Below are 57,671 nucleotides of genomic sequence, written 5' to 3'. Positions count from 1 at the left end.
CACTCTGTTAGCGCATCACATTTTTGCTGCAATAATACTTTTTTCTCTGCGGGAAGATCTTCTGGAATACAGACCCATATATCAAGGTCACTGCCAATGGTTTGGCCAATAGAAGAGGTACTACCCATAGAATACAAACCAAGGATATTACCCTGATTAGAGGTAGATAAAGGATAACGAAGCGTCAGTTGAGCCATCCACTCACGCTGCTTCTTATTTGCATGAAACTGTTTAATACCACTAGGTGCACCTTCAATAAAACCCGGAAGCTCCGAGTGATTGAAATGCAACAATAATGGCAATTGATGGAAAATCTCTTGCCCGAGTGGTTTCATTAATGCCAGTGCACGCTCTATACGTTGTTCAGTAAGGCGTTGTTGTCTAGCAATTAAAGTTTCAATATAGGTTTGCAAATAGAAAGCCTAGCTCATCTTTGTCATCACTGATGACGGTTAATATTGAATATCATTTATTCAATACCGACTGTAAAACGTGATCAAGATAACACTTTTCATTATGCTCGTAAAGTTTACACGCTTACAACAATATGGGTGTCCATACCATTTCGGTGTCGTTTTTAACCTATAATCACACTGTTGTCATCCTGTATTTTCACCTCACCCTCAAGTAGTGGTAGGATAAGGTAATTATTTTGATCGGATACTACTATGTCACAGCAATTACCAGTTCGAATTGCCACTCGCAAAAGCCCTCTGGCTCTATGGCAAGCACACTTTGTTAAAGATGCACTGCAAACACTTCACCCAGGTTTGGAAGTAGAATTAGTTACAATGGTAACTAAAGGCGACATCATTCTTGATACGCCATTAGCAAAAGTAGGCGGAAAAGGATTATTCGTAAAAGAACTTGAAGTGGCTATGTTAGAAGGCCGTGCTGACCTTGCGGTTCACTCAATGAAAGATGTTCCTGTTGAGTTTCCTGAAGGCTTAGGCTTAGTGACGATTTGTGAGCGTGAAGACCCGCGTGATGCATTCGTCTCTAATACTTACAACTGTATTGAAGACTTACCATTGGGTTCTGTTGTTGGTACCTGTAGCTTACGTCGTCAATGTCAATTACAAGAAGCTCGCCCTGACTTAATCATTAAAGAACTACGTGGCAACGTAGGCACTCGTCTACAAAAATTAGATGACGGTAATTATGATGCGATCATTCTTGCGTGTGCAGGCCTTATCCGTCTTGGTCTAGAAGATAGAATCAAAAGCTCAATTGAACCAGAACAATCGTTACCTGCGGTTGGTCAAGGTGCAGTGGGTATTGAAACGCGTTTGGACGATACTCGCATTCGCGCTTTACTTGAACCACTAAACCACCCAGAAACCGCACATCGAGTGTTGTGTGAGCGTGCTATGAATAACCGCCTTGAAGGTGGCTGTCAGGTTCCTATCGGTAGCTACTCTCTTATCGATGGTGACCAAATTTGGTTACGTGCCTTAGTTGGTGAGCCAGATGGTTCTATCATGGTTCGTGGTGAAATTACAGGGCCGGTATCAGACGCAGAAGCATTGGGTACACAACTGGCAGAGCAGTTACTTAACGATGGCGCGAAAGATATTTTAGATCGCCTTTACGCTGACGCCTAACGATGACGATTTTGGTGACTCGCCCAGAGCAAGAGAGCCAAGCATTGTGTGATGCCCTTAATCAATTAGGGCATCCTGCTATTTCTCATCCTCTGTTAACCATTCACCCCGGTAAAGAACTCTCTCAACTCCCAGAACTTTTCTCACTACTTTCTGATGGGGATTTCCTTATTGCGGTCAGTCAGCACGCTGTCGAACACACTCAAGATTACTTGCAACACCATCAAATCGAGTGGAAAAAAGGGCTAAATTACCTTGCTGTTGGTCAAAAGAGCGCCCAACACCTCAGAACCTATATTTCAGATACAGTACACTTCCCAACACCGAGCGACAGTGAACATTTATTAGCGCTTCCAGTGCTAAACCGTGTGTCAGGTAAGAAAGTACTTATTTTACGAGGAAACGGGGGACGTGACCTAATTTATCAAGCACTTGAAGCTCTCGGAGCAGAAGTAAATTACTGTGAAGCTTATCAACGTAAAATGACGCCTTTTGATGGCAAACTCAACGCCAAAAAATGGCAATCACAAAATATCAATACCATAATTATTACCAGCGGAGAGCAACTGTCGTTTTTCACCTCTCAATTTGCTGGAACAGATTTAGATTGGGTACTGCACTGTCGATTGTTAGTGCCTAGCGAACGAATTAACCAACTTGGACAACAACTTGGTTATCAACATATTGAAACGGTTGGCGGAGCCTCTAATTCCGACTTGCTGCACTATATCAGTGAGCATCATCATGATGGGATTTCAAATGACAAAAAATAATAATAAACCACAGACTGCAGAAGAAGCAGAACTGGTTTCCTCTTCTCCTGCAATAGAAAAAGAACAGAAGAAAACAGAGCAAACACCACCACAATCAACGACAAAAACAGACGCATCTGTTGATAAAAAAAGTCGTCGCCTAGGCACTGTTGCTATTATTATCTCTATCCTGTTGAGTGGCGGAACCTTCTTGGCATCTCAACAACAAACAACACAACAGCAAATTAAAATCGCTCAGCTTGAACAACAACTCAAGGCAGCTGATAGCACTTTTGATGCAAAACTGGTCACCGCAGAGCAGCGTATTACCGATAAAGCAGACGAAATCGTTCGTAAAGCAACAGTATTAATGCAACAGCAAGATAAAAGCATTGCGAGCCTACAATTGGCGATTGCTGATGTGCAAGGTCGTCGCCCGAATGACTGGCTACTTGCTGAAGCCGATTACTTAGTAAAAATGGCTGGTCGTAAACTGTGGCTTGAACATGATGTGGTGAGCGCTACCCGCTTGATGGAAAATGCCGACCAACGAATCTCTGCACTAAACGACCCAAGCTTAACCCCTCTACGCCGTGCAATGGCTAATGACATTGCGACATTAAAAGCCATTCCTCTTATTGACCGTGATGGGTTAGTTCTTAAACTGAATAGCCTTGAACAACAGATTAATCAATTACCATTAGCCAGTGCGATTCTTCCTGAAGCCAATGCGATTGAGAAAAAAGAAGTGTCAACCAATATCAATGATTGGCAATCGAACCTAATGCAATCACTGGATGACTTCGCAGGACACTTTATTACTTATCGTGTGCGTGAAGGCAATGTCATCCCATTACTAAGTCCTGAGCAACACTTCTACCTAACAGAAAACATTAAAGGTAAATTGCTACTGGCTTCAAAAGCGTTATATCGAGAGCAAAGTGAAGTGTACGCAACCGCTTTAGAAAGTGCGAAATTATGGTCTTCACAATATTTCCAACAAGATGACCCAGCAGTAAAAAGCTTTATGGCTCAGTTGGATTCCTTAGCAAAATTCAAAGTCGATGTGCGCTATCCACAAAAGCTTAAAACTCAAGCGCTACTGTCTGATTTCATCTCTGAGCGCCTACGTCGTAACGTCCAATCCATTGGCGAAACGCAAGTAAAAACAGAGTCAGCAAAGAAAGCTCTTGCTCCTGAAAAGAAAGCTAACGTAGAAAACACCACAGAAGGAGATAAATCATGATCCGATTACTTCTTCTGGCCATTGTCTTAGTCGGTGGATTAATCGTAGGGACGACATTTGCCGACCAACAAGGTTATGTGCTTATTTCTGTGGCTGATACTACGATTGAAATGAGCCTAACCACATTGGTTATCTTTATTGCAGCCTTGATCGCAGGGTTATTTTTATTAGAAATACTGGTAAAACGCATTCTTTCTGTTGGTAATTTTACTCGCGGTTGGTTCAGTGCTCGTCACTTACGTAAAGCGCGTTACAACACCTTTAAAGGTATGATCAAACTGCATGAGGGGGAATGGAAAGAAGCGGAACGTCTAATCACTAAAGGTGGTCGCCACAACGACTTTCCATTATTGAATTACCTTGCAGCAGCAGAAGCCGCTCAGGGTCGTCAACAAATAGAGCTGCGTGATCGCTACCTACAACTGGCTTCTGAACAATCAGACAGTACACTAGCGGTAGCGCTAACAAGTGCGAAATTACAAATGCGTGAAGAAGAGTATGAACGCGCCCTTGCTACTCTTCAGTCAGTCAAAGTCGATTACCCACGTAATCCTGTTTTGCTTGAGCTACTTAAAGAGTGTTATTTGGCACTTAATGAATGGCAAGCCCTAAAGAACATCATTCATCCTTTAACTAAGGCGAATCTTATTTCGGAACAGCAAGCGTTAGAACTGGAAGAGAAAGCGGAATGTGGATTGATGGCCTTTATTGCTTCAAACAAAGGCACAGCAGGCTTATTAGAGCATTGGAATACGTTGCCTAAGAAACTGAAAAAACACGTTCCTGTTTTAATCTGCTTAATCAAACAATTACACGAGCGTAAAGCAGACTCTGAAGCTTATATTATCCTGCGTGATAACTTGAAGAAACGTGCGGATGATCGCCTAGTCGCACTCTTACCTACGTTGAATCTGGCTGATTATCATCCTGCAACCGTATTACTAGAAAACATGGCCAATTACGACGTTCGTAACCCTGTTATTCAAAGTACGCTTGGCCAGCTATATATGCGCACAGAAAAATGGCAGCCCGCACGCGACCACTTTGAAGCGGCATTAGAGGTGCGTGAAGATATGTCTGATTACGCCTACCTTGCACGAGTGCTAGATAAGCAAAACCGTAAACAAGCAGCAGCGGACTTATCTCGTAAAGCACTGACTATGGTTGATGATACAGAGTAATACAAAAGTAATTTATACCCATAAAAAATGCCACTATTACAGTGGCATTTTTATTTGTATTAACTAAAGCTAAATTAGATAAAAGCGAACGCATCACCAAATAACTGTTCTTTCTTCGCTTGTTTTTCTGTGGTGAATTGCTCACGCGCAGCACCGGCCATCTCAAAACGACCTGCAATGTAGATATCCATCTCAGCTAAAGAGTTAAAATCTTCTTTTACCGCTTCAAGTACATTACCCGTTTTACCTGCCCAGCCTTCAGCTTTCTCGACAACAGGTACAAAGGTAATGTGCTCATGCGCTGCAGCAATGGTTTCAATTTCTGCTTTTGCGTATAGCTGACATTCATCACGGCCACCCCAGTATAGGAAAATTGGTTTTTGAATGTTTTGGCTAATACTGTGGTCTAAAATCGAACGCACGTAACTAAAACCGGTACCACCTGCGATTAACAGCATTGAGCGCTCACTGTCTTCACGGATCCACGCTTCACCATGAGGGGCATCAATTTGAATATCACTGCCGTTTTCTAATGCAGCTTTCATTGATTCAACCACTTCACCTGCATAAGCATTGTGCTCTGCGGCACCAATGTGTAGTTCAATTTCACCTTCATGACGACACGGACTGCTCGCGATTGAGAATGGGCGCTTGTCTTTCTCTCCCATCACTACCATGAGGTATTGGCCTGCTTTGAATTCTACTGGTTGTTCTGGGTGAAGTAATATTTGAAAAGTATTACAAGCCAATGGCTTGATAGACTTTACTTTGCAATTGATTGGCATGACTTTCCTTTTTCAGCTGATACCTACTTAACATGGTATTTATACGCTGTCATTATTATGTGTATTGAGCATTAAGCTCTAATTATACGGGGAGGATTTATTCTAACAACAGCACTAAATCACTTTTTGCTGTTGCCTGACACGCAAATACCCACCCTTCTTGTTGTTCTTTGTCGGTTAGAAGTGGTTCTAAATCGTATTCGATTTCTCCTTCTAACTTTTTACATAGACACATAGCACATGCACCTACCTGGCATCGATTTGGGTAGTTTATCCCCGCCTCTAATGCTGCATCTAAGATGGTCTGTCCTTCTTCGATGCTGAATTCTTTTTGTTGTGGTAATAATACTATTCTGTTCATTAAACGTTAACCCCAAAGGAGAATATAGTTACTTTCTAAAAGCTAATAAAAAATCATTACAAAACCGTTTTCATTTCGTGATATTTACTATAGAAATTAATAGTGAAATAAAATAGGATCTTTTTATATATTATTAGTATGCAAATACTATTATTTATTCCCTATTAAATTAACATACGGTTACATTATATGTTTACCTTTAGTTTCAAAAAAAAACAGACCTCTGAACCTACTTCAGACCATCAGTTCAATATTATTCAAACAAATATCACCGAAAAAGATAATGAAATAAAAGAACTTAAATCTTCTGAATCTTCGTTATACAACGACTTGAAAAATCAAAATGAATTTATTTCTCAACTTTTATTTTCAATTGAACCTATTGATAGAATTAGAACTAATATTGCCACTGCAGCAGAAAACTTAAACGCTCACCTATCTCAACATATTACCGAAAATCGAGATGGTATTAATATTTTAAATGAATTTCGACAAATATTAATATCACTTTCATCTCAAATAAAAATTAATAATGACTTACTTAATACTTTAAAAATAAATTCAGAAGACATAACCAAGTTTATTGTCACGATCAATAATGTTTCAGACCAAACCAATTTATTAGCACTAAATGCAGCTATTGAAGCAGCAAGAGCTGGTGAACACGGTCGCGGGTTCTCTGTCGTTGCTAATGAAGTCCGTCAGTTAGCACGAAGTGCCAATGAAGCCGCCAAGCAAATTGAAAATGTCGTTCATGAAATCAATAAAAATACTCTCACTTGTCATCAAAACTCAACACTTATCGAGAAGCAATGTGAGTCTTTAGATCGAAAAGTAATAACACTTATCGATATTATTACAAATTTAATGACTAATACTGAACAACTCTACAATCTAGCAGATGAAAGTTATACTTCAATTTTCTTACGTCTTGTTCAACTTGATCATGTCGTTTGGAAAGTTAATGTTTATAAAAAGATTCAAAATAACGATCTAAATAAGATAGATACTCCTAACCATCATCAATGCCGCCTTGGCCAGTGGTATGACACAGGAAGAGGTAAAGCGCTTTTTTCTCATTGTGAGTCTTATAAACAACTCCTCACACCTCATGCTAGAGTTCATAATTTTGGGCAAAAGGCTTTACAAGCCTACGCAGAGCACAATGATATTCAGGGAATGGAATATATAAAAGAGATGGAAAATGCGGCAAACGATGTTATCCATATTTTAAATGCATTAGAAGCTGAAATAATCCAAGTAAAACAAAAAAGATAAATCTAAAAATAAAGCAGCCATATTAGACTGCTTTATTTTATATAAATCGATCGAGTATTCCCATCTGATCCCAAATAGCATCAATTTTAGCGACGACTTCTGGGTCTTTCTTGATTGGTGTTCCCCACTCACGAAGACATTCACCTTCCCATTTATTGGTCGCATCTAACCCCATTTTTGAGTGTCTGTGACCATCTTGCAAAAAGAGCGTATCTCTTGCTGGGTCCATTCGAGTGGTTACAGCCCAAATAATGTCGTTCCAATCACTCACATTGACATCGTCATCACATACGATAACAAATTTGTTCTCTTCAAATTGAGACCAAATGGCATCCATGATTTTCTTAGCACTGCCTGCAGCCTGTTTATTGATGGATACAACCACCATACTGGCATTGTCATTCTGCAAATGAATTTCAATAATCTCAGGGCACATTTTTGTTATTTCAGCGATACAGCCTTCAATCTGCTCACTGCTTGTGAATGAACATTCCACGTTTGGTGATAATGCTAATTCTGCATCCCATTTTTTGGTGATATCTAAGCCCATCTTTGAGCCCAAACCCGCTACTGGTGAAGCAAAATCTAGTGAATCTATAGGAGTGTTCTCTATCATCAAGCTATCACGCGATGGGTCCATATGCTGAGACATTGCTGCAGTCACTTGTGACCAATCTCGAGCATTCACATCCTCATCACACACTAATACAAATTTGGTGTACATGAACTGACGCAAGAACGACCACACGCCCATCATCACGCGTTTGGCATGACCCGGATATTGTTTCTTCATCGTCACTACCGCCATGCGGTACGAACACCCTTCTGGTGGCAGATAAAAATCAATAATTTCAGGAAATTGCTTTTGTAAGATCGGCACAAACACTTCATTTAATGCCACACCTAATACCGCGGGTTCATCAGGTGGACGACCCGTATATGTACTGTGATAGATAGGCTCTTTACGCATGGTAATGTGCGTTACGGTAAATACATGATGTTTTTCAACTTCGTTATAGTAACCGGTATGATCACCATAAGGGCCTTCATCGGCAAATTCTGTTGGGTCGATATAGCCTTCAAGTACAATTTCAGCACTGGCTGGGACTTCTAAATCGTTACTAATCGACTTAGTAATTTCAGTTCGACTACCACGCAGAAGACCTGCAAATGCGTATTCAGATAAGGTATCAGGGATAGGCGTTACCGCGCCAAGAATGGTGGCAGGATCGGCACCAAATGCAACAGAGACAGGGAAAGGTTCACCTGGATTCGTTTCCATCCAGTCACGCAAATCAAGCGCACCACCGCGGTGAGCAAGCCAACGCATGATAACTTTGTTTTTACTCAGTTTCTGTTGACGATAAATACCCAGATTCTGACGTTTCTTATTTGGGCCTTTAGTGATGGTTAAACCCCAAGTTAATAGCGGTGCGACATCATCTGCCCAACAACTCATTACGGGGATTTTATCTAAATCGACCTCATCACCTTGCCAAACAATCTGTTGGCAATTGGCCTTGCGAATATTCTTGGTTGGCATATTCAATACTTGTTTGAATACTGGCAGTTTATCTAAAGCATCTTTAAAACCCTTTGGTGGCTCTGGCTCTTTTAGATACGCTAATAATTTTCCCACTTCACGCAGCTCAAGAACGTCCTTACGACCCATACCAATCGCAACACGTTCAGCAGTACCAAATAAGTTCGTTAATACAGGAATATCGTAACCGGTAGGATTTTCGAATAGCAATGCTGGACCACCCGCTCGTAAAGTACGATCGCTGATCTCTGTCATTTCATAATGCGGGTCAATGGGGTGTGAAATGCGTTTTAACTGTCCGATCTGTTCTAAGTGATCGAGAAAATCACGTAAATCCTTATATTTCATCGCTATCTACTGTCGTGAAGTTTGAATAGATTATACCCAACCCAATTCAAACTCACACTCTCTATTTACTTTTGCCAATCAAGCTCGTGATTAGCGTTGCGATAACGCTAATCTTACGTGTTGCTTGCGAACTTTATTGCGTGTTGTTGACAGGCTTTCTAACCACGATGTATGGCCATAATTAGCAAGATGCATTGCCACTGCACCGCCGTCTTGAATATGATCAATTTTGGCTAATAAAAACTGTTGAACATCTTGAGGAAGAGGATGCAACTGAGCTAATGAAGCAAAAGCATTCTGTTTTAAAGATGGGTTATTGGTTGCTGACATTAATTGCTGAGTCGCAAATGGATCGGGAGCGATACTAGATAAACGCTCAAGCTCTGCAATACTGTGTTGATCGGTACGCATTTTCCATAAGATTTTATACACATCACTGCTTTGAGACAATTGAGCAAGGCGCACCATTACCTCAGTCGTTGGTAACCAAACAGACAAAGGATCATCGATAATTTGTGATACAAGATAATCTAGCGCTTCAGGGGTTAAGCTATCCAATTCAGCTAAGACAATCGATTGACGAACACGAACCTCATGAGGCTCACCCACTAGCCATTCAGACAACACCAAACGTCTCTCTTCAGCGGCAAGAATAAAATCTAATACCTGTTGGTCTTTTTTCATTTGGTTTAGAACACGCGAAGCTATACTAGAATAATCAAACGCTAACTTAGTCACCACATACCCATTACCTTGATCTTTAATGGTATAAGTTGGATGAATAGCCAATTGTTCTTTCAGCCAAATGGTCCCCTTAGGGCTTAATATCAGATTTTTTTGTTCTATTTGCTGTATCAACATGAAGCGAACGGCTTCTTGCTGTGGCATAGAGAGACGATTAAGAGAAAAGTTGAGTGTGATGATATCGCCATCAATCAAATATTGATGCAGTTCATCGACCTTCTTATTGAGCAGCTGATCAACCAGCAAGCTATTGATGAAGCTTGGTTGAACATCAGATGCCGAGACCTGACTCGTCAGCAAACTTGCAGAGAGGAGGATCGATGCTAACAGTCCTTGTCGCATATGTTACTCCTTGATATAAACTAAGTTGATATTCCTTATCAAGCTTAGTACAAATGATAATGCCGTTAAATTAACAAAAACTCAACAAAAAACGCTACCTAAATAGGCAGCGTTTCATTATTTATTGACCTTGGTACCAATGATTGAGTTAAGTATCAATTATTGACGACGCATCGCATCAAAGAATTCGTCATTAGTCTTCGTCATTGATAACTTATCAATTAGGAATTCCATTGCGTCAGTCTCGCCCATTGGGTGAACAATCTTACGCAAGATCCACATTTTCTGTAGCTCATCCGGCTTAGTTAATAACTCTTCACGACGAGTACCTGAACGGTTGAAATCAATCGCTGGGAATACACGTTTTTCCGCAATCTTACGGTTTAAGTGTAATTCCATGTTACCTGTACCTTTAAACTCTTCATAGATAACTTCATCCATTTTAGAGCCAGTATCAACAAGTGCTGTTGCGATGATAGTTAAGCTACCACCTTCTTCAACGTTACGTGCCGCACCGAAGAAACGCTTAGGACGGTGAAGTGCGTTAGCATCCACACCACCAGTAAGAACTTTACCAGATGATGGGATTACGGTGTTGTATGCACGAGCTAGACGAGTAATAGAGTCAAGTAAGATAACCACGTCTTTCTTATGCTCAACAAGACGTTTTGCTTTCTCGATAACCATCTCAGCAACTTGTACGTGACGAGACGCAGGCTCATCAAACGTAGACGCAACTACTTCACCTTTAACTAGGCGTTGCATCTCAGTTACTTCTTCTGGACGTTCGTCGATAAGTAGAACCATCAACTCACACTCAGGGTGGTTATGCGCAATACTTTGAGCAATGTTTTGAAGCAACATTGTTTTACCCGCTTTTGGCGGAGCAACAATCAGACCACGTTGGCCACGGCCAATTGGTGATGCTAAATCAAGAACACGCGCTGTAATGTCTTCTGTTGAACCATTACCACGCTCCATGCGTAAACGATCATTCGCATGTAAAGGAGTAAGGTTTTCAAAAAGGATTTTGTTACGAGCATTATCAGGACGATCATGGTTAACTGCGTTTACTTTAAGAAGTGCAAAGTAACGTTCGCCATCTTTCGGTGGACGAATCTTTCCAGAAATCGTGTCACCAGTACGCAAGTTAAAGCGACGAATTTGGCTTGGAGACACATAAATGTCATCCGGACCAGCCAAATAAGAACAATCTGCTGAACGAAGGAAACCAAAGCCATCTTGAAGAATCTCAAGAACCCCATCTCCAAAGATGTCTTCACCGCTTTTCGCATGTTGCTTAAGGATGGAGAAGATGATGTCTTGTTTTCTTAGACGAGCTAGGTTTTCTAGGCCTAATGATTCGCCAAGAGCAACAAGATCCGATACAGGTCGGTTTTTAAGTTCAGTAAGATTCATAGTGGTAGGTAGTTGTTTAGTCAAAATCAGATTCTGTCTTTAGTTGATTTAAGAATGGATGACCTTCGAGCTCGGTCAAGAAATGAAATCGTATGAATTACGCGCGATAAATTATCACTTATTCGCTTTTTAGTCTAGGGGATTCCCCTTAATTTCTGAGCTTAGCTTAGCTCAGATAAAACAAAACCGCACATAATTTCTCATTATATGCGGTTCTATCTGCTTTAATGCTGTCCTATATTACAGGTTTGCATCAAGAAACTCTTTAAGTTGAGTCTTAGAAAGAGCACCCACTTTCGTTGCAGCTACGCCGCCATCTTTGAAAAGAAGCAGTGTTGGAATACCGCGAATACCAAACTTTGGTGGTGTTCCTGCATTCTGATCGATATTTAATTTACCAATCGTTAATTTGCCTTCGTACTCGTCAGCAATTTCGTCCAAAATAGGAGCAATCATTTTACAAGGACCACACCATTCCGCCCAGAAATCTACTAATACTGGGCCTGCAGCATTGATCACACTTTCTTCAAAACCGCCATCTGTAAGCTGCAAAATTTTGTCGCTCATCGTCAACTCCAACGTTAAATTTAAAGGCTGATTTGATGATAACCAGCAAATTGATTCTCTATTTGAATGGAATCCGTTTCGTATTGCAAGCTTTAACTGATATTCTATAGCAATGAAAAAGACGCACATCACAGAGCAAAACTTTGCCGACCTAGGTTTACAGCCTCAGGTTATCGACGGTTTGAATGCAAAAGGGTTCATTAAATGTACTCCTATTCAAGCTAAGGCATTGCCGGTACTGCTCGCCGGCCAAGACATTGCAGGCCAAGCCCAAACGGGTACAGGTAAGACGCTAGCGTTCCTTACTGCTACTTTTAATCACCTATTAACGACACCTGCTCCTGAAGGTCGTAAAATTACGCAACCGCGTGCCATTATCATGGCTCCGACACGTGAATTAGCGATTCAAATCTTCAATGATGCAGAGTCACTGATCGCAAGTACGGGTCTAAAAGCCGCGTTAGCTTACGGTGGCGAACGTTACGAAAAACAACAGCAAGTGATTGAGCAAGGCGTTGATATTTTGATCGGTACTACCGGTCGTATCATCGACTTCTACAAGCAAGGTCACATTGACTTTAAGATGATCCAAGTGGTTGTTCTTGATGAAGCCGATCGTATGTTCGATCTTGGTTTTATTAAAGATATTCGCTTCATCTTCCGTCGTATGCCTGCGCCAACAGAGCGCTTGAACATGCTGTTCTCTGCTACGCTATCTTACCGTGTACAAGAGCTTGCTTTTGAACACATGCAAGAGCCAGAGCACGTTGTTGTTGAGCCAGAGCAAAAAACAGGTCATCGCATCAAGGAAGAGCTTTTCTATCCTTCAAATGATCACAAAATGGCATTACTTCAAACTCTTATTGAAGAAGAGTGGCCAGATCGCGCGATAATCTTTGCAAACACTAAGCACAAGTGTGAATCAGTTTGGGGCCACCTTGCTGCTGACAAACACCGCGTTGGTCTTCTAACGGGTGACGTTCCACAGAAAAAACGTGAGCGCATTTTAGAAGAGTTTACTAAAGGTGATGTTGATATCTTAGTAGCTACTGATGTCGCTGCTCGTGGTCTTCACATTCCACAAGTAACGCATGTATTTAACTTTGATTTACCAAACGAAGCAGAAGATTATGTTCACCGTATTGGCCGTACTGGTCGTGCTGGTGCAAGTGGTAACTCTATTAGCTTCGCATGTGAAGAATACGCAATTAACCTTCCAGCAATCGAAGAGTATATTGAGCATTCAATTCCACAATCTGATTACGACGCTTCAGCATTGCTTGAAGATTTACCTGCGCCACTACGTCTTCAACGTCGTCCGCAGCAAAATCGTCGTAACGGCAACAATAATGGTCAACGTCAAGGCGGAAATCGCAAATACTCTCGCCCACGTCAACCTCGTAGCCCTCAAGTATAATCTGAGTTCTACGGAAAAAATTAAAAGGATTTTATGAAAAGTTCAACAATATCACCTATGTATGCCGCCATTGATTTAGGCTCCAATAGCTTCCATATGCTTGTTGTGCGTCATATAAATGGTAGTGTGCAAACCATGGCCAAAATTAAACGTAAAGTTCGTTTGGCTTCGGGATTAGATGAAAACTACACACTCAGCCATGAAGCTATGCAGCGTGGGTGGGATTGTTTGAGCTTATTTGCAGAACGCCTGCAAGACATTCCTGTAGAAAACATTCGCATTGTCGGAACCGCTGCATTGCGCGTCGCGACCAATGTGGATGTCTTCTTAGAAAAAGCCAATCAAATCTTAGGTCATGACATTAATGTGATCGAAGGCGAAGAAGAAGCTCGTATGATTTACCAAGGAGTTGCGCACACTTCAGGTGGTAATGGTCGTCGTTTAGTTGTTGATATCGGCGGAGCAAGTACAGAGTTAATTATTGGCGATGGCTTTGAAGCACAAGCACTCACAAGCTTAAAAATGGGCTGTGTAACTTGGTTAGAAGGCTATTTTAAAGATCGTGCATTAACGAAAAGTAACTTTGATGCGGCCATTGCTGGCGCAAAAGAGACGCTAGCTCCTATCCTAACTCAGTATACCAACCTTGGTTGGCAAACTTGTGTAGGGGTAAGTGGTACGGTCCAAGCATTGCAAGAAATTATGTTGGCGCAAGGCATGGATGAGGTGATTACCTTGGCCAAGCTAAAGCGCCTTCAAAAACAAGCAATGCAATATGAACACCTAGAAGAATTAGATATCGATGGATTGACTCTTGAGAGAGCACTCGTGTTCCCGAGCGGTTTATCCATCCTTATTGCTATTTTTGAATTATTAGACATCGATTCTATGACGTTAGCTGGCGGCGCTTTGCGTGAAGGTCTGTGCTACGGCATGATCGATGAATTGCAGCACGACGAAGTGTGTCAACGTACGATTAAAAGCGTTCAACAACGCTATCAACTAGATGTTGATTACGCACAACAAGTGACAGACTTATCTACCCAACTCGTTCAACAGTGTGGTGATAACTGGCTTGTTGAACCTCAAGCATTACCTTTACTAACGGCTGCAACTCAGCTGCATGAAATTGGTATGTGTATTGATTATAAAAAAGGTGGAGAGCACTCTGCCTATTTAATCAATGCCCTTGATTTACCGGGGTTTACCCGCGCTCAAAAACATTTACTTGGCGAACTATTACGCCGTTACCGTGAATCATTTTCAGCAATGCCAACCCAACATGCTGTTTCAGATACCTCAGCGCAACGTATGTTACGTATACTTCGTTTAGCACTGATATTAACGCATCGTCGCGATGTAAATTTAGCACCTGCTGTAACCTTGTCTGAAAACGACGATGTTCTATCGCTATCTATCGATGCCACTTGGTTAGCGGCGAATCCTCTAACAAGAGCTGAACTAGAGATTGAAGCGGATAAGCAGACCAATATTGGTTGGGATTTGGTTATCGACGCTAAAAGCGAATAAGAGCCTATACGCTGCGCTGGCTAGGGACTAGAACGCTTCGCTTCTATAAGAGCAAGTGCAGAGTTCAGATCGCTTCGCTTGCAGAATTCAGAGGCGATTGCTGCTAGATTTTTAAATCAATTTAGCTACCAGCCTATTGTTAAAAGGTAAAAAAAAATAAAGCATGATGATTAACTAAAATCATCATGCTTTTTTATTTCTTAGACAAAAGTTAACAGCACTAAATTCTGAACTCTGCAAGGGAGCTTGCGACCGATCTGAATTCTGCTCTTATCGTTTCTAGTTAGCGCAGCGTATAGTCTCTAGATCTATTTCTCTTCCGCCAACCACTCAGCTACATCTTTCGCAAAGTAAGTTAGGATGCCATCCGCACCAGCACGCTTAAAGCACAGTAGCGATTCCATTACCGTATCGCGCTCACTCAACCAACCATTCATAATAGCGGCTTTGTGCATCGCGTATTCACCCGATACTTGATAAGCGAAAGTAGGTACTTGAAGCTCAGTTTTCACACGACGAACGATGTCTAAGTAAGGCATACCTGGTTTAACCATCACCATGTCCGCACCTTCATTGATGTCCATTGCAACTTCATGAATTGCTTCATCACTATTTGCTGGGTCCATCTGGTAATTCTTTTTATTACCACCTTTTAGGTTTGATGAAGAACCAACAGCATCACGGAACGGGCCGTAATAACAAGACGCGTATTTTGCAGAGTACGCCATGATTTGTGTATGAACATGACCGGCTTTTTCTAGTGCTTTACGGATCTCACCAATACGACCATCCATCATGTCAGACGGAGCCACCACATCAGCACCCGCTTCTGCGTGTGATAACGCCTGCTTAATCAGAACTTCTGTCGTTACGTCATTCATTACGTAACCATCTTCATCGATGATGCCATCTTGACCGTGAGTGGTGAATGGGTCTAAAGCCACATCCGTAATCACACCAAGATCCGGCACATGCTCTTTTAGGGCTTTAACTGTACGCTGAACTAAACCTTCAGGGTTGTAAGCCTCAGCAGCACAAAGACTCTTCGCATCTTGTGAAACCACAGGGAAAAGTGCAATCGCAGGAATACCTAAATCATAAAGACGTTGTGCTTCTTCAAGCAGTAAATCAATTGATAAGCGCTCAACACCCGGCATTGACTCTACAGATTCACGACGATCTTTACCCATAAGAACAAACATTGGGTAGATCAAATCATTCACTGTTACTTGGTTTTCAGCCATTAAACGACGGCTAAATTCATGTTTACGCATACGGCGCATACGGCGGTTTGGAAACGCACCTAGAATGGATACAGACACACTGTGCTCCTTTTGTATTTATGATGCGATCAATATATACCCATCGCCTTTTGAATCCAAATTTTCTTAGGGATCTGATTTTTACAATTAACTTGGTATGATAGAAAACATAACTTGAATAAAAGATCCTTAATTATGATTGATACCCATGCTCACATATATGCGAAAGAATTTGATGAAGACCGAGATTTGGTTGTTCAACGTGCCTTATCACAAGGTATCGATCAGATCTTATTGCCTAACATTGATTTAGAATCTATCGAACCAATGTTAAAAACCGAAGCTGCCTACCCTGATATTTGTCGCTCAATGATGGGATTACACCCTTGCTATGTAAATGCTGATGTTAAGCAAACCCTAGCAACAATCCACTCTTGGTTTGAGAAACATAACTTCATTGCGGTAGGTGAAATAGGTATTGACCTATACTGGGACAAAACCTTTAAAGCTGAACAAGAGATGGCTTTTATCACCCAACTAAACTGGGCAAAAGAGATGAAGTTGCCTGTTGTTATCCATACTCGTGATTCTATTGAAGAAACATTAACCCTGCTTAAGCAAGAGCAAGATGGCTCATTATCAGGCACTTTCCACTGCTTTGGAGGCTCAGTTGATGAAGCCAAAGCGATCAATGATTTAGGCTTTCACCTTGGTTTAGGCGGTGTTTCTACCTTTAAGAATGGTGGTATGGATAAAATAATTCCTCATCTGAATATGGATTACTTAATTCTAGAGACCGATTGCCCATATTTAGCACCGGTACCTCATCGTGGTAAGCGTAATGAACCAGCCTATACACAATTAGTTGCTCAACGTGTGGCGGATTTGCGTGAGATAAGTTTGGCGGATGTGGATTCGATTACGACGACGAATGCGAAAAGACTTTTTGGGATTTAAGAGCAAAAAAACGGTTTCAGGTTTCAGGTTTCAGGAAGAATCTATACGCTGCGCTAACTAGAGGCTAGACCGCTTCACTTCTATAAGAGAAAAAGCTGATTCTTTACCGCTGCTATTCCAACCTCACAACACTCGATCTTATAGTATCTAGTTAGCGCAGCGTATAGGCTTTACTTTGCCCCAAATAAGAAAAACCCCGCTAGACTCTCATCTAACGGGGTTATAACTTTACTCGCAGCAATCCGGCTACTAATGGTGCTCCATGCATCAAATCCTTGATAGTATACTGATTCCTTCAGTGCATTCCTTTCTCGCTATCCTAGCGGTGTCCTTGATCTTATCCTGATCCGTTAACAGTCCGTAGTTAACTCTCTTCACTTGTTCCTTGAGCGGTGTCCCTTACATCATCCTGATGTACAGTCCATTTACCTCAATCCTAGAGGTGTCCATTGTCTTTCCTTAGTAGTAACCATCCTAGTTACTATTGCGTCCATTCAATGTCCATTTCGCTATCCATGCCGATTACTAATCCTAAGTAACCGAGTGCCTCATCCTGAAGCGTACCAAATCCTTGGCTAGTTCCTGTTCCGTGTCAGCATCCTTCCGACACCAATAAGATTACGCTTTTCATTATTTTCAGCAATAGACTAAATTCAAACTTTTGCAAAAAGAAATATCGCCCTTTTGCTTAAATATAGAAAACAAATAACTATCAATAAGTTAAATGTGAGGTAGTTATATTTACCCATGAATAAAGCGAAAATTCGCACTTGCTTGTGAGAGATCTCGCACACGGGTAATGGATTTTTAGTAAATAGGTTTCAGGTTTCAGGAAAAGACTATACGCTGCGCTAACTAGAGGCTAGAACGCTTCGCTTCATATAAGAGAAAAAGTTGATTCTTTAACGCTGTTATTCCAACGTCACAACACTCGCTCTTATAGTATCTAGTTAGCGTAGCGTATAGTTTCTAGCTAGTATAAATAAACTCATCACACATACCCCTGAAACCTTTAAGGGAGCTTGCGACCGATCTGAACCCTGCATTTTTACTTTACCCCAAACAAGAAAAACCCCGCTAGACTCTCGTCTAACGGGGTTATAACTTTACTCGCAGCAATCCGGCTACTAATGGTGCTCCATGCATCAAATCCTTGATAGTATACTGATTCCTTCAGTGCATTCCTTTCTCGCTATCCTAGCGGTGTCCTTGATCTTATCCTGATCCGTTAACAGTCCGTAGTTAACTCTCTTCGCTTTTTCCTTGAGCGGTGTCCCTTACATCATCCTGATGTGCAGTCCATTTACCTCAATCCTAGAGGTGTCCATTGTCTTTCCTTAGTAGCAACCATCCTAGTTACTATTGCGTCCATTCAATGTCCATTGCGCTATCCGTGCCGATTACTAATCCTAAGTAACCGAGTGCCTCATCCTGAAGCGTACCAAATCCGTGGCTAGTTCCTGTTCCGTGTCAGCATCCTTCCGACACCATTAAGATTACGCTTTTCGATTATTTCAGCAATAGACTAATTACGAATATTTGCAAAAAAATTATCTGTTATTTCACCATGAAATATAAATCATTATTTATCAGTGCGTTACAAAGGCACAGGTAATATAATCTACAAATAAAGTGCAAAATCCTACTCATTTGTAAGAGATCTCGCACAAGAGAGTTCTACTTTGTCTCTTCTTTGTATTCTAATGCTAAAGTTTAATAGTGATCATGATCACTTTATAGCAACCTGGATAAATAGGTGATCAGAAAATTGCGTAGGAAAAATTAATTAGAGCGAGGCATAAAAAAAGCGCTGACTTCGTATCAGCGCTTTAATATAGATTCTTAATCAAGCATTACGCTTCATCTTTTTCCATATCATCTTCATTCTCTTCTCTTACGTAAAAACGTGAGAAGAACAAACCAATTTCAAACAGAATACACATAGGTACTGCAAGCAAGGTTTGAGAGATAATATCTGGTGGCGTCAGCATCATACCAACAACAAAAGCACCCACTACAATGTATGGTCGCTTTTCTCTGAGTATTTCAGGCGTTGTTGCTCCTGTCCAGCACAGTAAGATAATGGCAACAGGTACTTCAAATGCAATACCAAAAGCCATAAATAGCGCTAAGACAAAATCAAGATAACTGGCGATATCCGTTGCTACTTGAACCCCTTCAGGTGCAATTGTGGTAAAGAAACCAAACACCAAAGGAAAGACAACAAAGTAAGCAAAAGAAACACCGGCGTAAAACAATAAAGAGCTTGAGAACAGTAATGGCATGACAAGTTTTTTCTCATGCTTATACAGTCCTGGAGCCACAAATGCCCACACCTGATAAAGAATCATAGGTACAGCAACAAATACCGATGCCACCAAAGTCAGCTTTATAGGCGTGAAAAAAGGTGATGCGACATCAGTTGCTATCATCGTTGCGCCCGCTGGTAATCTTTCTACCAAGGGTGCAGATAAGAACTCATAAATGTCGTTAGCAAACCAAACTAGACCTAAAAATACTACTATGACAGCAATTAATGCCTTTAATAGACGATTTCTTAGCTCTAACAGATGAGTTAACAACGGTTGAGAGTGTTCAGCTGATGACATAATTACTCTGCTTTTGTTTTAGAAGTTGAATCAGATGTCACCGAAGTTTCCGTATCCACTTTTGGAGTGTCTGCTTTCTCTTCTGGTTTTGCATATGGACGAGTGACATCGGCTGCCGCTTGTTTTAACTCTTCCACTGATTTTTTAAGATCAGGGGCTAAGTCTTCCATATTCATCTGTTCTGCTTTACGCAAATTTTCTTGTAGCTCTTGTATTTTCAACTCTTGAGACAGCTCATCTTTGACGTTATTCGCCATGCTTTTTGCCGCACTCACAAATTGAACAACCGAGCGGATTGCTTTTGGCAAACGCTCAGGTCCCAATACAACGAGCCCAACAACAGAGATCAGTATCAGTTCCCAAAAACCGATATCAAACACGTGTTATGCCTGCTCTTTGTCGTTTTGCTTTTGTTTTTCTACTGTTTCTGCTTCTTTTTTCTCTAAGTTTTGAGGAGCAACAAAGTCTGCGTCTTTTTTCGCATCTTTTGCTGTGTCTTCATCGCTTATTGCTTTTTTAAAGCCTTTAACTGCAGAACCCAAATCACTGCCTACACCGCGTAATTTCTTCGTACCAAATAGTAGAATAATGATTACTGCAATAATAAGAAGTTGCCAAATACTAATACCACCCATGCTTATTTCCTCAGCGTGTTAGGGGTTAAAAAATTGCTAAATAGAGTAACGTTTATTGACGATATGCTCGCCAGCTTAATAGCCAAAACGTGACCCCTGTAGCAGCACTAATTGATGCTAACGCAGTAATGTTACTGGTTAATAACACCGCAGAACAAATCAGCAGAGTTGCGCCAACATTAAATAGGAATTTACCTTTTGCTTGTTGCCGCTTACTTTGACGATACCCTGCGTAGAGTTTATCCATTCGCTGATTGAGAACTTTGCCCTGGCGCAAACTGTCATAAACTAAATCAGGTAGTTCAGGTAGTTTTTCTGCCCAGAATGGCGCTTTCTCAGTCAAAGCAGTTATAAAAGCTGCCGGTCCAATCTGTTTTGCCATCCACGTTTCTAAAAACGGTTTGGCGGTTGCCCATAGATCGAGTTGAGGATAAAGCTGTCGCCCCAATCCTTCTACGTACAATAATGTTTTTTGCAATAATACCAGTTGTGGCTGCACTTCCATATTAAAGCGACGTGCGGTATTAAATAAGTTCAATAGCACATGACCAAAAGAGATTTCCCCTAATGGCTTGGCAAAAATTGGCTCACACACCATGCGGATCGCAAACTCAAATTCTTCGACATTAGTGTCTGCCGGAACCCAACCTGAATCAACATGCAATTGTGCGACTTTACGATAATCGCTATTAAAGAAACCCAATAGATTTTCAGCTAAATAGCGCTTATCTTCTTTATTGAGTGTTCCAACAATACCACAGTCCAATCCAATCCATTGTGGATTATCTGGATTATCTGGATTAACGAAAACATTGCCAGGGTGCATATCGGCATGAAAGAAACTGTCACGGAATACTTGAGTAAAGAAAACCGATACACCACGCTCAGCTAATAGCTTCATGTTAGTGCCATTTCTTTCTAACTGGGCAATGTCTGATACTTGAATACCATAAATACGCTCAGACACCATTAAATGTTCAGAGCTTAAATCTAAAATGACTTCTGGTACATACAGCTCTTCGCTACCTTCGAAGTTTCGGCGTAGCTGCATTGCATTGCTAGCCTCTCTTCTTAAGTCTAGTTCATCCACTAGGGTTTTTTCGTATTCCTCAATGACTTCAACCGGCTTTAAACGGCGCGCTTCAGGAATATGTTGTTCAACTAACCTTGCCATGCGATACATTAAACGAATATCGGCTTCTATCACAGGGCGAATATCAGGGCGAATTACTTTCAGAACAATCTCACGACCAGACTCTTTAAGTTTGGCAGTATGAACCTGTGCAATCGAAGCAGAAGCCAATGGGATTATATCGAAATCAGTGAACCAATTTTCTAATGGCCCACCTAATGATATTTCCATTTGGTCTTTTGCTAATTGACCATCAAATGGAGCGACCTGATCTTGTAATAATGCCAACTGGTCTGCTAAATGCGGAGGAAAGAGATCACGACGAGTCGACATCATTTGACCGAACTTAATCCAAACAGGACCCAGTTCTTGCAACGCTAAACGTAAGCGTTCCCCCAGTGGTATTTCTGGATGCTTATTTTTAATCCAAAAAAGGCCACGACGTAAACGCTTTGGTAGTTGAGTTAACGCATGATCAGGCAGCAGTTCATCCAAGCCATACTCAAGTTGAACCTTGGTAATATGATATAGGCGTTTTAACTCTGATGGCGTCATGCGCGCTCCATTGGATTATTGGTTAATAATCGCGTTAAACGTTCATCTAACTTTGCGAGTTGATTTTCAACATCAGAGACTTGGTCACAGAAGTGTGCAATTTCTAATGGTGCTGGTGCGATTTTCCACTCTTCCGTTAATACTTCTGCTGCATGACGTGTTTGACGAGTAATTTGTTTTTTTACCCAACACGCACTGCCTTTCACGCCACTTACTAACGTATGAGCAACAATATCTCCTGTGTATTGAGATAACTTCTCTTCTACATCAGGTTTTAACTCTTCAAGTAACCCTGAAAATTGCTGGGCAAGTTTTAAATCACCTTCTAATACCAACTTATCTTGTTTGATAAGTTGAGTGATATTGTTTTGGTTACGCAATTGCGGCAAAACAGAAAGATTTAAAGCAAGATAGCAATCCGCTTGGCCTTCAAATTGAGAAAGAATATCAACTTGTAGATGACTAAAGACAAAGAAAAGATCCTTATTCACTTCATTTAAATGAACATGAATAATTTTGCCTTTTAAGCGCAATAAAGCAGCTTTACTATCTGGTGATTCTTTTAACAGTGTATTTAACCCTGTTTCCATCACGCCTGTTACAAACGGTTCTAATGGCATTGGTTTTATCCTTTAAAACTTGTAACCGCGGTGCAGAGCAACAATACCACCCGTTAGGTTGTAGTAGTTTGCTTGTTCAAAGCCCGCTTCTTCCATCATGCCCTTCAATGTTTCTTGATCTGGGTGCATACGAATAGATTCAGCAAGATAACGATAGCTGTCTGCATCATTTGCGATGATTTCACCCATTTTTGGTAATAGATGAAAAGAGTACGCGTCATAAATTTTTGATAATGGTTCAAGAATTGGTTTTGAAAATTCCAGCACTAGTAGACGGCCACCCGGCTTAAGCACGCGGAACATCGAACGTAATGCTTTGTCTTTGTCTGTCACATTGCGAAGACCAAAACTAATGGTAATACAATCAAAGTGATCGTCTGGGAATGGCAGTTCTTCGGCATTTGCTTGTACGTAATTGACGTTACCAACAATACCCATATCGCGTAATTTGTCGCGACCGACGTTCAACATTGAGTTATTGATATCCGCTAAAATCACTTGGCCTGTATCACCAACAATACGCGAGAATTTAGCCGTAAGATCACCAGTACCACCGGCTAAATCAAGAACTTTATGACCAGGACGTACGCCACTGCAATCAATCGTGAATCGTTTCCAAACACGGTGAACACCACCAGACATAAGGTCATTCATGATGTCGTATTTTGCTGCTACAGAGTGAAATACCTCTGCAACTTTCGCTACTTTTTCGTCTTTCGCGACTGTGGTGAAGCCGAAGTGCGTTGTTTCTTCAGCCATGTTCATCTTGTCCGTCATTTTTCGTCCTCTAGAGATTGTTCGCTGAATCCCTACTCTCTGAATTCAACAGCGCTCTAGTCTACTTTATCCAAGCCATTATCACCAAGTGTTTGCAGTATATCTGCTTCAAAAGATTGCTCAATAAATTTACGATTTATATCTCGCTTCACTTCAACGCCTAACTCTTTAAAGCTTTCTGCCTGACGAATAAGATTGCCTCGTCCACTTGCGAGCTTATTCATTGCACCTTGGTAACTTTGGTTGGCTTTATCTAATGAGCCACCCACCGCTTCCATATCATCAACAAATAAACGCATTTTGTCGTATAACTTACTGGCGCGATCGGCAATGATTTTTGCGTTTTGGTTTTGTCTCTCGTTACGCCATAAGTTACTAATGGTTCTTAGTGCCACAAGTAACGTTGTAGGGCTTACAATTATAATGTTCTGTTCCATAGCATCTGATATCAAAGAAGGGTCAGCTTCAATTGCAACTTGGAATGCTGGCTCTACAGGAATGAACATTAAGACATAATCAAGGCTACGTAAGCCATTTAACTTATGGTAATCCTTTTTACTTAATCCGCGTAAATGAGCGCGGATAGCCATCAAGTGTTCATCCAACGCTTGCTCTTTTTGATTAAAGTCATCACTGTTAAAAAATCGCTCATACGCCACCAAGGTCATTTTTGAATCGACCACGACGTCTTTCTCATCAGGTAAGTGAACAATCACATCAGGGTAAAAACGCTTACCGTCTTCGTCATCCATACTGACTTGAGTGTCGTACTCATGACCCTCTCGTAACCCTGACTCTTGTAGTACTCGAGCAAGGACCACTTCACCCCAATTGCCCTGCTGCTTGTTATCACCTTTAAGTGCGTTGGTCAGGTTTACCGCCTCTTGTGTCATTCGTTCGTTCAACTGTTGCAAGCTACGAATTTCATGCACTAAGGTGTGACGTTCTTTAGCTTCAAAACCAAAACTGTCGTTAACCTGTCTTTTAAATCCTTCTAACTGTTCTTTTAATGGTGACAACAAGCCTTCTAAACTGACTTTGTTTTGCTCATCTACTGTTTTGGTTTTTTGTTCAAAAAGTTGGTTGGCTAAGTTTTCAAATTGTTGTTTTAAACGCAACTCTGCACGCTCTAGCATCTCAAGCTTTTCTTGGCTCGATTTACGCTCTTCTTCATGACGCGCTTCTTGCTCTCGCAGTTCCGCTTCTACATTAGAATTGGCTTGGCGTGAAAACTCTAATTGTTGAGTTAAAAATTCTTTCTCTTTTTGGATGGCTTCAAAATAACGCAGCTTTTCCATTGCTGCCATTAAACGACCATGAGATTGTTTTTGCTCTTGGGCAAGCTTATCTCTTTCGAGATCCAGTTCATCCAACTCACTTTGTTGTTTCTCTAATTGCAGATTGAGTTGGTTTAATTGAGTTGATGCGAGTTTTTTTTCTGATTCTAATTCATACTCTAATAAGGCTAATTCTTGTTGATTACGACTTTTTGTTAGTACATGTGCAACGGCATAAGCAATGCTTGCCCCTGCAAAACCAAACAATAAATGGCCACCAAATTGATTAAAAAATTCCATAACTCACTCAATACAAAAACTTATTCTTATAGGATATTTTGATACTGGATAAATGTCCAGTTAACACTATTTTTCAAGCACAGGTACACTCCTGATCTAAATGGATTTCTAACTGAGAATAATAACAATGAATGAACGTCGTGCTTTAGGATTTGGAATCGCTGCTGTTCTATTATGGTCAACCGTCGCAACCGCTTTTAAAATCACCCTTGAGCATTTTACTCCCACTCAGATGCTAACTATCGCAAGTGCAGTCTCTATTCTTGCATTAGCTGGTGTGGCCGCTTATCAAAAAAACTTATCGAAATTAGTGGATACCTTTGTAGCCAACCCTTTGTACTACATTTTATTAGGCACAATTAACCCTCTGGCTTACTACTTGGTTCTTTTCAAATCTTACGATTTACTACCGGCTTCTCAAGCCCAACCAATCAATTACAGCTGGGCAATTACTTTGACTTTAATGGCGGCGGTTTTTCTTGGTCAAAAAATACGTAAGCAAGATTGGATAGCCTGTATCTTGGGCTACGCTGGGGTTATCGTTATTGCCACCAAAGGAGATGTATTAGGCTTAGAATTTGACAGCCCTTTAGGTGTCGGTCTAGCTCTCGTTTCAACCTTCTTGTGGGCAAGTTACTGGATTTTAAATGCGAAAAATAAGGCCGACCCAATTCTTGGTTTACTGCTTGGTTTTTTAGTCGCTTTGCCTGTGGCGATTGGCTTGAGTATTTATGAAGGTGCGCCTTGGGCACAAATCCCAATGAGTGGTTGGTTGGCCGTGTCTTATGTGGGCCTATTTGAGATGGGTGTAACGTTTGTATTATGGTTATCAGCACTACGTCTAACACAAAATACAGCACGTATAAGTAATTTAATTTTTGCTTCTCCTTTTATCTCTTTATTGTTATTGGCTAACATTATTGGTGAAGAGATCCATCCATCAACCTTAATTGGTTTAATTATGATTGTGTGCGGATTATTAGTTCAACAATTTTATGGTAAGAAAAAAGAAGAAGAAATTGCAATTGAGAATGAATAGATAGCAGCTTATCAGACACAAAAAAAGCAGCGATCATTCGCTGCTTTTTTATTGTTGTTACTTATTTAGTCAGCACACATTATTTGCTTGCTAAATAAGCTTGAAAATCTTCTAAAGAGACGCCTTCTTTGGCCATTTCTTCGGCTAATTTTTTTGTTGTTTCGCCTTTGCGCTCTTCAATTACCACTTGGAATTGGTAAATAAGATCACGCAATGTTGGTACAGACACTTGTCGTGCCGCACTTCGTACTCGTTCTTGGCTTTGATTACCAAGTTCTGAAAGAAGTCGACCAAACATAAGTTTCTCTGGCGACTCTTCCATTTGCTCTAGAACACGAGCCATTTCAATAATAGACATCGACATTGCGTGTTTTGCCCTGTTTTTATAATCAATCAATAATAATATAAGTGCTGAATATACACCGAAACGAAAACTAACTGAATATATTAAAAGTCAAAAATGCTTTATTTATGTACAAATTATGCGATTAATGGCGATTACACAAATAAAATTATTCCACGATTTTCTCTGAATGCCATACTTTTCCTTTTTTACTCAATAGAATCAGCAAGCCTGGGATAAGAAGCCACATCATTAGCGCTAGAAGTTGCGCAGAAGGGAGTGCTAATCTTTGCATTGTGCCAACAATGACGCCTGCACCACTCATTTGGAATAACCCTAATAATGCAGCAGCAGTGCCCGCTCTATCACCAAAAGGTGCTAATGCTTTACCTGCCGCCGAACCCAGTACCCATGCGAAGCCTACTGACGAGAAGAAAATCGGGATCATAAACGCCCAAGCTTGCTGAATATGTTGGAACCCTAGCATCAACCCACCTGCAGCGATGAGCACACTCAAGCCAAAAAGAAGTGCTTTTCGAGTTCCGAATCTGATCATAAATTTAGGTGCAGCAAAACACGCCGCGATATTTAATACCGCATTTACTGCAAACCAATTAGTAAACTCTTGCATTGTTAGTCCTAACTTATCAATCAGGAAAACCGGTGCAGAAGTTACGTAAGCTAAGATAACTCCCATCGCTAACATACATAAGGTTGCGTGGAATAAAAATGTTGGATGCTGTAGTACCGACCAGTAGCGAGATGGGCTGATTAATCGCCCTGTTTGTACTGTATCTTTCGGTTTTGTTTCTTTGTAATTAATCGCTATCAACGCAAGAGCGACTAGTGCAAAACCAGCCATAAAACTGAAGTTTGAACGCCAACCAAAATGAATGGTTAAGTAACTGCCCAAAATAGGGGCTAATGCCGGTATAAAACAGATAGCTCCGTTAAGGTAACTGATCATTCGGCCACTTTTTTCTGCTCCAAACGAATCACGAACCGAAGCAAAAGCCGCAACTGACGTCGCACACGCACCAAAACCTTGCAGCAATCGAGCAACTAATAGCATTTCCATCTCTTGAGCTGAATACGCAAGAGCCGCACTCAAGCCATAAATGACAATACCCGTTAAAGCAATTGGACGACGCCCATAACGGTCAGCAAGCGGACCTGCGAACAACTGACCAAGGCCCATACTAAACATAAACCAAGTAATCGTATCTTGGCCTAACGTTGGCGCTACTTGAAATTCACTTACCATTGTAGGTAAAGCAGGAAGGTATATATCGATAGCTAATGGGCTAAATAAAACCAAAATAACCATTAACGTAATAATTTTTTTATCTGATTGTTGTATTGGTAATGCTGAAACTGGCGTGTGCATGTGTAACTCCTAAAATAGTCCGTGGAGTGTACGTAATTAGAGATATGAACAGAAATGGTTTATATTCAGATCTAACATTCTATTTTGGAATATCTCTATGTTTTTTGAAAAACTGAGTAAAGTCGACCTCAATTTATTGCTTACACTTCATCTATTGTTGGAAGAAAAAAGCGTTACACGTGCAGCGCAGCGTCTTTGTTTAAGCCAGTCAGCGGTCAGTAAAAACCTAGCTAAACTGCGGGAACAATTTAACGATCCCCTATTTACTCGTACCGCTTATGGTCTATTACCCACAGCAAAAGCTCGTAATCTTAAGCTACAACTGCAAACCTTATTAAGTCATTTAGAAAGCATCACAGAATCCGCCACCTTTGAGCCTCAGCGCAGTCATTATCGTTTTCGTGTCGGTTTAGTGGAGAGTACCTATCCATTGCTTTTACCACACTTCATGTCTTACATTTTAAATGAAGCGCCGAATGTCATGCTAGATACCCACGCCTGGGATACCAATACTCTAAAGAAACTGCAATCAGGCGAAATGGACATTGGTATTACCGGGAAAGATCTCGATCCAAAATACGCAAACATCACGATGCAAATGCCTGCTGATATTCGAGGCCAAGAGATTTATCGAGACAGTCAAATGTGCTTGGTTCGCCAAGACCATCCGGTACTCACTCAAGAATGGACATTAGATACTTATCTTCAACAACGTCACGTTCAAGTGCGTTGTGATGGTAAAGATCAATGGCTGCTTGATTACAAACTTGCCGATAAAGGGCTTGAACGAAGCATTGGTATTATCGTCCCTGACTTTAATAGCGCAGCCAGTTTATGCACCCATACCGACTTAGTGTTCACCGCGCCCAGTCATTTTATTAAACTTATCGCCAAGCAACTCAATTTGGTTGTATTACCTCTACCAACAGAGCTGCCCCAAATGGCCTACACGCTCTTTTGGCACCAACAAAAAGACAATGATGCTGCCAATTGTTGGCTACGCAATATCATAATCAGCCACTGTAAAGATTTATCAGCATCAACAATTGCAGATACGCAATAAAAGCGCTAGGTTATAGCTCAATCATATAACTATGCTTCTGCCTCGGAACGATACGGACAGAACAATAATAAGGACAACCCAGATGCATCCTCAAACTTCTCAACGCATAGAGCAACTTCGCTCTTGGCTTGCTCAACAAGATTTCGACGCCCTTATCATTCCACATGAAGATGAATTTTTAGGTGAGTACATTCCTGAGCATAACGAACGTCTATTGTGGGCAACAGGGTTTACTGGCTCAGCTGGTGCTGCGGTTATCACCAAAGATAAAGCTGCTATTTTTGTTGATGGCCGTTACACGGTTCAAGTTCGTAAACAAGTACCTGCAGAAGTGTTTGAATATCGTCACCTTCATGAAGAGCCGCTATTAGAGTGGATTAAAGATACGTTAGCTACGAATGCTAAAGTGGCTATTGATCCTCGCATGCACACAACACTATGGCTTAAGAGTGCAACAAAAACCGTTGAAGGTTTTATCACTCTCGAAACGGTCAGCGAAAATCCAATTGATTTAATTTGGAATGACCGCCCTGAGGTTAAAGTCTCTGATGTTCGTTTAATGGAATTATCTCTAGTAGGCCAATCAAGCGCCGATAAACGTCAAGAAATAGCTAAAGAAGTAACAAAGAAAAATGCAAATGCTGCACTATTAACGCAATTAGATTCAATTTGTTGGTTACTGAACGTGCGTGGTTTAGACGTATCTCGTCTTCCAGTATTACTTTCTCATGCGATTATTCACGCAGATGAAACCGTGGATTTCTTCTTAGATCCGAGCCGCCTTCCAGCAGAGTTTGACGCTCATGTAGGTAACGGTGTTCGTGTTCACAAACCAGAAGCACTTCAATCGATTCTACAATCACTTACTGGTAAAAAAGTGTTAGTTGATTCAGCAACCTCAAACGCATGGATGTCATTAGTATTATCTGATGCGGATGCAGAAATCATTGAGGCGTCAGATCCATGTTTACTACCAAAAGCCGCTAAAAACGAAACAGAAAAGGCTGGCATGAAAGCGTGTCATATTCGTGATGGCGTTGCGATGGTGAAATTTTTAACTTGGTTTGACGCTGAGATCGAAGCGGGCAATTTACATGACGAAGCGGTACTTGCTGATAAACTTCAATGCTTCCGAGAGGAAGATGCAACCTTAGCTGATTTAAGTTTTGACACCATTTCAGCAGCAGCCGGCAATGCTGCAATGTGTCACTACAATCATGAAAACCAACCTGAACCAGGTAAGCTACAAATGAACAGCTTATACCTTGTTGATTCAGGCGGTCAGTACCCAGATGGCACAACAGACATTACTCGTACCTTGCCAGTAGGTACACCAAGTGATGACATCAAGCAGCAATTTACTTTGGTGTTAAAAGGCCACATTGGTTTGGCTTCTGCTCGCTTCCCTAAAGGAACTTGCGGTCATCAACTAGATATCCTTGCTCGCCAGCATTTATGGGCTCAAGGCTACGATTACGATCACGGCACTGGTCACGGTGTTGGTCACTTCCTAAGTGTTCACGAAGGGCCTCAACGTATTGCTAAAGTAGTCAACAACACCGCTCTTATCCCAGGAATGGTGTTATCTAATGAGCCTGGTTATTATCGTGCAGATGAGTTTGGTATTCGTATTGAGAATTTAGAGCTGGTCGTTGAAATCGAAACTCAAGGTGATTTCTCGGTTCTTGGTTTTGAGTCTTTAACTCGTTGCCCTATCGATAAGCGTTTAATCAATGTTGATATACTCAATCGCCCAGAGTTAGCGTGGTTGAATAACTATCACCAGAAAGTGTGGGATGATGTTAGTCCTCTTGTCGATGGTGAAGTTAAAGAATGGCTTAAACAAGCGACCGCTGAATTAAGCTACGAAAACTAATCGATTAAAACACAATAAAGAAAATGCCACGTATCTATTGTATAGAAGATCAAATGTATAGAAGAGCAAACGTGGCATTTTTATTTAAAAATCTATTAAGGGACAAAACAATCATTTATCCCTTAATGTTTCACGTGAAACATCAACTTGAATAGCTTCTATCCCAATCTTTCCAAACTGGTTCAAACCCCCTTGCTTGTACTGCTAAAGAAACAGACTCAGCAGATCGTTCATCACTAATAGAAAATTGTTCAAGCTCTTGCTCATCATTAGCGTACCCACCAGGTTGAGTTTTCGATGCTGCTGATATTGACGTTATCCCCAAAGGCAACACATTATCTCTAAAGTGTGCCGACTCTCGAGTAGACAGTGATAACTCAACTTCAGGGTTTAGCAGCCGGTAAGCACAAATCAACTGAACTAACTGCTTATCACTCATGATCGATTTAGGTTGCAGTGCACCTTCACATGGCCGCAATCTTGGAAAAGAAATAGAATAACGCGTTTGCCAATATCGACGCTCTAAGTAGTCCAAATGCGCCGCCACAAAAAAACAATCCGTTCGCCACTCTTCTAAACCAATAAGTGCCCCAATACCTATTTTATCGATGCCCGCTTTTGCTAATCTATCTGGTGTTTCTAAGCGATATTTAAAGTCCATTTTATTACCACGAAGATGATGCTCTGCATACGTCGATGGATGATACGTTTCTTGATACACCATCACCGCATCCAACCCTAAGGTTTTTAATTCTGCATACTCTTCTTGTTCAAGAGGCTGAACTTCCATCGCAAGGTAATTAAACGACTGCTTTATCTGTGGTAGTGTTTGACGAAAATAATTCATTCCAACTTTAGTTTCGTGCTCTCCTGTAACCAAAAGCACACTATCAAAGTTCATCGTTTTAATTGCTGCCATTTCTTGTGCTATTTCATCTTGATTAAGTGTCTTTCTCTTAATTCGATTCTCCATTGAAAAACCACAATAAGTACATGCGTTGGCACATAGATTAGAAAGGTACAAAGGAATATAAAAACCAATCGTGTGACCAAATCGCTGACGAGTTAAACGGGCAGATTCTTGAGCCATTTGTTCAAGGTATCTTTCTGCTGCTGGAGAAACTAATGCTTTAAAGTCTTCTAAATCCCGCTTGGGTTTATTCAACGCCCTTTCAACATCATGATGAGTTTTGCTATAGATGGAGAGTTTAACCTCATCCCAATTTAACTTTTTCCATTCATCAGTAAATGTCATTTCATTCACCTTAATCAAGAAATGCCGTTAATGGACTAGAAGCAACCGCTTGGGTATTTACGGGCGCTAAGCCATTCTCGTAAGCTAATCGACCAGATTGCACAGCTAACTTAAAGGCGGTCGCCATTGCGATTGGATTTCTTGCAGCTGCAATCGCCGTGTTCACAAGAACAGCATCAGCACCAAGTTCCATCGCAAAAGCCGCATGTGATGGCGCACCAATGCCAGCATCAACCACAACAGGCACTCGTGATTGGTCAATAATAATCTCTAAAAAATCGCGACTGACAATGCCTTTATTTGAACCAATCGGCGCACCTAGTGGCATTACCGCAGCGCAACCTACTTCTTCTAATCGCTTGCACAACACCGGATCAGCATGACAATAAGGCAAGACAACAAACCCTTGCCTCACTAGCTCTTCTGCTGCTTTTAGTGTTTCAATTGGGTCTGGCATTAAGTACTTAGGGTCTGGATGAATTTCTAATTTTAGCCAGTTTGTTCCCAATGCTTCACGCGCCAGTTGTGCAGCAAAGATTGCCTCACGAGCATTTTTAGCACCAGACGTATTGGGTAATAAGTGAATTCCAGCATCTACTATGGGTTTTAAAATATTGTCTGCTGGGTTATTCACCTCAACACGCTTTAACGCCATGGTTGATAATTCAGAACCAGATTCGATGAGTGCTTTTTGCATGATCTCTGAATTAGGAAATTTTCCTGTCCCTGTAAATAAACGCGAACTAAACGTCTTATCTCCGATGGTTAATAAGTCACTCATGTTAGCCCCCTGCGATAGCTTGAAATAAAGAGATGGATTCACCCTGCGATAACCCACGTTTTTGCCATTCCGATCTCGGAATTATCTGATTACTGATCGCGATAGCACACCCTTGTGTATTAATGCCATGGTGTTCTAAAAATGAAGCCATAGTATGAGATGCTTCAACTCGGTAAGTCACACCATTAAGCTCTATTGAAATTAAATCACTCATGACAAGCCTCTCCCGTTGAGTATGTTTCACGTGAAACATCATTCATATGTTCTGAAGAACAAACTGAACATTGATTATCTTTTGGAATAGTTAATGATGACCAAGATAAGGTTCGTCCATCAAACTGATGAATTGAGTCCCACTTCATGTAACTCGGTTGTGTAAGATATTTAATGGTTTCTAATGCCTGTAGGTTTCCTATCATGCCAACTACCGGACCTACAATTCCGAACGACTGACAGTTTTGTGTTTGGTGGCTTTCGGCAAAAGGAAATAAGCAGTGATAGCAAGAGGTGTTATTTTCCGTAACGTGATTTGAAAACAGCATTAACTGCCCTTGCCAACCAATTGCTGCACCTGAAATAAGAGGAACCTTATGCTTCACACACGCCGCGTTAATTTCATGTCGTGTCGGCAAATTATCAGAACAATCCAAAACCACATCCACTTGGTTAATAAAGCGAGATAATTCTGGCTCTGTTAACTTGTGACTGATCACTTCAATATGAGTGATACCGTTCAGCCCTTTAAGTTGCTGCGCCATTGCCATCGCTTTATTTTGGTTTAGGTTGTTATCGCGATAGACCACTTGGCGCTGTAAGTTACTTAACTCAACCTTGTCTCCATCGGCAATAATTAATGTACCGATACCAGAAGCGGATAAATACATTCCAACTGAAGAGCCTAGTCCGCCACAACCGACTATCAGAACCGTACTATTTCTTAATGTGACTTGCCCTTTTTCACCAATGTCCGGCAACATAATTTGACGGCTATAACGCAGAAAATCTTGGTCACTTAATCCTTCCATCAGCAGATTACTCATGAATAACCTCCTGTTGGTTTACTTTTCTTGGTTTCGCAATAATGGCGTTAAATTGATATATCGCTTGGTGAATATCTTCAGCTTGAGTTATAGCGCGAACCACAGCAATACTGTCTACACCGGTTTGCCAAACATCTTCAGCTACGGATAAATCAATACCGCCAATCGCAACGGTCGGTGTGGCTCCAGCTAATAATTGATTCTTAGCAAGATTAATTAGGCCTTGAGGTTGTGATGGCATATCTTTCGTTGGTGTCGGGAAAATATGACCCAGCGCTAAATAGCTTGGATTTAATGCTTTTACTTTTAGTAACTCTCTATCATCGTGTGTGGATAATCCAAGACAAATATTGGCATCAGAAATCGCCTGTAAGTCAGCAACCTCTATATCTTCTTGTCCAAGGTGAATACCAAATGCTTTGTGCTTTATGGCTAACTTCCAATTGTCATTGATGAACACTTGAGCATCGTATTCTCGACCAAGCCTAATCGCCTTTATAATCTGTTGCTCTAAATCTGCTTGATCTGGGTTCTTAATTCTCAGTTGGATTGTCTTTACATCAAGTTTTAATAACACCTCAATCCATGACACATCATCAACCACGGGATACAGGCCAAACTTACTTTTATCAATTCTAGGGAACGCAAACATCGCAGTCTCACTTCAATTCCGTACACAAAAGATAAGAGATGTTCCACGTGAAACACCCCTTACTATCTCGTTATTCAGCTTCTACCGCTGGATGATAAAGTTCAGAACCTGACGCTTTAAACTCTTCTGATTTCTGACGCATTCCCTCTAGAGGATCATCAATCATTTTGATCTCAATCGCTTGGTCTAATGCGACTTGACCGATATCTTTAGCGTACTCACGAACCTCTTGTGAGATTTTCATTGAACAGAATTTAGGCCCACACATTGAACAGAAATGAGCGACTTTGCCCGACTCTTGCGGTAAGGTTTCATCGTGATATTCACGTGCAGTAATAGGATCTAGTGATAGATTAAACTGGTCTTCCCAGCGGAATTCAAAACGAGCTTTTGATAATGCGTTATCACGAATTTGTGCACCAGGGTGCCCTTTGGCTAAGTCACCGGCATGAGCAGCTAACTTATAAGTTATTAATCCCGTTTTAACATCGTCTTTATTTGGTAAGCCTAAATGTTCTTTTGGTGTCACGTAACACAACATGGCACAACCATACCAACCAATCATGGCTGCACCAATACCTGAAGTAATGTGATCATAACCAGGTGCAATATCTGTCGTTAATGGACCTAATGTATAGAATGGCGCTTCATGACAATGTTTAAGTTGCTCGTCCATGTTCTCTTTAATCATGTGCATAGGAACATGGCCGGGACCTTCGATAATAACTTGAACATCGTAATCCCACGCGACTTTGGTTAACTCACCTAAAGTACGTAATTCAGCAAATTGCGCTTCGTCATTAGCATCAGCAATAGAGCCCGGACGCAATCCATCACCCAAGGATAAGGCGACATCGTATTTAGCACAGATTTCACAGATCTCACGGAAATGGGTATACAGGAAACTTTCTTGGTGATGAGCCAAACACCACTTCGCAATGATGGAGCCACCGCGCGAAACAATCCCGGTAACGCGTTTTGCTGTCATTGGTACATAACGAAGCAGTAAACCTGCGTGAATGGTAAAGTAATCGACACCCTGTTCTGCCTGCTCAATTAAGGTATCTCGCATCACTTCCCAGTTAAGATTTTCGGCTACACCGTTTACTTTTTCTAGCGCTTGGTACATTGGAACCGTGCCAATTGGGACAGGGCTATTACGTAGAATCCACTCACGGGTTTCATGAATATTTCGGCCCGTAGATAAATCCATTACGGTATCACCGCCCCAACGCGTTGACCAAACTAGCTTCTCTACTTCTTCTTCTATTGAGGAACTCACCGATGAGTTACCAATATTGGCGTTCACTTTAATTAAGAAGTTACGACCAATGATCATTGGTTCTGCTTCTGGGTGGTTAATATTCGATGGGATAATGGCGCGGCCTTCAGCGACTTCTTTACGTACAAATTCAGGGGTTATTTCTTTTGGTAAATTAGCTCCAAAACTGTGTCCGGGGTGTTGATGATTTAACTGCTCATCAGTGAATTTTTGACGACCCATGTTTTCACGAATCGCAATGTATTCCATTTCAGGAGTAATAATTCCCTGACGAGCATAGTGCAGTTGGGTAACACACTGGCCTTGTTTAGCACGGCGAATTGTTGGGAGGTTTCCATAACGAAGTTCATCAAGAGTTTCATCCGCTAAACGCTCTTGCGAATAAACCGAGCTAACGCCTCCCAAAACCTCAGTATCACAACGCTCTTCTATCCATTCTTGACGCAACTTAGGTAATCCTTTGTATACATCGATATCGTAGTTTGGATCGGTATACACACCTGATGTGTCATAAACTTGGATAGGTTCATTTGGTTCAAAAATGGGAAATTCTTTGCTACCACCAACTAGACTGTCAGCTAATGAAATTTCTCGCATAGGAACGCGGATATCTGGGCGAGACCCTTCAATATAGACTTTACTTGAATTTGGGTATGGTTGAACCGACAACGATTCAATATTGGTTTTAGCATCTAAACGTGCTTGTTTACGACTTGACGACATAGCAAAATTCCTTGATAAAAATAGAATAATTGCTTGTCGGATTTGAGTTGTAGAAAGAGGTTCTTAGTATGAGATACAACGAGAGTAAGCCTGCGTATTTATATGCGATGAATTAAACAAATAAACTAAAGCTAAAATTCAGCTGCGGTTTATCATTAAATAATTCGATTAGTGGCTAACATACTAAGATAAAAATTATCTCTTGTTCCCTTCGCAGGTATTAGCCTGATCAGGTTCTACGGATCCCGCAATGCGGTCTCAGCTCGTACTTTAAAAAGCACTAAGCACTCCGACAAGTTTCTTTCAGATCTTTGAATCAAAATCTGAACGTGTTCGGAGTATAAAGAAAGTATGCAAGAAATGAAATGGAAGAGAAAAAAGTTATCACGTGATTGGCTGAGTTTGTGAGTGAGCGCATATAGAGTTTTACATATCGACAATCCATATTAAACCTTGTGTGCTTCGCAACAAAAAACTCCCTTTGTCATCCACAGTTAATACACCAACAAATACAATGTTCTTTTTTGTGGAGAAGCACATTAGGTTCTAAACGCATCATCATTACATATTGAACCTTGTGTGCTTCGCAGCAAAAAACCACCTTTGTCATCCGCAGTTCTTACACCAGCAAATACAATGTTCTTTTTTGTGGAGAAGCACATTAGGTTCTAATCCTCTCCACAAAACATATTGAACCTTATGTGCTTCGCAGCAAAAAACTACCTTTGTCATAAGCAGTTCTTACACCAACAAATACAGTGTTCTTTTTTGTGGAGAAACACATTAGGTTCTAATCTAAATAAACCAACATGTTTCACGTGAAACTATTTATCTTTCTTAGTTAGTTTTTTTGCTAAATGCTTTAGCCATGAAGAATTATATTCACGATATGACCCAATTTTATTAGAGCCATCATGATCACGTCCATGCTCTAATGTTTTAGACACAGCAACGCGTTGTGAAGAATAAATACCAGTATGACCACTAAAGTAATAAGCCGTGTAACACGCTAATGCGAAATAAGGTAGGTAATCAGCACCAAACAACTCAACCCCCATAATAGTACAAGCCAACGGTGTATTAGTGGCAGCTGCAAATACCGCTAAGAATCCTAACGCCGCAAACAGATCAACAGGAGCACCCATCACCCAAGCAAGGAAATTACCTAAGGTCGCACCAACAAAGAACAGAGGTGTTACCTCACCACCTTTATAACCAGCAGCTAATGTGATGGCCGTTAAGAGTAGTTTTAAAATCCAGCTATACCACTCAGATCCACCAGCACTGAATGCCGAAGTAATACTCACACCACCATCACGACTTGGATAAACACCAATACCAATGTAATCGTAATTACCAATTAACTGCGTAATGGCAATAACCATTAAGCCACCAACAACTACGATTAAATATGGGTTTTTAAGCGTGGCATTAAATACATCTTTAAAGCCGTGAGTTAATTCACCAAACAGATAGCCAGCCAAACCAAACGCAATCGCAGCGACAATCACCTTCGCCATTAACACCAAGTCGATGTCAACCGTATGGCCAAATAAAGTACTGACTTGATCAAAACTAATTAAGTAATGAGTATGGTGAGCCCCCCACGCAGAGGCGACGACATTCGCTAAAATTGCGGCCAACAAAGCAGGAATGATTGCATTGAATTTAATACGACCAATAAACAACACTTCAAGTGCAAAGATAGCACCAGTAAAAGGCGTACCAAAGATAGAGGCGAAACCAGCAGCCACACCAGCAGTCAGCATCATTCGTCTATCATCTTCTGATAGTTTAAAGACTCTGGATAACAAATCTGTTGTTGCACCACCAATCTGAACCGCAGTCCCTTCACGACCAGCAGAACCACCAAATAAATGCGTAATAACCGTAGTAAACAGCACCAACGGTCCCATCCTTACCGGTATTCCCTCACCAGCTTGATTTATCTCATCCATGATCAAGTTATTACCTCCCGCTGAGTTTCTCCCCCAGTTACGGTAACTGTATACAATCACTAAACCAGCCAACGGCAGAAGATAAATTAGCCAAGGATTGGCAATACGAGCTTGGGTCGCTTCACTTAATAACCAAAGAAAAAAGGCATTAAATGAACCAACTAGTAACGCAACAGGGATAACGAGTAGCGACCAACGGAACATTTGATAAAAATTTTGAAGATTACGATTTAGAGGATGTGCCATGAGTTTCTATCTTTTAATAATGGTTAATCAAAAGGATAGACTATCTTAGAAGAGAAGAGAAATAACAAACAGCTCTACTATAGACGGATCTATCCCAATACGATCAGAAGCAGCTGATCAGGATAACGCTACAGTAGGAATCATTATCTCTAAATTAGAGCGGTTAAAGGTGGAAATCCATCACCCGTGACTGACATTGGAATCAATCAACAAAACAAATGCTACTCCTATCATTTATAAATGGCAAATAAAAAAGGCACACCAACTTAGGTATGCCTTTTCAAAACTATTCAGTAAATCATTTACCAAGTTAATACCGGAGTGTAACCACTCACCATGTTTACCATTTTTGTATTAACGTTTTCGAATCCTTTCCAAAGTTTTTTTGTTACTGCTGTTTTCTTTGTTCTTGGTTGCTGTTTGCCATACATTTCTTCGTTAAGCATTTTTTTTGCAGCCATTTGACCAAGATAAACAGAACCTAAATCGTAACCCATTTAAACAAAACCCTAGATGATTAATTAAGCAGCGATTTTACTATCTACGCCCCAAAAAACAAGATGTAGATCACAAAAAAATCAGATTGGCGTAGCTAAATATTTAACCTGGCGACTATTTTTACCGAATGAAGATTTAATTAATCTATTTATGTCCTCGGCATTAACTGAATTCGCTGTTTTTGGAATATCAAATAACGCTTCAATTCCATAGCTGTGTATCGTGTAACGATTTAAGAACCATGCTTGCTGTACTGAATTATCTTTTAATGATTCTAAATCTACTACCAACTGTTTAGCAGCAGCGTTAACCTCACTATCAGTGACTCCTTTCAATAGCTCTTCTATCACCTTGTTAACAGCAGATTCAATAAGCTCTGCATTCTTAGGGGCAACTTGTGCCCCAATAAGCCAATGAGGCTTAAATTCACTGTCTACATTAACCATTACGGCATAGGGTGCATAGTCCAAACTTAATTCTTCACGAACATAATGCGTCACCCTCTTAGATATGATTCGTTGCAACATATCTTCCATAAAAATGGATTTAGCTGATTTATTTTCGATGCTCTGCTCTGATATAAATTGAGCTAAATAATGACTGTTCTGCTCAGTATTTACCGCCATCGTCATACTTAGAACAGGATCAGACTTATACGTTAAGGCGTAATCGGTTTTATCCGCAGAACTCAGTTTCATGCTTGCTATATATTGACGAAGTAACGGTTTTAACTCGGACGGTTTTAAATTAGCCACAACCACTAACTGATAATTGCGGTTCTGCTGAAATAGTAAATGATGCACACGTTTAATTTGATCACTAGTCACCGTGTTTACACCATCACCATCGAGCAATTGATGACGACTGGTTGAAGGAAAGGTATTCCTATTAATTGCTTTAGTAAATTGCCCAAGCGAGGTTGATATATACGCACTTCTGTTTTGCTCAAACTCCTGTTTTACTGCTTTTAATTGCTCTTCATCTACATTAATTTCAGACATGATCGTAGCCAGCACTGCAAACGTCTCTGCTAGTCCTTCTTTATCTGTTATTCCCTCAATACCATGATGTGTAAAGTTTATAAAAGGATAAAGTTCTATCCCTCTATTTCTTAAGTGGGAATCTAATTGAGATCCAGTAAATTTACCTATACCAGTACGAGTAACAGTAGGAACCGCTATATTAGCAGCCGGTATCAATTCAGAAGACAACGCTGCAATCCCCCCTTTACTTGCTAGTGAAAACACCACTTCATCACCAGCATCGAGTTTTCTCAAATAAAGGACATTTACTCCATTACCTAGTGTCCAACGCGTTAAATCGAGTTCATCAGATAATTGAGTTTCAGACAGAATCGTGCCACTCGTCATTGGAACAGGAAAAGCAGCACTCACATTATTAATCAGTGGTTCATTTCCTGATTTTGCATATATTGATTTTAGTTCAGGGATACTTGATTCTATTTGAGCCATCGACTCAACCGAATCAATACCAATAGCAAATTGATACGAAGATGACAGTAATTCATCAATATGATCATTAATTGCTTTCAAATCTGTCGCTGCTAAAAATGTCTTCAAACTTGCTTTGTAATCTAAACTTGATTGACTTATTTGCTGACTCACAATGCCGTTAACTCTGTTTTCAACATGGTCATAAGGCGTCAATTTTTCTCGGTTGGCATCAAGATTATCAAGCTGATGATGGTAAGGTTGGAGTAAATTATCTAACTCACTATATGACACGCCATGATCTCGTAGCGAAGCTAGCGTTTCTAAAAATAGCTGTTGGCTTTGGGTTCTATAATTAGCAGGAAACGAAACTGAAGAGATGAAATAACGCTGATCAGACGCATAGTAATCCGTCGAGTAAATCCATTGAACTGGCATTGCTGCGTCAAGGTATACCCCACCTAATCTTTGCTGAATAATTGAATGAGCAATTTCATCTAGCCATAACTGATGTTGTTCTTCTCTTGTATTGGTTCGAAAATCACCACGATCAATGACTATAGCAATGCTTGGTGCCTCACCACTTGCTACTTTTCCTATAAAGTTATTTTGGTTTAAAGCCTCTAACGGTTTTAAGCTAACTGTCGAAGTTCCTTTCTTCCAGCTCTCAAAATGTTCTGTGATAAGTTTTATTGCATTTTCTAAAGTAATATCACCACTAATAATAATTTCAGCTAATTGAGGTTGATACCATTGATTATAAAATTCAGACAACCGTGCTGAAGAGGTGGATAAAACCGACTCTTTATTTCCAATAGGATCATTACTTTCATAAATCGTCCCCTCAATTACATATTCATAAAACTGAGCAGAGATAGGTTTATCTTCTAATCTTGAATGACGAAACTCGCCAAGAATTACCTCTTTCTCTTTTTCGACTTCAGTAGAAGAAAGTTCAATTCCATCAGCAATATCCCTTATCCAGGTAAATGCGTTATTAATCTCACTATTATTTGGAAGATCTAATTTATAAACGGTTTCTTCATAAGAGGTGTAGGCGTTAATGTCTGCCCCAAAACGTAAACCTGCATTTTCAAACAAAGAAATTACATCATTTTGAGAAAAATGTTCACTACCATTAAAAGCCATATGCTCGACAAAGTGAGCGTATCCTTTTTGATTTTCTGTCTCTTGGAATGAGCCAGCATGAACTATAAAACGAATAGAGACCTCTTTCTCTCGGTCAGGATAAATATGATAACGGAACCCATTATCAAGCTGACCGCTGACCCAACGAGGATCAGATTTTAATTCTGTAACTGGTGTAGTTGCACATCCTGATATAAACAAAAAAGCAATAAACGCCAACCAATAATGTTTCATCATACATCCTTGCAATTATACTCAGTTTACGATTTTTCCATTTGTTCACAAACTGAGCGAAATTGCAAGGAATTAGAAAAATAGTTATTATTATCAATAAGCTAGTTCCATCACTCTTACTATGACTTTTTCCAAGCCCCAGACAGCAAAAAGGCTCATACCTTTCGATATGAGCCTTTTCTAAATATGGCAGAAGTGAAAGATTCAAACTCCTAACACGCGTGTTCTTATGGCGGGGGAATCCGCTGCTCTTTTCTATGCTCTAGAAACGAAAAAACCCCAGCATTTCTGCTGAGGTCTTAAATATGGCAGAGGTAGAGAGATTCAAACTCCCAACACGCGCCGTTCTTATGGTTGGGGAATCCGTGGCTCTTTTCTCAAACCGCAGATAGCAAAAAGGCTCATCTCATTCGATACAAGCCTTCTCTAAATATGACAAAGCTAGAGTAATTCGAACTCCCAACACGCGCGTTCTTATGGTGGGGGGAATCCGCGGCTCTTTTCTCAAACTACAAATAGCAAAAAGGCTCATATCTTTCGATATGAGCCTTCTCTAAATATGGCAGGGGTGGAGAGATTCGAACTCCCAACACGCGGATTTGGAATCCGCTGCTCTGCCAGTTGGAGCTACACCCCTGTTGTGCGTGCTATTGTAATGACTTCTATAATAAAATCTACACTTTCCACGCTAAAAACATGAATCTAAACTAAAATTTCTACTTCTATCGCACTATTTTACTAAAAACGAATAGAATTTAACCGAGTTTTATCTTATCAACAAACTGATCCACTCGTTGCCAGTTGGTATATTCAACTTCTTTAGTTGGATCTGTCTCTCCACCAGTCATTCTCATGATCAATTGAATCATGAATCGATCAAAAAAGTTATAGCGAGGATAGAACAAGGCACCCGCAAAGGTATCTTGCAAAGCAGGAACCCAAGGTGACTTCAATAAGAATTTTTTAAAATACACACTCGTTTCTGGCGTATCTTTTCCTTCTTTACGAGCCGTCAAATTAACAATAAAAAAAGCAGCCTTCGCTTTCTCTAATGCTACTTGGTGCTTAGCGATAAATTGATATAACTTTTTATTCAAATGGCCATAGCGAATAGAAGCGCCAATCACGATACGATCATAATCGGCAAGTGATACCGTTAATGGTTGATGCAAATCGACTAACTCACATTGAACATCACTTCCTAACTTAGTCGCAATATAATCCAATATCTTAATCGTTTGACCTTCACGACTTGAGTGAAGAAGTAATACTCTTTCCACAATAAACCCTTTAATTTTTGTAATCTAAAACTAACTGCGCCAAAACGTCGGCGTAAATAAAATAAGCAAAGTAAACACTTCCAAACGACCAAATAACATTGAAACAATCAATATCCATTTTGCAGCATCATTCACTTCTCCAAAATGCACCGCCACTTCACCTAAGCCCGGACCTAAGTTATTTAATGTCGCTGCCACCGCAGAAAACGCTGTTAACTCATCAAGTCCTGTTGCGATAAGTGCCAGCATACAAATGACAAATACCAATGCATAGGCAGAAAAGAAGCCCCATACGGCATCAACCACTCGTTGTGGTAAGGCTTTACTGCCAATCTTAATAGTAAAAATAGCCCTTGGGTGAATGAGACGTTTTAGTTCACGCATCCCTTGCAGTGACAGCAATAAAATACGAATTACTTTCATACCACCACCCGTTGACCCTGCACAACCACCAATAAATGATGAGAACAGCAACAACACAGGCAAAAACAGAGGCCACTCAGCAAAGCTAGTTGTGGTAAAACCTGCGGTTGTTGATATTGATACCGTTTGAAACAAAGCTTGGTCAACCGCCATTCCTATCGAGTCATACGTACTGTGTTTAAGTAATAACAAGAAGGTGATAAGAAACAACAATATTTGAATAAAGATAAACGCTCGAAATTCGGGATCTTTCCAATAGTACTTAGGGTGTACGCCACCAGAAGCAAACGCGGCGAAATGCAATGAGAAATTACACGCAGAGATAAGTAAAAACACCACCGTTATGCCATTTATCAGTGGACTATTAAAGTACCCCATACTGGCATCATGTGTAGAAAACCCACCAATCGCTATAGTAGCAAAACTATGAGAAATGGCATCAAACCAATCCATTCCAGCAGCCCAAAATGCTAACGCACATGCAATAGTTAAAGTAAGGTAGATATACCAAAGTACCTTTGCTGTTTCTGCAATTCGAGGGGTCATTTTAGAATCTTTAACAGGGCCTGGAATTTCCGCTCGATACAGCTGCATACCACCGATACCTAATACCGGCAAAATAGCTACCGCTAATACGATGATACCCATACCACCAAACCATTGAAGTAATTGGCGATAGAATAAAATCGCTTTTGGCAGGTGATCTAACCCTGTAAGAACCGTAGCTCCTGTTGTCGTTAACCCTGAAAATGATTCAAAAAAGGCATTGGTTACCGATACAGCAGGATCTCCTGAAAGCAAAAATGGCAATGCCCCTGCGCTGCCGATTACCATCCAGAAAAGAACAACGATGAGAAAACCATCGCGAGATTTTAATTCTTGTTTATGTTGACGGTTAGGGAACCAAAGTGCGCCACCTCCTGCCAATAATAAGAAGAAGGTAATAACAAATGGTACACCCGCACCATCACGATAAATGAATGCGACGAAGGCTGGAGCCAACATAAAAAAGCTAAACACCGCAAGTAAGATACCCACGATTCGAATAATTGAACGAAACTGCATGATTTATTGGACGCTTTGCGTCATTCTCATCCTAAATAATTGATGTTATATGAATTTCATTCTTGCGATGGAAACTCTATTTTTGCGCCACTTTTATTAATCACTGCGGTTTTAAATTCATTAATAACACGCTTTTCTAACTCGACAGTCATGATAACTTTATCACTATAATCCGCCATTACTTGTTGCCCTTCAAATTGAAGTAACAAGGTTTCGACCAGACTCACTAAGTTATAATCACAGTGAAAAACAAGCGTCTCTGTAATTCGTTTCTCTTCTGTTTCAATGAGCTTTAATGCTTGTTGAACACCGCCACCATAAGCTTTAACTAATCCGCCTGTTCCTAATTTAATCCCACCAGAATAACGAGTGACTACAGCGGTAATTTCACCAATGCCACTCCCGCTCAATTGAGCAAGAATTGGTTTTCCAGCAGTACCTGAAGGTTCGCCATCATCACTAAAGCCCCATTTCATTGAATCTTCGGGTCGACCAGCAACAAAGCCCCAACAGTTGTGCCGAGCATCAGAGTGTTTTGTTTTTATTTCAGCGACAAACGCTTTGGCTTCATCAATCGATGAGGTTCTCGCAAGGTAGGTAATAAAAACACTTTTTTTAATCTCTTCTTCAAATACCGCCATCGCTTTTGGCACTTGATATGGCTGATCGTTCATAGATTACACTGATAGTAAAAACGGAACCTTAAAGTGTATCACTTCTAATGAAATTTACTCTTTATTCACAAGATTTTATTCACTAGTCGAAGAAAGTAAATTTGTGATCAACCAAGACAAACGTAAACAAACTGTTAAATTTAATTTGAAATCTGTTTAAATTAACACCACTATTAACTGGTCAAACCAGATCATCATAATAACGAATACTCTTATCTGGTTATCATTTCATGGAGATAGAAAATGATTTATCAAGGTGAAAACCTCTCTGTAGACTACATCGAACCTGGCGTTGCTCACCTCGTATTTAATGCGACAGGCAGCGTAAACAAGCTCAACCTTGCAACCCTACACTCGCTGGGTGAAGCCATTGATGCACTCTACCAACAAAAGGACTTACAAGGCCTCTTACTTTCATCAGGTAAAAGCGCCTTCATCGTTGGTGCAGACATCACTGAATTTCTTGGCCTGTTCGATACTCCTCCAGAAGAGCTCAGTGAATGGCTACATCAAGCCAATATCATCTTTAATAAGCTAGAAGACCTTCCGGTTCCTACCTTAACAGCCATCACAGGGTTTGCACTTGGTGGCGGTTGCGAATGTGTTTTAGCGACTGATTTCCGTTTAGCTGATGAGACCGCTTCTATCGGGTTACCAGAAACTCAATTAGGTATCATGCCGGGATGGGGAGGCTCAGTTCGTCTTCCTCGTTTGATTGGTGCTGACCCTGCAATGGAAGTGATTACCACAGGTAAACCTAAACGAGCAAAAGAGGCCTTAAAACTTGGAATGGTTGATGGGGTTGTTTCACGTGAAACCTTGATAGACGCGTCAATCTCTATGCTAAAACAAGCGATTGATGGCCAACTCAATTGGCAACAACGCCGTGAACAAAAGAAAGCGCCATTACAACTCTCGCCTCTAGAATCTACCATGTCGTTTAATGTCGCTAAAGGCATGATAATGAAAATGGCAGGCAAACATTACCCAGCACCAATAACTGCGGTTAAATCGATTGAACAAAGTGCAGGAATGAGCCGTGATGAAGCCCTAGCAGTTGAGAACAAACACTTTGTTGCACTAACCCGTACTGAAGTGGCTAAGTCGTTAGTTGGTATATTCTTAAACGACCAACTAGTGAAAAGCAAAGCCAAACAAGCAGTGAAAAACAGTGAACCTGTCGCGAATGCTGCTGTGCTTGGCGCTGGCATCATGGGCGGCGGCATTGCTTATCAATCAGCATCTAAAGGCGTACCTGTTTTAATGAAAGACATTGCTCAAGCATCATTAGATCTAGGAATGAATGAAGCCTCTAAACTGCTTAATAAACAATTAGAGCGCGGGCGCTTATCTGGATTAAAAATGGCGCAAGTGCTTTCATCCATTACGCCATCTTTAAACTATGGTGGTATTGAGAGCAAAGACGTCATTGTTGAAGCAGTGGTTGAGAATCCAAAAATCAAAGCGGCGGTTTTAGTAGAAGTAGAAAATGAAGTTAACGAGAATGCAATCTTAGCGTCGAATACTTCAACCATTCCGATTTCATTATTAGCGAAATCATTAAAACGTCCTGAAAATTTCTGTGGTATGCACTTCTTCAACCCGGTACATCGCATGCCTCTTGTTGAAGTTATCCGTGGTGAAAAAACCTCACAACAAACCATTGATCGCGTTGTTGCTTACGCTTCTCAAATGGGTAAAACCCCGATAGTAGTGAATGACTGCCCAGGCTTCTTTGTAAACCGTGTTCTTTTCCCCTACTTTGCAGGCTTTAGCTTATTACTGCGTGATGGTGGTGATTATCAACAAATCGATAAAGTGATGGAAAAAGAGTTTGGTTGGCCAATGGGACCTGCTTACTTGCTTGATGTGGTAGGTATTGATACAGCTCACCATGCACAAGCCGTCATGGCTCAGGGGTTCCCAGAACGTATGGCAAAAGACGGTCGCGATGTGATTGATGCGATGTTTGATGAAGACCGCTATGGCCAGAAAAATGGCACCGGTTTTTATGCTTATACGGTAGATAAAAAGGGTAAACCGAAGAAAAATGTGGATGATGGCACCAGTGCGATCATTGCAACGGTAACAGACACAACTCAACCTTATACCTCAGAGCAAATTAGTGCTCGTATGATGATACCTATGATTAACGAAGTGATCCGTTGTTTGGATGAAGGCATCATCGCTTCACCTGCCGAGGCGGATATGGCGCTTGTTTACGGTCTCGGTTTCCCTCCATTTAAAGGCGGTGTATTCCGTTACCTTGATTCTATTGGATTACCGACCTATTTAGAGATGGCAAAAGAGTTTGAGCAACTTGGTGCGGTTTACCAAGTACCAGAAAGCATCAAACAAAAAGCGGCGGCAGGCGAATGTTATTACCCAGCCCCTAAAGCACCCTCTGTATCGGTATCACTCTAAGGAAGGATTTATCATGAAAAATGTAGTTATTGTTGATTGTATCCGTACTCCGATGGGTCGATCTAAAAATGGTGTATTTCGTCATACTCGCGCCGAAGATTTATCAGCGCACTTAATGAAAGGCTTAATAGAGCGAAATCCAAACGTCGATCCGAATCAAATCGAAGACATCTACTGGGGTTGTGTTCAGCAAACGTTAGAACAAGGCTTTAATATTGCACGAAATGCCTCGTTATTAGCAGGTTTACCAAAATCTATCGCCGCAACCACGGTTAACCGTTTGTGTGGATCGTCTATGCAGGCATTGCATGATGCCTCTCGCGCCATCATGGTTGGCGATGCAGATATCTGTATTATTGGCGGTGTTGAGCATATGGGCCACGTACCAATGAATCACGGTGTCGATTTTCATTCAGGTTTATCAAAAAGTGTGGCTAAAGCCTCAGGAATGATGGGACTAACGGCAGAAATGCTCGGTAAGATGCACGGCATTACTCGTGAACAACAAGACGCTTTTGCCCTCGCCTCTCACCAAAAAGCACATAGAGCGACGATTGAGGGTCATTTTGATTCTGAAATATTGCCAATTGAAGGTCATGATGAAAATGGCGCACTAACCTTAGTTAAACATGATGAGGTAATTCGTCCCGAAACCACTCTCGAAGGTTTAGCCGCACTTCGCCCTGCATTTGATCCTGCTAATGGAACCGTGACTGCGGGCAGCTCATCTGCTCTGTCTGATGGTGCTTCTACAATGCTAATAATGAATGAAGATAAAGCTAATGAACTTGGTTTAACCATTCGCGCTAAAGTTCGTTCAATGGCGGTATCTGGCTGTGATCCATCCATCATGGGTTACGGACCTGTACCGGCAACTCAAAAAGCCCTTAAACGAGCAGGTTTGTCGATTGATGAGATTGATTTGTTCGAATTGAATGAGGCGTTTGCCGCTCAATCGCTACCTTGTATCAAAGACTTAGGTTTGATGGACGTTATGGAAGAGAAGATTAATTTAAATGGTGGAGCAATTGCTTTAGGTCACCCATTAGGTTGCTCAGGCTCTCGTATTGCCACCACATTAATCAATAACATGGAACGTACTGGCGCGAAATTGGGTGTCGCAACAATGTGTATTGGTCTTGGGCAAGGTATAGCGACTATATTTGAACGTCCTTAAGAGATTTATCTATAAGCATAAAACTAAAAAAGTCGCCTTCTTGGGCGACTTTTTTCGAGTTGATACCTAATTTGGTATCGCTTTTATCATCTTATTTTTTAGAGATGATTTTTGTATCACGCGCTTGGTGGAACCAAAAACGCTTTCTGCCTGTTGATTTAGACATGAGATATCCTTCTTAACTTTAGTATAAACATGCATCAATACGATGCGCTTGTTTAGCCTGAGAAGAGATATTTATCTTATGTAATTTATACATAGAGAAGTTGTACGTTCTTTACCTCATCAATCTATTTTTCAGTAGAACAATAGATAGCCCGATAACGATATCAGGTATAAAGCCAACGCATTTTCACAACTTCGATAGCACACGGTCATATTACATTATAAATAGATCCAGTTAGGCTTATTCGTTGCTAACGATCTGCTGAAATGTTCAATTATTAATAATTGGAAAAGTGAAATGAAACACGGAGATAATAGCTTTTTCGAAGATATTTTTCTGAGGGTTTGACTTGTACTTATTGCTTGTATTAATAACTCTATACATCAGAGCAAGGATGCAAAATAGCATGATCCAATAAAAAGTAAAGATCTTATTTGCTCTTTTTAAAATTTTTTTTACTAAAGGATCTATGCACAAAATGCATAGCTTCCATGTTTAAGTATCATTTTTTTTCTAAAAAAACCTCCCCTATACTTAATCCATCAATCAAATGTTGAATTTGATTCTCTATTTAATTTCATTGGAGTTTATTATGTTTAAAGCACTCGTTTTGAATCAAGAAGAAAGAAATACAATTGCTGCTGTTACTGAGATCGATGAATCTCAACTTCCTGAAGGTAACGTAAAAATTAATGTTAGCTATTCTTCTTTAAACTACAAAGATGGCTTAGCTATTACAGGTAAAGGGCGCATTGTTCGTAACTTCCCTATGGTACCTGGTATTGATTTAGCTGGCGTGGTATCTCAATCTGATGACGCTCGTTACCAAGCTGGTGATGAAGTTGTTCTTACTGGTTGGGGTGTTGGCGAAGGTCACTGGGGCGGAATGGCTGAAAAAGCGAGCCTAAACGGTGACTGGTTAGTCCCTATGCCAAAAGGCTTAGATGCTAAAAAAGTAATGGCTATTGGTACTGCTGGCTTCACTGCGATGCTGTGTGTTCAAGCCATTGTTGATGCAGGCATTAAGCCAGAAGATGGAGAGATCCTAGTAACAGGTGCAAGTGGTGGTGTAGGCAGCGTCTCAATCACGCTTCTTAACCAACTTGGTTATAAAGTTGCCGCGGTAACAGGCCGAGCTTCTTCAAATGGTGAGCTGCTTAAATCATTAGGCGCATCACGTATTGTTGAGCGTAGCGAACTAGAAGAACCAGCAAAACCATTAGAAAAACAACTATGGGCTGGCGCAATTGATACTGTTGGTAGCAAAGTATTAGCTAAAGTATTAGCACAAATTGATTACAACGGTGCAGTCGCAATGTGTGGCCTTGCTGGTGGTTTTGATTTACCAACTACGGTAATGCCATTCATTTTACGTAATGTACGTTTACAAGGTGTTGACTCTGTTATGTGCCCTCGTGAGAAACGCATTAAAGCGTGGGAACAATTAGCTGAATTACTTCCTGCATCATTCTTTGAGCAAGCAACGAAAGAAGTGTCTCTTGATGACGCAATTCAAGCCGCAGAAGACATTACCAACGGTCAAATCACGGGCCGTGTTGTTATCAAAATTTAATCGATAATAGTAAAAGAGTTAAGGCTAAGCCCTACCTAGCTTAGTTTTAATATGAAACATCAGTAAACCAGGCAGCTTAATCGCTGCCTTTTTCTTATCTAAAGAATAATAAGCTATACAAACCCAATGTCTTCGATTCGTTTTTCAATTAACTTACCGCACTCTTCTTTTACTACGCGTCGAAGCCAAGTTTGTGCCGGTGATGAATCACAACGAGAATGCCAAATTAAAGAGTAATCAAACGGCGTAAATTCAAACGGCAATGGTTTAATAACCAGATCATATCTTTCAGCAACCAAGTATGCGAGATCCGCAGGTACCGTGATCACTAATGGCATTTTATCAACAATGGCCAACGCCGCTTCTAAATGATACGCCCTAAGTACCTGTCTTCTTTCTCTTTGACCCAATAACGCAGTATCCAATAACGCCTTTACTCCATCACTGATGGCAATCATGGCGTGAGGTAGTGATAAATAATCATCTAGGGTTAATACTGATCCTGCGAGTGGGTGGTTCTGAGATAACAGACATAACACCCCAACCTGCCCTAACACATCCTGCTTAAGCGGAGAAACAGAACCAATAGGACGACAAATTGCCATATCCACTTTTTCAGTACTCAATTGTTTAAACAAGTTCTCATGATTAAGTGAGGTAAACTCTAATGAGATGCTCGGCGCTTGTTCATAAATTTTAGGAAGCGCATAAGGCAAAATAGTTTGCATTGCATAGTCAGTGGTCGCAATTAAGAAATGCTGATCACAGTGCATCGGCGTAAAATCGCTAGGGGTAAGTAACTGGCGTAAAGACTCTAATGGCTGATTTATTTGCGCATTAATTTCTAAAGCTTTTTGTGTAGGAACTAAATGCTGACCTTGACGAGTAAAGAGCGGATCACCAAGGAGATCTCGTAATCGTCCCAACACTCGACTCATCGCTGATTGACTTAAGTTGAGCCGAACAGCCGCTTGGCTCACGCTGTTTTCTTCTAATAATACTCGAAGTGCAATGAGTAAATTTAAATCACGGCGATAAACTTCTTCTAGTTCCATTACCTACACCTATGTTTGATATACCTTAATGGTAATTACGTAGTTTAACGGTTTTAAAAATAAAAAAAATCCCGCAACTCATTCATTTCTTGTTGGGTTCAAGAAAGATAAAAAGACGGGAAAATTAGAGTGTGGTGTAATTTTTAATTGTTAAGGTGTTTCTAGTAATCTTTTTCTTCTGCGGTTTCACTTTCTGACCAGGTTTTTAGCTCAATCGTCAGCGCTATCATAACGGAGGCAAGACTAATTAAAGGAAGTAAGCTGATATTCTCAGGGGTACGTAATACTAATGAGCAAATGGTAACGAAACAAAGAACACAATAAATGGTTAAGCGATCTATTTGAGTAAGCATAATGACGACCCTTCTATTGCTTTTATATCTATAGCTAAAACAACGAAATAACTGTCCAATGTTAATTTGTTGTTAACAAATAATTTACGCTCTTTTCAGTTCTTTGCCAATGTGTATTGATTATTTTTTTTACAGCAGTATGATCTTGGTCGCCTTTAACTGTAATGAGATACAACAATGACCATCAACTTTGATACCGCCAACCAAACCTTAGAAGCGGAAGGATTACGCTGCCCAGAGCCTGTAATGATGGTTAGAAAAACAATTCGACAGATGCAAGATGGTGAAACGCTATTAATCAAAGCAGACGACCCATCGACCACGCGTGACATTCCAAGTTTCTGTCGTTTTATGGATCATGAGCTTATTGCGGAAGATACTGATTCGCTGCCTTACCGATTTCTTATCCGTAAAGGGCTTTCAGCTTAAGAAATGATAAAGGCGACCACGAGGTCGCCTTTATACTGTTTAGGGATAGTTTATGTATTGATATCTCGCACTTGTTTTTGAATGCTTTCAATCTCATGTTGCAAGTTACGCATCTCTTTTTTCATTGGTAATACATAATGAACGCGAACCCAAGCATCCACAGATAATGCGGTCGTGACAATTGCCCCAACGACCATAGGTACCCACATATCGGTCAATACCATACCTAATAAATTAAGCGCCAAAGCGACGGTAAATAAATAACACTGGCTTTGTGGTGAGATAGCTAAAAAACGAGTCATGATAAGCTCCTTTCCTTTAAGAAACATCTACCAATACAACTAATTCTAGCTATAGATTATCATCTCTCTCACAAAACCTATGTGGTTAGTATCACACTCTCACTCAGATTTTATGAAACTTTGATGACACTCGTTATATCACCAAAAATTATACCAATCACAGTAAGTAAATGATCAGAAATAGCGCAGGTAAAATGCTTGAGAACAAGACGGCACTTTTCGACAAATAGTTTCGATAAGTAGTTATTCTACAATCAAAAATTTCAACGCAGTTATCGAGTATTTTAACCAGCTAGGATGAGCAGTTATTTACTACGATTGGTATTACTCACCCGTATAAACGATCATTACCTTATCGGATTCATTTTTACGTATGACAGCATAGTAAGGTTCTTGCTTAACCACTTGGTAATTCCCTTGTGATATCGCAGTATGATTTGATCTAAAAGAGAGTAGTTTCTTCCAATGAGAACGCAATGACCAATTAAGTCCTGTCGCATCTTCCCAATTCATCATGCTATATAGATCACCTGGTTTTGCACTTTCATCCCCATACCAAATCGAAACACTGTCGTGAGATAACAATAAAGCGGAGGCCGCATCTCTGTATTGAGCATAATTATCAGCCGTTAACGCTTGTTGCTTATCTTTATCAAACCAGGTTAACGCATTCATGGCGACTTTATTTTCAGTCGTTGTTTGAGCACTTAGTTGTGTTTCACATTGAGATTCAATTGACTGCTTTTGAGGGATAAAATGGTTATTATTTTCTAAATCGACCACAATAAAAGAAGACCCTTCAAGCGCTTTATATTGATTGTCTTTCTTCCATGCTTCAAATGCCTTACTGCCTTGTTCTTCAAATTGTTTTGTTAACTTAGGCGTTGATTGAGCTAAAACAATGCCATCAATACCAAACTTGGTTACCCATTCAGTCACCCATTGCGTTAATAATGCGTGTTTATCCTGACTGACTTGGCTCACTGCAGTTGTCGGTTTATTGGTAAAGAAGGTTGGCGTTGACACTACCCCTTCATAATTTGGATTAAACCAATCTGAAGACCACCATTGTGGGACTTGACCATCTTCACCTTTAAATGCATCTAAATAATGCGTTAGATTCTGACCTTCTTTTGGATGCCAATCATTCCAGTAACTTGGCAGTTCACTGCTGTCTTTAGGTTGAATAGAAAATTGCTGCAAATCGGCAAGGCTTGGTTGAGAAGGAGCAGTATCAATACTCCACACTACTCTCATTCCTAATTGATGAGCAAGATCGACAAATGCTCTCATCTCTTGCTCTGATCCCATATTGGTATCAAGCTGTGTCCAATCTAATGTGGCACCACCTGCGTATGGATATTCTGGTGTATTGCCATTTTTTCCAGGAAGCCAGCCATGAACTTGCTCTAGTGGTGTCGAAATCCAAAGTACATCAACACCTAGCTCAGCTAAGTAATCCAGTTTTTGCGTTAACCCTGCAATATCACCACCTTTAAAACCTTGTGATGAGGTTTGACGACCATAGCTGTGGTCATTCCAACTGTTTCCATTATAAAAACGATCGGTTGCGATATGATAAAACGTGGCACTCTGCCATTGGAAATCACGCTTCTCTGCTTCTGCTTCCTGTACTGAACTTGATTCTAATAACAGTAATCCACCACTATGACGACTTGGTGTTAGCGTTATTTGACCATTCTTCACTTGAGCAATATTGCCAGAGTAAGCATCTGTGACGACTGCACCTTCAGACCACAGTTCTGAAACGGTAACCGTCACAGGCTGAATGCCTAATGAAGGACATACACTGACTTGATTCGTCGAATCACTTGAGACTACAGGAGTATTCTGTGAAGAAGAATTTGCATTATCCGTGGTTGGTAATGAAGTACTTTGACACCCGACCATAAGTGAAAGGGAGATAAGAGTTGTACACACAGATAATTTCATCGAAATCAGCAGCCTAATAAAAGAGAGAACATCAATTGTAGTCATTGTTAAGTATATTATTAACCTCTAATTTTCGAAAATACGATATCTAGACAAAAAAATACCCCGCAAAGGCGAGGCATTTCATGAAATTTGGCTATTTCTTATTTTTGAAGAAGAGAAATATCCGCAATATCTAAGAACAGATTACGAAGCTTGTTAAGCAGCGTTAAGCGGTTAATCTTAAGCGCTTCATCATCAGCCATAACCATTACACCATCAAAGAAGGCATCAACAGGTTCACGTAACTCAGCTAAACGACTTAGAGCTTCTTGATAGTTACCTGCAGCAAATACAGGCTCTAGTGCTTCAGCTAGGATCTCTACTTTCTCAGCCAATACTTTCTCTGCATCTTCTTGAAGAAGAGCAAGATCGATTTCTTGAGCCAGTTCGCCATCGAATTTCGCAAGGATATTACCTACACGCTTATTCGCAGCCGCTAGAGATTCTGCAGCGTCTAGTTCACGGAAGTGAGATACCGCTTTCACACGCTTATCAAAATCAGCAGGTTTCGTTGGACGACGAGCAAGTACCGCTTGGATGATATCTACGCTGAAACCTTCATCTTGGTACCATGCGCGGAAACGACCTAGCATGAAATCAATCACATCTGTCGCTACGTTTGCATTCGTTAGCTTGCTTGAGCCATCTTCAAGTGCAAATAGAGATTGCGCTTTAGCTACTAGGTCAACTAAGTCTAAGTTGTAATCTTTCTCAACGATAATACGTAGAATACCCAGCGCAGCACGGCGAAGTGCAAATGGATCAGAACCTTTAGGTGCTTGACCAATACCGAAGATACCAACCAATGTATCTAGTTTGTCCGCCATTGCTACTGATGCAGAAATATCTGTGCTTGGTAGTTCATCACCCGCAAAACGTGGCATGTATTGCTCATAAAGAGCGAGAGCTACTTGCTCATCTTCACCATCGTGAGTTGCATAGTGCATACCCATCACACCTTGTGTATCTGTAAATTCAAATACCATAGATGTCATTAAGTCACACTTAGCTAGAAGGCCCGCACGTTGAGATTTCTCAACATCTGCACCAATTTGCTCAGCAATGTAACCTGCAAGCTCAGTAATACGGTCAGTTTTGTCTTTGATCGTACCTAATTGCTTTTGGAAGATAGCTTGTTCTAACTCAGGTAGACGGTCGATAAGCGGACGCTTACGGTCTGTGTTGAAAAAGAATTCTGCATCAGCAAGGCGTGGGCGAACCACTTTCTCGTTACCTTCGATAACGTGACGAGGCTCTTTAGATTCGATATTAGAAACGAAAATGAAGTTAGGAAGTAGATTCTTCGCTTCGTCATACACAGGGAAGTATTTTTGGTCACCCTTCATTGTATAAACTAACGCTTCTGAAGGCACTTTTAAGAACTCTTGCTCAAATTTAGCCGTTAATACTACCGGCCATTCAACAAGAGAAGTCACTTCTTCTACTAAGTCATCTTCTAGATCCGCTGTACCGCCTACTGCTGCCGCTGCTTTTTGAGCATCAGCAAGAATGATCGCTTTACGCGCATCGTAGTCAGCCATTACTTTACCGCGCTCTTCTAAGATCGCAGGGTATTGATCAGCAGAGTCAATCGTAAACTCGCTTTCACCCATGAAACGGTGACCACGAAGTGTACGAGTAGAAGTAACGCCTAAGATAGAACCTTCAATCAGTTCGTCACCCAATAGGATAGTCAGTGTTTTTACTGGACGAATAAATTGAATGTCTGAGTTACCCCAACGCATTGCTTTAGGAATTGGTAAACCTGCTAATGCTTTTGCTGCTAATTCAACAACAAGCTCTTGTACAGGTTGGCCTTTCACTGCTTCTTTATGAAGTAGCCATTCGCCTTTGTCTGTTTTTAGACGCTCAGCTTGTTCAACCGTAATACCGTTACCACGAGCCCAACCTTGAGCCGCTTTGGTTGGATTTCCATCCGCATCAAATGCAGATGCGATAGCTGGACCACGTTTTTCAACGATTTTATCTGCTTGACCTTCATCTAATTCAGCCACTTTAAGCGCTAAACGACGAGGCGTTGCATACCATTTAACACCTTGGTGTGCTAAATCAGCCGCTTTAAGACCCGCTTCAAAGTTAGCAGCAAATGCTTCAGCTAATGAACGAAGCGCTGTTGGTGGAAGCTCTTCAGTACCTAATTCGATTAGAAAATTCTTCGCCATGATTACTTCTCCTCAGTTGCTGTCGGTTTATTAGAACGACACATAGGGAAGCCTAATGCTTCACGTGATGCATAGTATGCTTCTGCAACCGATTTAGTTAAGTTACGAATACGAAGAATATAACGCTGACGCTCTGTTACAGAGATTGCTTTACGTGCATCTAGCAAGTTGAATGCGTGACCTGCTTTTAGAATGCGCTCGTACGCTGGAAGAGGTAGAGGCTTTTCAAGTTCAAGCAGCTCTTTACACTCTTTCTCACACTGGTCGAAGAAACCAAATAGGAAATCAACATCTGCGTGTTCAAAGTTGTAAGTCGATTGCTCAACTTCGTTTTGGTGGAAAATGTCACCGTAA

Annotated in this window: 50 protein-coding genes, 1 tRNA gene, 1 pseudogene and 2 riboswitches (2 of these 54 cut by a window edge); of the genes and pseudogenes, 15 read left to right on the top strand and 37 right to left on the bottom strand. The window is 40.7% G+C overall.

The features are described 5' to 3' along the window. A protein-coding gene (locus PVK71_RS06055; RefSeq protein WP_274418997.1) for a class I adenylate cyclase crosses the window boundary here: on the bottom strand, positions 1-413 show its 5' portion. Its footprint begins 2,104 nt before the window's first position; only the first 413 of its 2,517 coding nucleotides appear in the window; it begins with the start codon at positions 411-413; its stop codon lies beyond the left edge, outside the window. 255 nt (positions 414-668) lie between these two features. On the opposite strand from PVK71_RS06055, the gene hemC reads away from it, so the two are divergent. Genes hemC through PVK71_RS06035 form a run of 4 tightly spaced genes read left to right on the top strand, consistent with a single transcriptional unit; the run spans position 669 to position 4,783 of the window. Next, entirely contained in the window at positions 669-1,604 is a 936-nt protein-coding gene (gene hemC, locus PVK71_RS06050) for a hydroxymethylbilane synthase (RefSeq protein WP_130046379.1), read from the top strand. Between the two features lie 2 nt (positions 1,605-1,606). Further along, entirely contained in the window at positions 1,607-2,377 is a 771-nt protein-coding gene (locus PVK71_RS06045) for a uroporphyrinogen-III synthase (protein ID WP_274418996.1), read from the top strand. Beyond that, positions 2,364-3,602 carry a uroporphyrinogen-III C-methyltransferase gene (locus PVK71_RS06040; protein ID WP_274418995.1) on the top strand — a complete coding sequence of 413 codons (1,239 nt, stop codon included), beginning with the start codon at positions 2,364-2,366 and terminating at the stop codon, positions 3,600-3,602. The genes PVK71_RS06045 and PVK71_RS06040 overlap by 14 nt, the downstream gene beginning before the upstream one ends. Continuing rightward, positions 3,599-4,783 carry a heme biosynthesis HemY N-terminal domain-containing protein gene (locus PVK71_RS06035; RefSeq protein ID WP_274418993.1) on the top strand — a complete coding sequence of 395 codons (1,185 nt, stop codon included), beginning with the start codon at positions 3,599-3,601 and terminating at the stop codon, positions 4,781-4,783. The genes PVK71_RS06040 and PVK71_RS06035 overlap by 4 nt, the downstream gene beginning before the upstream one ends. Before the next feature lie 74 nt (positions 4,784-4,857). On the opposite strand, the gene fre is transcribed toward PVK71_RS06035, so the two are convergent. Together fre and PVK71_RS06025 are read right to left on the bottom strand one after the other, a co-directional pair. Beyond that, positions 4,858-5,568 (bottom strand): NAD(P)H-flavin reductase, encoded by a 711-nt coding sequence (gene fre / locus PVK71_RS06030; RefSeq protein WP_274418992.1) that lies wholly within the window; start codon positions 5,566-5,568, stop codon positions 4,858-4,860. 97 nt (positions 5,569-5,665) lie between these two features. After that, positions 5,666-5,929, bottom strand: coding sequence for a 2Fe-2S iron-sulfur cluster-binding protein (locus PVK71_RS06025; protein WP_130048021.1), 264 nt, complete (start codon positions 5,927-5,929; stop codon positions 5,666-5,668). 189 nt (positions 5,930-6,118) lie between these two features. On the opposite strand from PVK71_RS06025, the gene PVK71_RS06020 reads away from it, so the two are divergent. Continuing rightward, positions 6,119-7,207 (top strand): methyl-accepting chemotaxis protein, encoded by a 1,089-nt coding sequence (locus tag PVK71_RS06020; RefSeq protein ID WP_130048022.1) that lies wholly within the window; start codon positions 6,119-6,121, stop codon positions 7,205-7,207. Positions 7,208-7,244: 37 nt separating this feature from the next. Here the strand turns inward: PVK71_RS06020 and ubiD are convergent, their stop codons facing one another. The 4 genes from ubiD to trxA form a co-directional block, all read right to left on the bottom strand. Further along, positions 7,245-9,098, bottom strand: a complete 1,854-nt coding sequence (gene ubiD, locus PVK71_RS06015) for a 4-hydroxy-3-polyprenylbenzoate decarboxylase (protein ID WP_274418989.1) — start codon at positions 9,096-9,098, stop codon at positions 7,245-7,247. A gap of 90 nt (positions 9,099-9,188) precedes the next feature. Next, a complete protein-coding gene (locus PVK71_RS06010) occupies positions 9,189-10,184 on the bottom strand; it encodes a hypothetical protein (protein ID WP_130048024.1) in 996 nt (331 codons plus the stop codon). Between the two features lie 159 nt (positions 10,185-10,343). Further along, positions 10,344-11,603, bottom strand: a complete 1,260-nt coding sequence (gene rho / locus PVK71_RS06005; RefSeq protein WP_130048028.1) for a transcription termination factor Rho — start codon at positions 11,601-11,603, stop codon at positions 10,344-10,346. 240 nt (positions 11,604-11,843) lie between these two features. Continuing rightward, positions 11,844-12,170 (bottom strand): thioredoxin TrxA, encoded by a 327-nt coding sequence (gene trxA, locus PVK71_RS06000; protein WP_005416871.1) that lies wholly within the window; start codon positions 12,168-12,170, stop codon positions 11,844-11,846. Positions 12,171-12,282: 112 nt separating this feature from the next. Here trxA and rhlB point away from each other — a divergent pair, with 112 nt between their 5' ends. Both rhlB and gppA read left to right on the top strand, forming a co-directional pair. Beyond that, positions 12,283-13,587 carry an ATP-dependent RNA helicase RhlB gene (rhlB, locus tag PVK71_RS05995; protein ID WP_130046371.1) on the top strand — a complete coding sequence of 435 codons (1,305 nt, stop codon included), beginning with the start codon at positions 12,283-12,285 and terminating at the stop codon, positions 13,585-13,587. 33 nt (positions 13,588-13,620) lie between these two features. Then, a complete protein-coding gene (gene gppA / locus PVK71_RS05990) occupies positions 13,621-15,117 on the top strand; it encodes a guanosine-5'-triphosphate,3'-diphosphate diphosphatase (protein ID WP_274418988.1) in 1,497 nt (498 codons plus the stop codon). A 308-nt stretch (positions 15,118-15,425) separates the two neighbouring features. Here the strand turns inward: gppA and hemB are convergent, their stop codons facing one another. After that, complete coding sequence (gene hemB / locus PVK71_RS05985) at positions 15,426-16,439, bottom strand: porphobilinogen synthase (protein WP_130046493.1); 1,014 nt, start codon at positions 16,437-16,439, stop codon at positions 15,426-15,428. 135 nt (positions 16,440-16,574) lie between these two features. Here hemB and PVK71_RS05980 point away from each other — a divergent pair, with 135 nt between their 5' ends. Next, on the top strand, positions 16,575-17,336 hold the full coding sequence (locus tag PVK71_RS05980; protein ID WP_274418987.1) for a TatD family hydrolase: 762 nt from the start codon (positions 16,575-16,577) through the stop codon (positions 17,334-17,336). A gap of 1,853 nt (positions 17,337-19,189) precedes the next feature. Here the strand turns inward: PVK71_RS05980 and tatC are convergent. The 7 genes from tatC to rmuC are packed head-to-tail and all read right to left on the bottom strand — an operon-like array spanning position 19,190 to position 25,241. Beyond that, positions 19,190-19,945, bottom strand: coding sequence for a Sec-independent protein translocase subunit TatC (tatC, locus tag PVK71_RS05975; RefSeq protein ID WP_130045804.1), 756 nt, complete (start codon positions 19,943-19,945; stop codon positions 19,190-19,192). Positions 19,946-19,947: 2 nt separating this feature from the next. Beyond that, positions 19,948-20,325 carry a Sec-independent protein translocase protein TatB gene (tatB, locus tag PVK71_RS05970; protein WP_274418986.1) on the bottom strand — a complete coding sequence of 126 codons (378 nt, stop codon included), beginning with the start codon at positions 20,323-20,325 and terminating at the stop codon, positions 19,948-19,950. A gap of 3 nt (positions 20,326-20,328) precedes the next feature. Then, the gene (gene tatA / locus PVK71_RS05965; RefSeq protein WP_130048507.1) at positions 20,329-20,580 is read right to left on the bottom strand and encodes a Sec-independent protein translocase subunit TatA; all 252 of its coding nucleotides are present in this window, start codon (positions 20,578-20,580) and stop codon (positions 20,329-20,331) included. 52 nt (positions 20,581-20,632) lie between these two features. Continuing rightward, positions 20,633-22,267 (bottom strand): ubiquinone biosynthesis regulatory protein kinase UbiB, encoded by a 1,635-nt coding sequence (gene ubiB, locus PVK71_RS05960; RefSeq protein WP_274418985.1) that lies wholly within the window; start codon positions 22,265-22,267, stop codon positions 20,633-20,635. Continuing rightward, complete coding sequence (locus PVK71_RS05955; protein ID WP_151654955.1) at positions 22,264-22,887, bottom strand: ubiquinone biosynthesis accessory factor UbiJ; 624 nt, start codon at positions 22,885-22,887, stop codon at positions 22,264-22,266. The genes ubiB and PVK71_RS05955 overlap by 4 nt, the downstream gene beginning before the upstream one ends. A 12-nt stretch (positions 22,888-22,899) precedes the next feature. Then, positions 22,900-23,664 carry a bifunctional demethylmenaquinone methyltransferase/2-methoxy-6-polyprenyl-1,4-benzoquinol methylase UbiE gene (gene ubiE, locus PVK71_RS05950; RefSeq protein WP_274418984.1) on the bottom strand — a complete coding sequence of 255 codons (765 nt, stop codon included), beginning with the start codon at positions 23,662-23,664 and terminating at the stop codon, positions 22,900-22,902. Positions 23,665-23,720: 56 nt separating this feature from the next. Further along, positions 23,721-25,241 carry a DNA recombination protein RmuC gene (gene rmuC / locus PVK71_RS05945; RefSeq protein WP_274418983.1) on the bottom strand — a complete coding sequence of 507 codons (1,521 nt, stop codon included), beginning with the start codon at positions 25,239-25,241 and terminating at the stop codon, positions 23,721-23,723. Positions 25,242-25,368: 127 nt separating this feature from the next. On the opposite strand from rmuC, the gene PVK71_RS05940 reads away from it, so the two are divergent. Next, complete coding sequence (locus PVK71_RS05940) at positions 25,369-26,280, top strand: DMT family transporter (RefSeq protein ID WP_274418982.1); 912 nt, start codon at positions 25,369-25,371, stop codon at positions 26,278-26,280. A gap of 79 nt (positions 26,281-26,359) precedes the next feature. On the opposite strand, the gene tsrA is transcribed toward PVK71_RS05940, so the two are convergent. After that, positions 26,360-26,644, bottom strand: a complete 285-nt coding sequence (gene tsrA / locus PVK71_RS05935; protein ID WP_130045796.1) for an H-NS-like global regulator TsrA — start codon at positions 26,642-26,644, stop codon at positions 26,360-26,362. 148 nt (positions 26,645-26,792) lie between these two features. Further along, positions 26,793-28,010, bottom strand: a complete 1,218-nt coding sequence (locus PVK71_RS05930; protein WP_274418981.1) for a multidrug effflux MFS transporter — start codon at positions 28,008-28,010, stop codon at positions 26,793-26,795. 97 nt (positions 28,011-28,107) lie between these two features. Here PVK71_RS05930 and PVK71_RS05925 point away from each other — a divergent pair, with 97 nt between their 5' ends. Both PVK71_RS05925 and PVK71_RS05920 read left to right on the top strand, forming a co-directional pair. Beyond that, positions 28,108-29,073, top strand: a complete 966-nt coding sequence (locus PVK71_RS05925) for a LysR family transcriptional regulator (RefSeq protein WP_274418980.1) — start codon at positions 28,108-28,110, stop codon at positions 29,071-29,073. 82 nt (positions 29,074-29,155) lie between these two features. Continuing rightward, positions 29,156-30,949: an aminopeptidase P family protein gene (locus PVK71_RS05920; RefSeq protein ID WP_274418979.1), complete on the top strand. Its 1,794-nt coding sequence runs from the start codon at positions 29,156-29,158 to the stop codon at positions 30,947-30,949. A 142-nt stretch (positions 30,950-31,091) separates the two neighbouring features. Here PVK71_RS05920 and thiH read toward each other — a convergent pair whose 3' ends face one another. From thiH to PVK71_RS05850, 14 genes and pseudogenes are all read right to left on the bottom strand, one after another. Beyond that, complete coding sequence (gene thiH, locus PVK71_RS05915; RefSeq protein ID WP_274418978.1) at positions 31,092-32,204, bottom strand: 2-iminoacetate synthase ThiH; 1,113 nt, start codon at positions 32,202-32,204, stop codon at positions 31,092-31,094. 10 nt (positions 32,205-32,214) lie between these two features. Next, on the bottom strand, positions 32,215-32,985 hold the full coding sequence (locus PVK71_RS05910) for a thiazole synthase (RefSeq protein WP_274418977.1): 771 nt from the start codon (positions 32,983-32,985) through the stop codon (positions 32,215-32,217). 1 nt (position 32,986) lies between these two features. Continuing rightward, on the bottom strand, positions 32,987-33,199 hold the full coding sequence (gene thiS, locus PVK71_RS05905) for a sulfur carrier protein ThiS (RefSeq protein WP_130087466.1): 213 nt from the start codon (positions 33,197-33,199) through the stop codon (positions 32,987-32,989). Then, complete coding sequence (locus PVK71_RS05900) at positions 33,192-34,025, bottom strand: HesA/MoeB/ThiF family protein (protein ID WP_274418976.1); 834 nt, start codon at positions 34,023-34,025, stop codon at positions 33,192-33,194. Before PVK71_RS05900 ends, thiS begins: the two co-directional genes overlap by 8 nt. Then, positions 34,018-34,680 (bottom strand): annotated as a pseudogene (gene thiE, locus PVK71_RS05895) (thiamine phosphate synthase); the annotation flags it as partial. The pseudogene thiE and the gene PVK71_RS05900, both read right to left, overlap by 8 nt. Positions 34,681-34,747: 67 nt before the next feature. Further along, on the bottom strand, positions 34,748-36,682 hold the full coding sequence (gene thiC / locus PVK71_RS05890; protein WP_274418973.1) for a phosphomethylpyrimidine synthase ThiC: 1,935 nt from the start codon (positions 36,680-36,682) through the stop codon (positions 34,748-34,750). 189 nt (positions 36,683-36,871) lie between these two features. Beyond that, a riboswitch (TPP riboswitch) is annotated at positions 36,872-36,984 on the bottom strand. Positions 36,985-37,221: 237 nt separating this feature from the next. Then, positions 37,222-37,344 carry a hypothetical protein gene (locus PVK71_RS05885; RefSeq protein WP_274421772.1) on the bottom strand — a complete coding sequence of 41 codons (123 nt, stop codon included), beginning with the start codon at positions 37,342-37,344 and terminating at the stop codon, positions 37,222-37,224. A 162-nt stretch (positions 37,345-37,506) separates the two neighbouring features. Beyond that, complete coding sequence (locus tag PVK71_RS05880; RefSeq protein WP_274418972.1) at positions 37,507-38,886, bottom strand: voltage-gated chloride channel family protein; 1,380 nt, start codon at positions 38,884-38,886, stop codon at positions 37,507-37,509. Between the two features lie 127 nt (positions 38,887-39,013). Next, positions 39,014-39,080, bottom strand: a riboswitch (Fluoride riboswitch). A 108-nt stretch (positions 39,081-39,188) separates the two neighbouring features. Next, the gene (locus PVK71_RS05875; protein ID WP_274418971.1) at positions 39,189-39,383 is read right to left on the bottom strand and encodes a hypothetical protein; all 195 of its coding nucleotides are present in this window, start codon (positions 39,381-39,383) and stop codon (positions 39,189-39,191) included. Between the two features lie 81 nt (positions 39,384-39,464). Next, positions 39,465-42,218 (bottom strand): M16 family metallopeptidase, encoded by a 2,754-nt coding sequence (locus PVK71_RS05870; protein WP_274418970.1) that lies wholly within the window; start codon positions 42,216-42,218, stop codon positions 39,465-39,467. Positions 42,219-42,778: 560 nt separating this feature from the next. Then, a tRNA-Trp gene (locus PVK71_RS05865) sits at positions 42,779-42,855 on the bottom strand. A 118-nt stretch (positions 42,856-42,973) separates the two neighbouring features. Then, positions 42,974-43,498, bottom strand: a complete 525-nt coding sequence (gene hemG / locus PVK71_RS05860) for a menaquinone-dependent protoporphyrinogen IX dehydrogenase (RefSeq protein ID WP_274420082.1) — start codon at positions 43,496-43,498, stop codon at positions 42,974-42,976. Between the two features lie 30 nt (positions 43,499-43,528). Continuing rightward, entirely contained in the window at positions 43,529-44,986 is a 1,458-nt protein-coding gene (locus tag PVK71_RS05855; protein WP_130045783.1) for a TrkH family potassium uptake protein, read from the bottom strand. Positions 44,987-45,042: 56 nt separating this feature from the next. After that, positions 45,043-45,660 (bottom strand): YigZ family protein, encoded by a 618-nt coding sequence (locus PVK71_RS05850; RefSeq protein ID WP_274420084.1) that lies wholly within the window; start codon positions 45,658-45,660, stop codon positions 45,043-45,045. Positions 45,661-45,903: 243 nt separating this feature from the next. Here PVK71_RS05850 and fadB point away from each other — a divergent pair, with 243 nt between their 5' ends. The 3 genes from fadB to acuI all read left to right on the top strand — a co-directional run bounded on the left by fadB (position 45,904) and on the right by acuI (position 51,000). Continuing rightward, complete coding sequence (gene fadB / locus PVK71_RS05845; protein WP_274420087.1) at positions 45,904-48,084, top strand: fatty acid oxidation complex subunit alpha FadB; 2,181 nt, start codon at positions 45,904-45,906, stop codon at positions 48,082-48,084. 13 nt (positions 48,085-48,097) lie between these two features. After that, a complete protein-coding gene (gene fadA / locus PVK71_RS05840; protein ID WP_274420089.1) occupies positions 48,098-49,261 on the top strand; it encodes an acetyl-CoA C-acyltransferase FadA in 1,164 nt (387 codons plus the stop codon). 758 nt (positions 49,262-50,019) lie between these two features. Beyond that, the gene (gene acuI / locus PVK71_RS05835) at positions 50,020-51,000 is read left to right on the top strand and encodes an acrylyl-CoA reductase (NADPH) (RefSeq protein WP_274420092.1); all 981 of its coding nucleotides are present in this window, start codon (positions 50,020-50,022) and stop codon (positions 50,998-51,000) included. Positions 51,001-51,113: 113 nt separating this feature from the next. Here the strand turns inward: acuI and PVK71_RS05830 are convergent, their stop codons facing one another. Both PVK71_RS05830 and PVK71_RS05825 read right to left on the bottom strand, forming a co-directional pair. After that, positions 51,114-52,055 (bottom strand): LysR family transcriptional regulator, encoded by a 942-nt coding sequence (locus tag PVK71_RS05830; protein ID WP_130045778.1) that lies wholly within the window; start codon positions 52,053-52,055, stop codon positions 51,114-51,116. A gap of 161 nt (positions 52,056-52,216) precedes the next feature. Then, complete coding sequence (locus PVK71_RS05825) at positions 52,217-52,408, bottom strand: hypothetical protein (protein ID WP_130045777.1); 192 nt, start codon at positions 52,406-52,408, stop codon at positions 52,217-52,219. Positions 52,409-52,585: 177 nt separating this feature from the next. On the opposite strand from PVK71_RS05825, the gene tusA reads away from it, so the two are divergent. Beyond that, positions 52,586-52,837, top strand: a complete 252-nt coding sequence (gene tusA / locus PVK71_RS05820; protein ID WP_130045776.1) for a sulfurtransferase TusA — start codon at positions 52,586-52,588, stop codon at positions 52,835-52,837. A gap of 50 nt (positions 52,838-52,887) precedes the next feature. On the opposite strand, the gene PVK71_RS05815 is transcribed toward tusA, so the two are convergent. From PVK71_RS05815 to glyQ, 4 genes are all read right to left on the bottom strand, one after another. Next, on the bottom strand, positions 52,888-53,139 hold the full coding sequence (locus tag PVK71_RS05815; RefSeq protein WP_130045775.1) for a hypothetical protein: 252 nt from the start codon (positions 53,137-53,139) through the stop codon (positions 52,888-52,890). A gap of 324 nt (positions 53,140-53,463) precedes the next feature. Continuing rightward, positions 53,464-55,092: an alpha-amylase gene (locus PVK71_RS05810; protein ID WP_274420096.1), complete on the bottom strand. Its 1,629-nt coding sequence runs from the start codon at positions 55,090-55,092 to the stop codon at positions 53,464-53,466. A gap of 143 nt (positions 55,093-55,235) precedes the next feature. Continuing rightward, the gene (glyS, locus tag PVK71_RS05805; RefSeq protein WP_274420098.1) at positions 55,236-57,317 is read right to left on the bottom strand and encodes a glycine--tRNA ligase subunit beta; all 2,082 of its coding nucleotides are present in this window, start codon (positions 57,315-57,317) and stop codon (positions 55,236-55,238) included. Between the two features lie 2 nt (positions 57,318-57,319). Next, on the bottom strand, positions 57,320-57,671 hold the end of the coding sequence (glyQ, locus tag PVK71_RS05800) for a glycine--tRNA ligase subunit alpha (protein ID WP_060993456.1). It continues 581 nt past the right edge of the window; 352 of the gene's 933 nt are visible here — the last part of the coding sequence; its start codon lies off the right edge, out of view; its stop codon occupies positions 57,320-57,322.

It is taken from the genome of Aliivibrio sp. S4MY1, from assembly GCF_028765545.1.
In the GTDB taxonomy this organism is placed as follows: Bacteria; Pseudomonadota; Gammaproteobacteria; order Enterobacterales; family Vibrionaceae; genus Aliivibrio.
Note: the sequence above shows the minus strand (reverse complement) of the source record. Positions and strands in the feature narration are given on the sequence as shown.

Excerpts from the sequence above, each read along its gene's own strand:
- hemC (WP_130046379.1), top strand. The coding sequence starts at position 669 with ATGTCACAGCAATTACCAGTTCGAATTGCCACTCGCAAAAGCCCTCTG.
- PVK71_RS06045 (WP_274418996.1), top strand. The coding sequence starts at position 1,607 with ATGACGATTTTGGTGACTCGCCCAGAGCAAGAGAGCCAAGCATTGTGT.
- PVK71_RS06040 (WP_274418995.1), top strand. The coding sequence starts at position 2,364 with ATGACAAAAAATAATAATAAACCACAGACTGCAGAAGAAGCAGAACTG.
- PVK71_RS06035 (WP_274418993.1), top strand. The coding sequence starts at position 3,599 with ATGATCCGATTACTTCTTCTGGCCATTGTCTTAGTCGGTGGATTAATC.
- fre (WP_274418992.1), bottom strand. The coding sequence starts at position 5,568 with ATGCCAATCAATTGCAAAGTAAAGTCTATCAAGCCATTGGCTTGTAAT.
- PVK71_RS06025 (WP_130048021.1), bottom strand. The coding sequence starts at position 5,929 with ATGAACAGAATAGTATTATTACCACAACAAAAAGAATTCAGCATCGAA.
- PVK71_RS06020 (WP_130048022.1), top strand. The coding sequence starts at position 6,119 with ATGTTTACCTTTAGTTTCAAAAAAAAACAGACCTCTGAACCTACTTCA.
- ubiD (WP_274418989.1), bottom strand. The coding sequence starts at position 9,098 with ATGAAATATAAGGATTTACGTGATTTTCTCGATCACTTAGAACAGATC.
- PVK71_RS06010 (WP_130048024.1), bottom strand. The coding sequence starts at position 10,184 with ATGCGACAAGGACTGTTAGCATCGATCCTCCTCTCTGCAAGTTTGCTG.
- rho (WP_130048028.1), bottom strand. The coding sequence starts at position 11,603 with ATGAATCTTACTGAACTTAAAAACCGACCTGTATCGGATCTTGTTGCT.
- trxA (WP_005416871.1), bottom strand. The coding sequence starts at position 12,170 with ATGAGCGACAAAATTTTGCAGCTTACAGATGGCGGTTTTGAAGAAAGT.
- rhlB (WP_130046371.1), top strand. The coding sequence starts at position 12,283 with ATGAAAAAGACGCACATCACAGAGCAAAACTTTGCCGACCTAGGTTTA.
- gppA (WP_274418988.1), top strand. The coding sequence starts at position 13,621 with ATGAAAAGTTCAACAATATCACCTATGTATGCCGCCATTGATTTAGGC.
- PVK71_RS05980 (WP_274418987.1), top strand. The coding sequence starts at position 16,575 with ATGATTGATACCCATGCTCACATATATGCGAAAGAATTTGATGAAGAC.
- tatC (WP_130045804.1), bottom strand. The coding sequence starts at position 19,945 with ATGTCATCAGCTGAACACTCTCAACCGTTGTTAACTCATCTGTTAGAG.
- tatA (WP_130048507.1), bottom strand. The coding sequence starts at position 20,580 with ATGGGTGGTATTAGTATTTGGCAACTTCTTATTATTGCAGTAATCATT.
- ubiB (WP_274418985.1), bottom strand. The coding sequence starts at position 22,267 with ATGACGCCATCAGAGTTAAAACGCCTATATCATATTACCAAGGTTCAA.
- PVK71_RS05955 (WP_151654955.1), bottom strand. The coding sequence starts at position 22,887 with ATGCCATTAGAACCGTTTGTAACAGGCGTGATGGAAACAGGGTTAAAT.
- ubiE (WP_274418984.1), bottom strand. The coding sequence starts at position 23,664 with ATGACGGACAAGATGAACATGGCTGAAGAAACAACGCACTTCGGCTTC.
- rmuC (WP_274418983.1), bottom strand. The coding sequence starts at position 25,241 with ATGGAATTTTTTAATCAATTTGGTGGCCATTTATTGTTTGGTTTTGCA.
- PVK71_RS05940 (WP_274418982.1), top strand. The coding sequence starts at position 25,369 with ATGAATGAACGTCGTGCTTTAGGATTTGGAATCGCTGCTGTTCTATTA.
- tsrA (WP_130045796.1), bottom strand. The coding sequence starts at position 26,644 with ATGTCGATGTCTATTATTGAAATGGCTCGTGTTCTAGAGCAAATGGAA.
- PVK71_RS05930 (WP_274418981.1), bottom strand. The coding sequence starts at position 28,010 with ATGCACACGCCAGTTTCAGCATTACCAATACAACAATCAGATAAAAAA.
- PVK71_RS05925 (WP_274418980.1), top strand. The coding sequence starts at position 28,108 with ATGTTTTTTGAAAAACTGAGTAAAGTCGACCTCAATTTATTGCTTACA.
- PVK71_RS05920 (WP_274418979.1), top strand. The coding sequence starts at position 29,156 with ATGCATCCTCAAACTTCTCAACGCATAGAGCAACTTCGCTCTTGGCTT.
- thiH (WP_274418978.1), bottom strand. The coding sequence starts at position 32,204 with ATGACATTTACTGATGAATGGAAAAAGTTAAATTGGGATGAGGTTAAA.
- PVK71_RS05910 (WP_274418977.1), bottom strand. The coding sequence starts at position 32,985 with ATGAGTGACTTATTAACCATCGGAGATAAGACGTTTAGTTCGCGTTTA.
- thiS (WP_130087466.1), bottom strand. The coding sequence starts at position 33,199 with ATGAGTGATTTAATTTCAATAGAGCTTAATGGTGTGACTTACCGAGTT.
- PVK71_RS05900 (WP_274418976.1), bottom strand. The coding sequence starts at position 34,025 with ATGAGTAATCTGCTGATGGAAGGATTAAGTGACCAAGATTTTCTGCGT.
- thiC (WP_274418973.1), bottom strand. The coding sequence starts at position 36,682 with ATGTCGTCAAGTCGTAAACAAGCACGTTTAGATGCTAAAACCAATATT.
- PVK71_RS05885 (WP_274421772.1), bottom strand. The coding sequence starts at position 37,344 with ATGTGCTTCTCCACAAAAAAGAACATTGTATTTGCTGGTGTAAGAACT.
- PVK71_RS05880 (WP_274418972.1), bottom strand. The coding sequence starts at position 38,886 with ATGGCACATCCTCTAAATCGTAATCTTCAAAATTTTTATCAAATGTTC.
- PVK71_RS05875 (WP_274418971.1), bottom strand. The coding sequence starts at position 39,383 with ATGGGTTACGATTTAGGTTCTGTTTATCTTGGTCAAATGGCTGCAAAA.
- PVK71_RS05870 (WP_274418970.1), bottom strand. The coding sequence starts at position 42,218 with ATGAAACATTATTGGTTGGCGTTTATTGCTTTTTTGTTTATATCAGGA.
- PVK71_RS05855 (WP_130045783.1), bottom strand. The coding sequence starts at position 44,986 with ATGCAGTTTCGTTCAATTATTCGAATCGTGGGTATCTTACTTGCGGTG.
- PVK71_RS05850 (WP_274420084.1), bottom strand. The coding sequence starts at position 45,660 with ATGAACGATCAGCCATATCAAGTGCCAAAAGCGATGGCGGTATTTGAA.
- fadB (WP_274420087.1), top strand. The coding sequence starts at position 45,904 with ATGATTTATCAAGGTGAAAACCTCTCTGTAGACTACATCGAACCTGGC.
- fadA (WP_274420089.1), top strand. The coding sequence starts at position 48,098 with ATGAAAAATGTAGTTATTGTTGATTGTATCCGTACTCCGATGGGTCGA.
- acuI (WP_274420092.1), top strand. The coding sequence starts at position 50,020 with ATGTTTAAAGCACTCGTTTTGAATCAAGAAGAAAGAAATACAATTGCT.
- PVK71_RS05830 (WP_130045778.1), bottom strand. The coding sequence starts at position 52,055 with ATGGAACTAGAAGAAGTTTATCGCCGTGATTTAAATTTACTCATTGCA.
- PVK71_RS05825 (WP_130045777.1), bottom strand. The coding sequence starts at position 52,408 with ATGCTTACTCAAATAGATCGCTTAACCATTTATTGTGTTCTTTGTTTC.
- tusA (WP_130045776.1), top strand. The coding sequence starts at position 52,586 with ATGACCATCAACTTTGATACCGCCAACCAAACCTTAGAAGCGGAAGGA.
- PVK71_RS05815 (WP_130045775.1), bottom strand. The coding sequence starts at position 53,139 with ATGACTCGTTTTTTAGCTATCTCACCACAAAGCCAGTGTTATTTATTT.
- PVK71_RS05810 (WP_274420096.1), bottom strand. The coding sequence starts at position 55,092 with ATGAAATTATCTGTGTGTACAACTCTTATCTCCCTTTCACTTATGGTC.
- glyS (WP_274420098.1), bottom strand. The coding sequence starts at position 57,317 with ATGGCGAAGAATTTTCTAATCGAATTAGGTACTGAAGAGCTTCCACCA.